59 protein-coding genes (1 of these 59 cut by a window edge) are annotated in these 40,426 nt (G+C 43.7%); all 59 read left to right on the top strand.

Going from position 1 to position 40,426, the window contains the following annotated elements; all coding sequences use genetic code 11:
- Positions 1–136: elongation factor Tu (gene tuf, locus P9L93_04085; protein ID MDP8230265.1), on the top strand; the 136-nt coding region annotated here is incomplete at its 5' end.
- 94 nt (positions 137–230) lie between these two features.
- Complete coding sequence (gene rpsJ, locus P9L93_04080; GenBank protein ID MDP8230264.1) at positions 231–551, top strand: 30S ribosomal protein S10; 321 nt, start codon at positions 231–233, stop codon at positions 549–551.
- A gap of 117 nt (positions 552–668) precedes the next feature.
- Positions 669–1,361 (top strand): 50S ribosomal protein L3, encoded by a 693-nt coding sequence (gene rplC, locus P9L93_04075; GenBank protein ID MDP8230263.1) that lies wholly within the window; start codon positions 669–671, stop codon positions 1,359–1,361.
- Positions 1,324–2,007 (top strand): 50S ribosomal protein L4, encoded by a 684-nt coding sequence (rplD, locus tag P9L93_04070; GenBank protein MDP8230262.1) that lies wholly within the window; start codon positions 1,324–1,326, stop codon positions 2,005–2,007. Before rplC ends, rplD begins: the two co-directional genes overlap by 38 nt.
- Entirely contained in the window at positions 2,004–2,288 is a 285-nt protein-coding gene (gene rplW / locus P9L93_04065) for a 50S ribosomal protein L23 (protein MDP8230261.1), read from the top strand. Before rplD ends, rplW begins: the two co-directional genes overlap by 4 nt.
- A gap of 8 nt (positions 2,289–2,296) precedes the next feature.
- Positions 2,297–3,139 (top strand): 50S ribosomal protein L2, encoded by an 843-nt coding sequence (gene rplB / locus P9L93_04060; protein ID MDP8230260.1) that lies wholly within the window; start codon positions 2,297–2,299, stop codon positions 3,137–3,139.
- Positions 3,140–3,146: 7 nt separating this feature from the next.
- A complete protein-coding gene (gene rpsS / locus P9L93_04055) occupies positions 3,147–3,431 on the top strand; it encodes a 30S ribosomal protein S19 (protein MDP8230259.1) in 285 nt (94 codons plus the stop codon).
- A 10-nt stretch (positions 3,432–3,441) separates the two neighbouring features.
- The gene (gene rplV / locus P9L93_04050; protein MDP8230258.1) at positions 3,442–3,897 is read left to right on the top strand and encodes a 50S ribosomal protein L22; all 456 of its coding nucleotides are present in this window, start codon (positions 3,442–3,444) and stop codon (positions 3,895–3,897) included.
- 2 nt (positions 3,898–3,899) lie between these two features.
- Positions 3,900–4,559 carry a 30S ribosomal protein S3 gene (rpsC, locus tag P9L93_04045; GenBank protein MDP8230257.1) on the top strand — a complete coding sequence of 220 codons (660 nt, stop codon included), beginning with the start codon at positions 3,900–3,902 and terminating at the stop codon, positions 4,557–4,559.
- Positions 4,560–4,561: 2 nt separating this feature from the next.
- Positions 4,562–4,981, top strand: coding sequence for a 50S ribosomal protein L16 (rplP, locus tag P9L93_04040; GenBank protein ID MDP8230256.1), 420 nt, complete (start codon positions 4,562–4,564; stop codon positions 4,979–4,981).
- Positions 4,982–4,985: 4 nt separating this feature from the next.
- On the top strand, positions 4,986–5,180 hold the full coding sequence (rpmC, locus tag P9L93_04035) for a 50S ribosomal protein L29 (protein ID MDP8230255.1): 195 nt from the start codon (positions 4,986–4,988) through the stop codon (positions 5,178–5,180).
- A 2-nt stretch (positions 5,181–5,182) separates the two neighbouring features.
- Entirely contained in the window at positions 5,183–5,437 is a 255-nt protein-coding gene (gene rpsQ / locus P9L93_04030) for a 30S ribosomal protein S17 (GenBank protein ID MDP8230254.1), read from the top strand.
- A gap of 6 nt (positions 5,438–5,443) precedes the next feature.
- Positions 5,444–5,812 carry a 50S ribosomal protein L14 gene (rplN, locus tag P9L93_04025; GenBank protein ID MDP8230253.1) on the top strand — a complete coding sequence of 123 codons (369 nt, stop codon included), beginning with the start codon at positions 5,444–5,446 and terminating at the stop codon, positions 5,810–5,812.
- A 5-nt stretch (positions 5,813–5,817) separates the two neighbouring features.
- Positions 5,818–6,129 carry a 50S ribosomal protein L24 gene (gene rplX, locus P9L93_04020; GenBank protein ID MDP8230252.1) on the top strand — a complete coding sequence of 104 codons (312 nt, stop codon included), beginning with the start codon at positions 5,818–5,820 and terminating at the stop codon, positions 6,127–6,129.
- A 2-nt stretch (positions 6,130–6,131) separates the two neighbouring features.
- Positions 6,132–6,695 (top strand): 50S ribosomal protein L5, encoded by a 564-nt coding sequence (gene rplE, locus P9L93_04015; GenBank protein ID MDP8230251.1) that lies wholly within the window; start codon positions 6,132–6,134, stop codon positions 6,693–6,695.
- Between the two features lie 2 nt (positions 6,696–6,697).
- Positions 6,698–6,883: a type Z 30S ribosomal protein S14 gene (locus P9L93_04010; protein MDP8230250.1), complete on the top strand. Its 186-nt coding sequence runs from the start codon at positions 6,698–6,700 to the stop codon at positions 6,881–6,883.
- Between the two features lie 29 nt (positions 6,884–6,912).
- Positions 6,913–7,311: a 30S ribosomal protein S8 gene (rpsH, locus tag P9L93_04005; protein MDP8230249.1), complete on the top strand. Its 399-nt coding sequence runs from the start codon at positions 6,913–6,915 to the stop codon at positions 7,309–7,311.
- Positions 7,312–7,317: 6 nt separating this feature from the next.
- Positions 7,318–7,854 carry a 50S ribosomal protein L6 gene (gene rplF / locus P9L93_04000; GenBank protein MDP8230248.1) on the top strand — a complete coding sequence of 179 codons (537 nt, stop codon included), beginning with the start codon at positions 7,318–7,320 and terminating at the stop codon, positions 7,852–7,854.
- 5 nt (positions 7,855–7,859) lie between these two features.
- A complete protein-coding gene (gene rplR / locus P9L93_03995) occupies positions 7,860–8,237 on the top strand; it encodes a 50S ribosomal protein L18 (protein ID MDP8230247.1) in 378 nt (125 codons plus the stop codon).
- Between the two features lie 58 nt (positions 8,238–8,295).
- The gene (gene rpsE / locus P9L93_03990) at positions 8,296–8,787 is read left to right on the top strand and encodes a 30S ribosomal protein S5 (GenBank protein MDP8230246.1); all 492 of its coding nucleotides are present in this window, start codon (positions 8,296–8,298) and stop codon (positions 8,785–8,787) included.
- A gap of 13 nt (positions 8,788–8,800) precedes the next feature.
- Positions 8,801–9,244 carry a 50S ribosomal protein L15 gene (rplO, locus tag P9L93_03985; protein ID MDP8230245.1) on the top strand — a complete coding sequence of 148 codons (444 nt, stop codon included), beginning with the start codon at positions 8,801–8,803 and terminating at the stop codon, positions 9,242–9,244.
- Between the two features lies 1 nt (position 9,245).
- On the top strand, positions 9,246–10,592 hold the full coding sequence (secY, locus tag P9L93_03980; protein MDP8230244.1) for a preprotein translocase subunit SecY: 1,347 nt from the start codon (positions 9,246–9,248) through the stop codon (positions 10,590–10,592).
- Positions 10,592–11,248, top strand: coding sequence for an adenylate kinase (locus P9L93_03975; protein ID MDP8230243.1), 657 nt, complete (start codon positions 10,592–10,594; stop codon positions 11,246–11,248). The genes secY and P9L93_03975 overlap by 1 nt, the downstream gene beginning before the upstream one ends.
- Positions 11,229–11,978 (top strand): type I methionyl aminopeptidase, encoded by a 750-nt coding sequence (gene map, locus P9L93_03970; GenBank protein MDP8230242.1) that lies wholly within the window; start codon positions 11,229–11,231, stop codon positions 11,976–11,978. Before P9L93_03975 ends, map begins: the two co-directional genes overlap by 20 nt.
- 3 nt (positions 11,979–11,981) lie before the next feature.
- On the top strand, positions 11,982–12,200 hold the full coding sequence (gene infA, locus P9L93_03965) for a translation initiation factor IF-1 (GenBank protein ID MDP8230241.1): 219 nt from the start codon (positions 11,982–11,984) through the stop codon (positions 12,198–12,200).
- A gap of 14 nt (positions 12,201–12,214) precedes the next feature.
- On the top strand, positions 12,215–12,328 hold the full coding sequence (rpmJ, locus tag P9L93_03960; GenBank protein MDP8230240.1) for a 50S ribosomal protein L36: 114 nt from the start codon (positions 12,215–12,217) through the stop codon (positions 12,326–12,328).
- A 1-nt stretch (position 12,329) separates the two neighbouring features.
- Positions 12,330–12,728: a 30S ribosomal protein S13 gene (gene rpsM / locus P9L93_03955; GenBank protein ID MDP8230239.1), complete on the top strand. Its 399-nt coding sequence runs from the start codon at positions 12,330–12,332 to the stop codon at positions 12,726–12,728.
- A 2-nt stretch (positions 12,729–12,730) separates the two neighbouring features.
- Positions 12,731–13,120 carry a 30S ribosomal protein S11 gene (rpsK, locus tag P9L93_03950; GenBank protein ID MDP8230238.1) on the top strand — a complete coding sequence of 130 codons (390 nt, stop codon included), beginning with the start codon at positions 12,731–12,733 and terminating at the stop codon, positions 13,118–13,120.
- A 10-nt stretch (positions 13,121–13,130) separates the two neighbouring features.
- Positions 13,131–13,760, top strand: coding sequence for a 30S ribosomal protein S4 (rpsD, locus tag P9L93_03945; protein MDP8230237.1), 630 nt, complete (start codon positions 13,131–13,133; stop codon positions 13,758–13,760).
- 173 nt (positions 13,761–13,933) lie between these two features.
- Positions 13,934–14,926: a DNA-directed RNA polymerase subunit alpha gene (locus tag P9L93_03940; GenBank protein MDP8230236.1), complete on the top strand. Its 993-nt coding sequence runs from the start codon at positions 13,934–13,936 to the stop codon at positions 14,924–14,926.
- Positions 14,923–15,537 carry a 50S ribosomal protein L17 gene (gene rplQ / locus P9L93_03935; protein ID MDP8230235.1) on the top strand — a complete coding sequence of 205 codons (615 nt, stop codon included), beginning with the start codon at positions 14,923–14,925 and terminating at the stop codon, positions 15,535–15,537. The genes P9L93_03940 and rplQ overlap by 4 nt, the downstream gene beginning before the upstream one ends.
- Positions 15,537–16,703, top strand: coding sequence for a pyridoxal phosphate-dependent aminotransferase (locus P9L93_03930; protein ID MDP8230234.1), 1,167 nt, complete (start codon positions 15,537–15,539; stop codon positions 16,701–16,703). The genes rplQ and P9L93_03930 overlap by 1 nt, the downstream gene beginning before the upstream one ends.
- A gap of 1 nt (position 16,704) precedes the next feature.
- On the top strand, positions 16,705–17,970 hold the full coding sequence (locus P9L93_03925; protein MDP8230233.1) for a 3-isopropylmalate dehydratase large subunit: 1,266 nt from the start codon (positions 16,705–16,707) through the stop codon (positions 17,968–17,970).
- 129 nt (positions 17,971–18,099) lie between these two features.
- A complete protein-coding gene (locus tag P9L93_03920) occupies positions 18,100–19,149 on the top strand; it encodes a type IV pilus twitching motility protein PilT (GenBank protein ID MDP8230232.1) in 1,050 nt (349 codons plus the stop codon).
- Positions 19,150–19,151: 2 nt separating this feature from the next.
- Positions 19,152–19,652: a 3-isopropylmalate dehydratase gene (locus P9L93_03915; protein ID MDP8230231.1), complete on the top strand. Its 501-nt coding sequence runs from the start codon at positions 19,152–19,154 to the stop codon at positions 19,650–19,652.
- Entirely contained in the window at positions 19,642–20,721 is a 1,080-nt protein-coding gene (locus P9L93_03910; GenBank protein MDP8230230.1) for an isocitrate/isopropylmalate dehydrogenase family protein, read from the top strand. Before P9L93_03915 ends, P9L93_03910 begins: the two co-directional genes overlap by 11 nt.
- Positions 20,722–20,774: 53 nt before the next feature.
- Positions 20,775–21,650, top strand: coding sequence for a malate dehydrogenase (locus P9L93_03905; protein MDP8230229.1), 876 nt, complete (start codon positions 20,775–20,777; stop codon positions 21,648–21,650).
- Positions 21,647–22,927, top strand: coding sequence for a dihydrolipoyl dehydrogenase (gene lpdA, locus P9L93_03900; GenBank protein MDP8230228.1), 1,281 nt, complete (start codon positions 21,647–21,649; stop codon positions 22,925–22,927). The genes P9L93_03905 and lpdA overlap by 4 nt, the downstream gene beginning before the upstream one ends.
- The gene (gene nadD, locus P9L93_03895; GenBank protein ID MDP8230227.1) at positions 22,909–23,499 is read left to right on the top strand and encodes a nicotinate-nucleotide adenylyltransferase; all 591 of its coding nucleotides are present in this window, start codon (positions 22,909–22,911) and stop codon (positions 23,497–23,499) included. The genes lpdA and nadD overlap by 19 nt, the downstream gene beginning before the upstream one ends.
- Before the next feature lie 71 nt (positions 23,500–23,570).
- A complete protein-coding gene (locus tag P9L93_03890; GenBank protein MDP8230226.1) occupies positions 23,571–24,077 on the top strand; it encodes a hypothetical protein in 507 nt (168 codons plus the stop codon).
- Between the two features lie 156 nt (positions 24,078–24,233).
- Positions 24,234–24,380 (top strand): DUF5679 domain-containing protein, encoded by a 147-nt coding sequence (locus P9L93_03885; GenBank protein MDP8230225.1) that lies wholly within the window; start codon positions 24,234–24,236, stop codon positions 24,378–24,380.
- 21 nt (positions 24,381–24,401) lie between these two features.
- Positions 24,402–24,788: a ribosome silencing factor gene (rsfS, locus tag P9L93_03880; GenBank protein ID MDP8230224.1), complete on the top strand. Its 387-nt coding sequence runs from the start codon at positions 24,402–24,404 to the stop codon at positions 24,786–24,788.
- Positions 24,737–25,921 (top strand): GAF domain-containing protein, encoded by a 1,185-nt coding sequence (locus P9L93_03875; protein ID MDP8230223.1) that lies wholly within the window; start codon positions 24,737–24,739, stop codon positions 25,919–25,921. The genes rsfS and P9L93_03875 overlap by 52 nt, the downstream gene beginning before the upstream one ends.
- On the top strand, positions 25,857–27,488 hold the full coding sequence (argS, locus tag P9L93_03870; GenBank protein MDP8230222.1) for an arginine--tRNA ligase: 1,632 nt from the start codon (positions 25,857–25,859) through the stop codon (positions 27,486–27,488). Before P9L93_03875 ends, argS begins: the two co-directional genes overlap by 65 nt.
- 109 nt (positions 27,489–27,597) lie before the next feature.
- Positions 27,598–29,496, top strand: a complete 1,899-nt coding sequence (gene mfd / locus P9L93_03865; protein MDP8230221.1) for a transcription-repair coupling factor — start codon at positions 27,598–27,600, stop codon at positions 29,494–29,496.
- 1 nt (position 29,497) lies between these two features.
- Entirely contained in the window at positions 29,498–30,448 is a 951-nt protein-coding gene (locus tag P9L93_03860) for a peptidylprolyl isomerase (GenBank protein MDP8230220.1), read from the top strand.
- Positions 30,445–31,296 carry a 4-hydroxythreonine-4-phosphate dehydrogenase PdxA gene (gene pdxA / locus P9L93_03855; protein ID MDP8230219.1) on the top strand — a complete coding sequence of 284 codons (852 nt, stop codon included), beginning with the start codon at positions 30,445–30,447 and terminating at the stop codon, positions 31,294–31,296. The genes P9L93_03860 and pdxA overlap by 4 nt, the downstream gene beginning before the upstream one ends.
- Positions 31,253–32,071 (top strand): 16S rRNA (adenine(1518)-N(6)/adenine(1519)-N(6))-dimethyltransferase RsmA, encoded by an 819-nt coding sequence (rsmA, locus tag P9L93_03850; GenBank protein ID MDP8230218.1) that lies wholly within the window; start codon positions 31,253–31,255, stop codon positions 32,069–32,071. Before pdxA ends, rsmA begins: the two co-directional genes overlap by 44 nt.
- A 13-nt stretch (positions 32,072–32,084) precedes the next feature.
- Entirely contained in the window at positions 32,085–32,429 is a 345-nt protein-coding gene (locus P9L93_03845; GenBank protein ID MDP8230217.1) for a DUF4870 domain-containing protein, read from the top strand.
- Between the two features lie 8 nt (positions 32,430–32,437).
- Positions 32,438–32,728, top strand: a complete 291-nt coding sequence (gene gatC / locus P9L93_03840) for an Asp-tRNA(Asn)/Glu-tRNA(Gln) amidotransferase subunit GatC (GenBank protein ID MDP8230216.1) — start codon at positions 32,438–32,440, stop codon at positions 32,726–32,728.
- On the top strand, positions 32,728–34,182 hold the full coding sequence (gatA, locus tag P9L93_03835) for an Asp-tRNA(Asn)/Glu-tRNA(Gln) amidotransferase subunit GatA (GenBank protein MDP8230215.1): 1,455 nt from the start codon (positions 32,728–32,730) through the stop codon (positions 34,180–34,182). Before gatC ends, gatA begins: the two co-directional genes overlap by 1 nt.
- Positions 34,183–34,188: 6 nt before the next feature.
- A complete protein-coding gene (gene gatB, locus P9L93_03830) occupies positions 34,189–35,613 on the top strand; it encodes an Asp-tRNA(Asn)/Glu-tRNA(Gln) amidotransferase subunit GatB (GenBank protein ID MDP8230214.1) in 1,425 nt (474 codons plus the stop codon).
- Between the two features lie 52 nt (positions 35,614–35,665).
- The gene (locus tag P9L93_03825) at positions 35,666–36,922 is read left to right on the top strand and encodes a S41 family peptidase (protein ID MDP8230213.1); all 1,257 of its coding nucleotides are present in this window, start codon (positions 35,666–35,668) and stop codon (positions 36,920–36,922) included.
- Between the two features lies 1 nt (position 36,923).
- Positions 36,924–37,910 (top strand): tRNA (adenosine(37)-N6)-threonylcarbamoyltransferase complex transferase subunit TsaD, encoded by a 987-nt coding sequence (gene tsaD, locus P9L93_03820; GenBank protein MDP8230212.1) that lies wholly within the window; start codon positions 36,924–36,926, stop codon positions 37,908–37,910.
- Complete coding sequence (locus P9L93_03815; GenBank protein ID MDP8230211.1) at positions 37,907–38,323, top strand: MgtC/SapB family protein; 417 nt, start codon at positions 37,907–37,909, stop codon at positions 38,321–38,323. Before tsaD ends, P9L93_03815 begins: the two co-directional genes overlap by 4 nt.
- Positions 38,324–38,342: 19 nt before the next feature.
- Entirely contained in the window at positions 38,343–38,861 is a 519-nt protein-coding gene (locus tag P9L93_03810; GenBank protein MDP8230210.1) for a polymer-forming cytoskeletal protein, read from the top strand.
- 14 nt (positions 38,862–38,875) lie between these two features.
- Positions 38,876–39,169 carry a helix-turn-helix domain-containing protein gene (locus P9L93_03805; protein MDP8230209.1) on the top strand — a complete coding sequence of 98 codons (294 nt, stop codon included), beginning with the start codon at positions 38,876–38,878 and terminating at the stop codon, positions 39,167–39,169.
- Positions 39,166–39,837 (top strand): nickel pincer cofactor biosynthesis protein LarB, encoded by a 672-nt coding sequence (gene larB, locus P9L93_03800; GenBank protein ID MDP8230208.1) that lies wholly within the window; start codon positions 39,166–39,168, stop codon positions 39,835–39,837. The genes P9L93_03805 and larB overlap by 4 nt, the downstream gene beginning before the upstream one ends.
- Positions 39,834–40,426, top strand: partial view of an ATPase, T2SS/T4P/T4SS family gene (locus P9L93_03795; protein MDP8230207.1) — the start only. It continues 1,078 nt past the right edge of the window; only the first 593 of its 1,671 coding nucleotides appear in the window; the start codon lies at positions 39,834–39,836; the stop codon falls past the right edge of the window. The genes larB and P9L93_03795 overlap by 4 nt, the downstream gene beginning before the upstream one ends.

Here is a 40,426-nt window from a genome sequence, read left to right as displayed (position 1 = left end):
GGTAATGCCAGGCGATAACGTAGAAATGGAAATCGAACTCATAACCCCTATCGCACTTGAAAAAGAGCTTCGCTTCGCTATCCGCGAAGGAGGCCACACAGTAGGTGCTGGGGTTGTAGCAGATATAACAGCATGATTCAAGGCTGCTGCTTTGGCAAGGCTGGACCTCGGCTTTTAAAAAAGCCGAGGTCCAGCCTTGCCAAAGCAGCAGCCTTGGCGAGGAAGAGAAAATGACACAGCCACAAGTTCAGGCTCAAAAAATTCGCATAAGATTGCAGGGATATGATTACAAGCTCCTGGATCAGTCAGCTGCAGAGATAGTTGACACTGCAAAGCGTACAGGCGCAAAGGTCTCAGGACCAGTGCCTTTGCCTACAAAGAGAGAGATCTTTACTGTTTTAAGAGGTCCTCATGTAGATAAAAAATCCAGGGAACAGTTTCAAATGAAGACACACAAGAGGCTTGTAGACATCATCAGTCCTACTGCGAAGACAATAGACGCTCTTAGAAAACTAGATCTACCGGCAGGCGTTTTCGTCGAGATCAAGTAATGCTCGGTACACGTTGTACGGTTGCGTAGATCGAAACGTTGATCGTCAACCGTAATAAAACGCAACCGATCAACGTATAACATTTCGATATACGCAACCGAATAGCGAAAGACAAGAATGAAACTAGGTTTATTAGGTAAAAAATTAGGGATGACGCAGGTTTTTACAGAAGATGGGGTATTTGTACCTGTTACTGTGATAGAGGCAGGTCCTTGCACGGTTTTAAATGTGCTTGAAAATAAGGTCTTGCTTGGGTTTGGCAAGAAAAAGGCAAAGAATACTTCTCGTTCAGAAAAGGGTCTATATAAAAAGGCAAATGCAGAACCAAATGCCTTTGTCAAGGAGCTGCCTTTTGATGCTGGCGAAGGTGTCAGCGTTGGTAAGAAAGTCACGGTGGATATATTTAAGGAAAAGGATTTTGTTGATATAGCAGGCACTTCTATAGGTAAGGGGTTTCAAGGTGGTGTAAAGCGATGGGGTTGGGCTGGCGGTCCAAAGAGCCATGGTGGAATGCATCATCGAAGAGTAGGTTCTATAGGAGGCAGCTCTTATCCTTCCAGGGTATGGAAGGGTTTACATCTTCCTGGCCGTATGGGCAACAAGAGAAGGACAGTTCAGAATCTTGAGATCATTAAGGTATATAAGGAAAAGAATATATTATTGGTCAAGGGCGCAGTGCCGGGCTCGAAGAATGGGTACCTGGAGATACGCGCGGCGAAAAAGAGGCTTTTGGTCAGGGACAAGCAACAAGTGACAAGCGACAAGGGAAAAGATGGTACAGGCAAAGAAAAAGACAAGAAAAAAGGCTGAAAATAAAACCGACATACCAGTCGTAGACGTGTATAGTCTTTCTGGCAAGAAGCTGGATAAATTTAAGCTGAATCCAGAGATATTTAACGCCGAGGTACGTAAAGGTCTTTTGCATCAGAGCATCCGCATGTACCAGGCCAATAAAAGGCAGGGCACAGCTTCGACAAAGACTCGGGCGAATGTCAGAGGCGGCGGAAAAAAGCCATGGAGGCAAAAAGGCACTGGCAGGGCAAGGGTCGGCTCCATAAGATCTCCTCTGTGGAGAGGTGGAGGCGTTGTTTTCGGACCAGTACCAAGAGACTTTAGTTACAGCATACCAAAGAGGATGAAGAGGCTGGCTATCATCTCAAGTCTGAGCGCAAAGACAAAAGACAAAGAGATAGTGGTTCTGGAAAAAGAGCTTGAATTAAAACAGCCCAAGACAAAAGACATAGCAAAGATATTGGCGGCATTAAAGATCTCCGATAAGAAAAACCTTTTTGTGTATTCAAAGAGATGCGAGAATCTGATACGCTCATGCAGAAATATAAAGAAGCTGACATTGAGGCTGTGTGATGATTTTAATACGCATGATATACTTTCCAACACAAAGGTCTTATTTTCAAAGGAAACGCACGATAGCATAGTAAAGAGACTAAAGAAATGAAGACACCATACGATATCTTAAAAAATATATTGCGTACGGAAAAAGGCAGCCAGATGCTTGAAGGGAATAAGTATCTCTTTCGCGTTGCGCCTTGCGCAAACAAGATAGAGATAAAACAGGCAGTGGAATTTGTCTACAATGTAAAGGTGTTAAAAGTGAATACTGTAAAGATGCGGGGTAAATGGAAGAGGCTCAGGTACCAGGTCGGTAAAACCCCGGATTGGAAAAAGGCCATTGTGACGCTTAAAACAGGCGATCGTATCGAGATGGCAACTACTTAAAGGCAGATATGGGAATTAAACAATATAAGCCAACAACGCCCTCACTAAGATGGACAGCTCTTTCTGATTTCAAGGAGATCACGACTGACAAGCCTGAGAAGTCTCTTACAGAGCCTAAGAAAAGAACAGGAGGCCGCAATTCGCATGGACGTATTACATCCAGATGGATAGGCGGCGGCCACAAACAAAGATATCGAATTATAGATTTCAAAAGGGATAAAGTAGACATGCCTGCAAAGGTAATATCTATCGAGTATGATCCGAATCGCTCGTCAAGGATCGCCCTGGTGGAATACGATGATAAAGAAAGAAGATATATAATATGGCCTGCTGGCTTGTCTGTGGGCGATGCAGTGATATCCAGCAAGAATGAGATCGAGATAAAACCTGGGAACTCAATGCCTTTAAGGAATGTACCGCCAGGTACACCTATGCATAATCTTGAATTGACAAAGGGTAGGGGCGCAAAGATCGTTAGAAGCGCAGGAGGCTATGCTCAGATATTGGCAAAGGAAGAGCCATACGCGCATGTAAAGCTTCCTTCAGGTGAGGTAAGGCTGATCCATTTGGATTGCATGACGACTATAGGTCAGATCGGCAATATTGAACACGATGCAATTTCTATTGGTAAGGCAGGCAGGTCGCGATGGCTTGGACGTAAACCCAGCGTAAGGGGCGTTGTCATGAACCCTGTTGATCATCCTATGGGCGGTGGAGAAGGTAAATCTTCTGGTGGAAGACATCCGACATCACCATGGGGACAGAAGTCAAAAGGCTTGCAGACAAGAAAGACAAAGCTGTCAGATAAATATATCGTTAAACGAAGAAAGAGCAAGATAGCCACAGGGTGAGGTTAAAATGGGAAGATCACTAAAAAAAGGTCCTTTTATAGACGAGAAGTTGTTGAAACGCCTTCAGAAAATGAAGGATACGAGAGACAGGTCGCCTCTAAAGACATGGTCTCGCAGGTCCACAATAGCTCCTGAATTTGTGGGGATGACTATTTCTATCTACAATGGCAGAAAGTTTATACCTGTTTTCATAACAGAGAATATGGTTGGTCATAAGCTCGGGGAGTTTTCGCCAACAAGGATATTTAAAAAGCACAGCGCTCACACAGAACAGTCACAGGCAAAGACTTAAAGGTAGGATCATGGTAACTAGAGTCATAGCGCGATATTTAAGGGTTTCGCCAAGAAAAGCGAGCAATGTCACAAATCTTATAAAAGGTATGGGCGTTGTAAAGGCGTCATTGCTTTTGGATGTGATTGAGAAGAGACCCACTATTTACATAAAGAGGCTCTTGAACTCAGCTATTGATAGCGCGGATAAAAAGGCGCATCTATTGCCAGCAGATCTTTATATTTCTTTAATAAAGGCAGACAAGGGGCCGATGCTAAAGAGGTTCAGGGCTGCTTCAATGGGCAGGGCAACTATGATCAAACATAGGACAGCGCATATTACGCTGGAGTTGAGCAAGATTGTGAGGCCGGAGGCGAAGACGGAGAAAGCTGCGGCGAAAAAAGGGACAAGTGACAAGGGACAAGTGACAAGGAAGGCCAAAGCACCAGTTAAAAAACAAAAGGCTACTACAAGCAAAAGGAGATAATTTTGGGGCAGAAAGTACATCCGTATAGTTTTAGATTAGGTTATATAAGAGATTGGACCTCGAGATGGTTTGCCAATAAAAAGGATTTTGGCGGTTTACTTATAGAGGATTCCAAGATAAGAAAGCACATAAAAAAGAATTTGATGCAGGCTGCTATTGCAAAGATAGAAATAGAGAGAGCATCTAATAGGATCCGCATAATCATACACAGCGGCAGACCTGGCGTAATAATAGGCAGAAAAGGTTCAGAGATAGATAGATTAAGAGACGAGCTTAGGGGCGTTGTCAATAAAGAGCTTCAGATAGACATAAAAGAGATAAAGCGGGTGGCGCTGTCAGCGCAGCTTGTTGCAGAAAACATTGCATTCCAGCTCGAGAAGAGAATAGCGTTTAGAAGGGCAATGAAAAGAGCAGTGCAGCAGGCGACTCAAGCAGGCGCAGGCGGCATAAAGATACGATGTCGCGGCAGGCTGGATGGTGCTGAGATAGCAAGAAAAGAGTCATATAAAGTGGGCAAGGTGCCTTTGCAGACCATAAAGGCTGATGTGGATTATGGATTTACAGAAGCACATACACAGGCTGGTCTTATAGGCATCAAGGTCTGGATATATAAAGGCGATATTATTGTCGGTAAAAAAGAAAAGAAACCGGTAGAGGCTTAGTCATGGTATTAATGCCAAAGAGGGTCAAATATAGAAAGTACCAGAGAGGCAGAAGAAAGGGTGTTGCTACTCGCGGTGCAACGCTTGCGTTTGGCGATTGCGGATTGCAGGTCCTGGAGAATGACTGGCTTACCAATATACAGATAGAGGCTTGCAGGGTTACAGTCATGAGGTCATTGCAGGGCGCTGGAAAGATGTGGATACGGGCATTTCCTGACAAATCTGTCAGCAAAAAGCCTGCAGAGACAAGGATGGGAAAAGGAAAAGGCGCACCTTTGTACTGGGTTGCTACTGTGAAGAGAGGCAAGATAATCTTTGAGCTCGGAGGAGTCAGCGAAGACCTTGCTAAAAATGCAATGAGATACGCATCCTCAAAACTGCCTTTTAAGACGAGGTTTGTGACAAGAAAGACAAGCGGTTAAAGACATGTTAAAGACAGAAGAACTTAGAAATTTATCAAAACAGGAATTGAACGAGAAAATGGTGGCATTGAAAAAGGCTCTTTTTGAAATGCTGTCGCAGCGCTCAACAGGACGCGTGGAGAAACCGAGTAAGATCAAGGATGCGCGGCGTGATGTTGCCAGGATCTTAACAGTATTGAACGAGAAGCAGAAGGGGTAATCATGGAAGCGAGAGCAAATCGTAAGGAAAGGGTAGGGGTTGTGATAGGCGATAAGATGGACAAGGGTATTATTGTCCGCTTGGATCGCACGACCATACACCCTATATATAGGCGTATCATCAAGAAATCCGGCAAGATCATGGCGCACGATGAGAAGAATGAGGCTAAGACCGGAGACAAAGTAAAGATCCAGGAGACAAAGCCAGTTTCAAAGAGCAAAAGGTGGCGTCTCGTAGAGGTCGTAAAAAAGGTATAAAAGTTTATGATTAGGATGCAGACGATTTTAGATGTAGCGGATAATACAGGGGCGAAACGCGCTTCGTGTATTGGTGTTATCGGCAGACATGGTAAGGCTACTGCTGAGGTAGGAGATATTATAACTGCCAACGTAAAAGAGGCAAATCCTGATGGCGTGGTCAAGGAAGGTGAAGTCGTTAAGGCAGTTATAGTCAGAAGTGTCAATTCTATCAGGCGGCCAGACGGCTCTTACCTGAGATTTGACACAAATGCTATTGTGATCATAGATCTTCAGATGAATCCTCGCGGCACAAGAATATTTGGACCTGTTGCAAGAGAACTGCGAGATAAGAATTTTATGAAGATAGTATCGCTGGCACCTGAGGTAATATAGAAGACATGTCAAAGATAAAGAAGAACGATACAGCAAAGATCATAACAGGCAAGGACAGCGGAAAGACCGGTAAAGTGCTGGCAGTTTTTCCTGATAAAGGCAGGGCGCTTGTTCAGGGTCTTAATCTGGTAAAGAAGCATGCACGCAGGACCAAAGAAGATCAGCAGGGCGGCATCATACAGAAAGAGAGCACGATAGCTATTTCTAATCTGATGGTGGTTTGCCAAAAGTGTAATAAGCCGACGCGCATTGGCTTCAGCATACTTTCCGACGGCACAAAGGTCAGGATCTGCAAAAAATGTAAGGAACTGATATAACAATGATACCAAGACTATTAGAGAGATATAAAAAAGAGATCGTCCCAGAGCTTGGCAAGAAGTTTAACTACACGAATCCATTGCAGGCACCTTGTATTAAAAAGATCGTTTTGAATATGGGCGTGGGCGTTGCGAGTCAGGACATAAAGATCCTTGAGCAGGCCATGAAAGAGCTGGCTACTATAGTCGGTCAGAAGCCTGCTATTACAAGGTCAAGGAAGGCGATAGCAAATTTTAAGATACGCAAAGGCCTTCCTATCGGCTGTAAGGTTACTCTGCGCGGGGCAAGGATGTATGAATTTTTGGATAGGTTTGTGAATGTGGCGTTACCGAGGATCAGGGATTTTAGAGGAGTAAACCCTAATTCGTTCGACCAAAAAGGTAGCTATTCTCTGGGGTTAAAAGAGCAGGCGATATTTCCTGAAATAGATATTGATAAGATGCCAAGGACACAGGGCATGGATGTAATAATAAATATACAGTCGAACTCAAAAGAAGAATCATTCGAATTATTGAAACTTCTTGGCATGCCGTTCGCACAGAAAAAAGGCAAAGATAAGGAATAGAGATGGCAAAAGAATGTTTAATAGCAAAACAAAAAAAGACTCCTAAGTTTAAAGTAAGAGGGTACAATAGATGCCAGTTATGCGGCAGGCGACGCGCGTATATGAGAAAGTTTCATGTATGCCGCATATGTTTCAGAGAAATGGCTTCGCGCGGAGAGATACCCGGAGTCACTAAGGCTAGCTGGTAGTAACATTACACAGGATACGGAGACAAACGATGTCAATGACAGATCCGATTGCGAATACATTAACTATAGTTAGAAACGGATTTTCGTCACACAAGATAAAGGTGGACGTGCCGTTTTCAAAGATTTCACAGGAGATCCTTGGTATCTTCAAGAGGGAGAAGTTTATAAAAGATTTCAAGTTTATAGACGATAAAAAACAGGGCTTATTGAGAGTTTATTTGAAATATATGAGTACGGGCGACCCTGCAGTAAAAGGTCTGAAGAGGATTTCAAGGCCTGGCTTAAGAAGGTATGTAAAAAAAGACAGGGTACCTGTGGTGCTGGGAGGCATAGGCGTGGCAGTATTGTCGACCTCCAGGGGCATTGTAACAAACGTGCAGGCAAAGGAAATGCAAACAGGCGGCGAAGTCCTGTGCTACATTTGGTGAAATTATATGTCAAGGATAGGTAAGAGACCAATACAGATTCCAGATAAGGTTAAGATAAAGATAGATGCAGGCAAGATCCTTGTAGAAGGACCAAAGGGTAAGCTGGATTGGGTTTTTCCGCAGGGTGTAGAGGTGCACACAGATAAGAATCAGCTTATTGTAAAAAGATTGGCAGAGGATAAGATCTCTTATTCTATGCACGGCCTGACAAGGGCCCATATAAACAACATGATAAAAGGCGTGAGCGAGGGATATGTGAAGAATCTTGAGCTTCATGGTGTAGGCTATCGCGCTCAGGCACAGGGCAAGACCTTAAATCTTCAACTGGGTTTTTCCCACCCTGTTGTATATACAGTACCAGAAGGCATTAGCATAAAGACACCAAAGCAAACCCAGATAGCTGTCGAGGGCATTGATAAGGCAAAGGTTGGAGAGGCAGCAGCTGAGATAAGGGATTTTTTAAAACCAGAGCCTTATAAAGGTAAAGGTATAAGATACGTAGGCGAGTACGTGAGGAAAAAGGCAGGCAAGGCGGTCGCATAATGAGGATTATGAGAAAAAAATATAAAAATAAAGCAGAACTGGGCAGGATAAAGAGGCACTACAGGATAAGGGCGAAACTTTCTGGCACAAAAGATAAGCCGAGGATGTGCGTTCACAGGAGCCACAAGAATTTGCTTGTGCAGTTTATAGATGACCTTGAAGGTAAGACACTCCTTTATGCTTCTACGAATGACAAGGAGTTCAAGAAGGATTGTAAATGGGGCGGCAACGTAGATGCAGCTAAGAAGTTAGGTGCCTATATATCAAAAGAGGCGAAGAAAAAAGGCATAGCACAAGTTGTATTTGACAGGGGCGGCTATTTATATCATGGCCGCATAAAGGCCCTGGCTGATGCAGCAAGAGAAGGTGGATTGAAACTTTAAATAAAATCGGAGGTTTGTTTTGGTGGATCAGAAGCAAAAGCAGGCAAAAGATAGGGTAATAAATAAAATAGACGCTGCGCAAGAAGAACAGTACATAGAAAAGGTTATTGCTGTTAACAGGGTGTCAAAGGTCGTAAAAGGCGGTAAGAGGTTTTCGTTCACTGCCCTTGTAGCTGTAGGAAATGGCAAAGGCAAGGTTGGTTGCGGATACGGAAAGGCAAACGAGGTCGTGAATGCAATACGCAAGGCGCTCTCGAATGCAAAGAGAAACTTTTTCACTGTTCCGTTAAGAGGAAAGACCATTCCTCATGAGATAATGGGGCGCTTTGGCGCGGGAAAGGTGCTTTTAAAACCTGCATCTGAAGGTACTGGTGTTATTGCCGGGGGTACTGTGCGGGCGGTCTGTGATGCTGTAGGCATAAAAGACATACTTACGAAATCGCTGGGCACGCAGAACCCTATTAATGTCATAAAGGCGACCATAAACGGTTTCCAACACCTAAGACTCGAGCGCGACACCAGCGATTCAGACGATTCAAGCGAAGAATAGTATAGGAGCGGAGATGAAGATAGAGGATTTGAGGCCTGCAAGGGGCGCGAAAAAGAGAAGAAAGATAGTGGGCAGAGGTCCTGGCTCAGGTCATGGTAAGACTTCTACCAGAGGACATAAGGGTCAAATGTCCCGCACAGGTAAAGGCACTACTCCTGGTTTTGAGGGAGGCCAGATGCCTTTGATAAGAAGGCTGCCTAAAAGAGGTTTTAACAAGAGGCCTAAAAAGGGATACTGCGTTATAAATTTAGATACTCTTGAAACGCTAAAAAAAGAGACGTCCATTACTCCTGAGTTATTGAAAGAAAAAGAGATGATAAAGGGCTCAGTAAATTTTTTAAAGGTCCTGGGAAACGGTAAGATAGACATACCTATAAATATAAAGGCCCACGCATTTTCGAAAAGCGCGCTTGCTAAGATCAAAGAAGCAGGCGGAAAGTGCGAGCTGATTAAATAGAATGTTAAAGGCATTAGCGAATTCTCTTAAGATACCGGATCTCAGAAGAAAGTTGCTCATAACGCTCGGGCTCCTCAGTGTCTACAGGATAGGCGCTTACATACCTACTCCTGGCGTGAATGGCGCGGCGCTTGTGCAGTTTTTTGACAGTGTAGCGCGTTCACAGGGTGGTACGCTCTTTGGCATCATGAATATGTTTTCAGGCGGTGCGCTCACGCGATTGACGATATTTGCGCTGGGCATTATGCCGTACATATCCGCTTCGATCATACTGCAGCTTTTGATCACTGTAGTACCGCATCTTGAAAAATTATCAAAGGAAGGTGAGGCAGGCAGGAGAAAAATAATCCAGTACACGCGTTATGGTACAGTAGTGCTGGCGATCATACAGTCATTTTTCATAAGCCTGTGGCTGGAAAATCCAGCAAGGTTTCAGGGACTTACAATAGTCGATAACCCTGGATTAGGGTTTAGGTTTCTGACGGTGATCACTCTTACAACAGGCACGGCCTTTATTATGTGGCTGGGCGAGCAGATCCAGGAGCGCGGTATAGGAAACGGGATTTCCCTGATAATCACAGCCGGTATAATTTCAAGACTTCCATCTGCATTGTATCAGCTTTTTGCTCTAGCTTCTCCTTTTTCTCCAGAGAAGAGACAGATCAGCTTTTTTACGATTGCCCTGATGTCAGCTATTGGTGTAGCTGTAATCGTGGCAGTTATTTTAATTACGCAGGGCCAGCGCAAGATACCGGTCCAGTACGCAAAAAGGATCATAGGCAGGAAGGTCTATGGCGGGCAGAGTACATACATACCTTTAAAAGTAAACCAGGCAGGCGTTATACCCATTATATTTGCCCAATCCATAATACTGTTTCCTGCGACAATAGCAGGTTTTATGCCAAACGCAGGCCTGCAGCGCATAGCACAGTCGCTTGTAAGGGGGCAATGGCTCTACACGATCGTATACAGTCTTTTAATTATATTTTTCGCTTATTTTTACACTGCGATAACATTTAACCCTGCTGATGTTGCTGACAACATGAAGAAGTACGGCGGATTTGTGCCAGGTGTCAGACCGGGCCGTAAGACCGCTGAGTATTTTGATTTTATTATGACGAGGATTACTTTGCCGGGCGCAGTATTCCTGGCCTTTATAGCTGTTTTTCCTGATATGCTGGGCGCATGGTTAAAGGTGCCGTATTTAGTAGCAAGCTTTTTCGGAGGCACGGCTCTTTTGATCGTGGTCGGTGTAATGCTCGATACTATGCGACAAATAGAATCGCAGCTCCTGATGAGGCATTACGAGGGGTTCATGAAAAAGGGTAGGATTAAGGGGCGCAGGTAATGAGGATGGTGCTGCTGGGTCCGCCAGGCGCAGGCAAGGGAACACAGGCAGTAATGCTCTTTGAAAAACTAGGATATTCGCATCTCTCAACAGGTGATATACTGAGAGAAAATGTAAAAAATGGCACTGAGGTGGGTAAAAAGGCAAAGTCCTTTATGGATAAGGGCGACCTGGTGCCTGATGACATCGTGATCGAGATGATGCTAGAGAAGATCAATAAAGATACCGTAGGTAAGGATCTTATACTAGACGGTTTTCCAAGGACAACATATCAGGCAAAAAAGATAGACGCTGCGCTCGATAAATTAAAATTGTCCATAGATCTCGTCGTATATTTTGAGACGAGCCTGAAGACAGTCGTATTTAGACTTACAGGAAGAAGGCTTTGTCCCAAATGCGGCGCGAATTATCATATTATAAATATGCCGCCGAAAAAACAAGGTATTTGCGACAAGTGCGCGCTCGAGCTTTACCAGAGAAAAGACGATAATGAAGAGACAATAAAAAAGAGGCTTGAGGTTTTCAATAATCAGACTAGAGATCTTATCGATTACTATAAAGGAAAAGGTATACTCAAAGAGATTTCAGGCGATTTGGATGCAAAAGTGGTTTACGAAAAACTCTCCGGAATTTTAAATGATAGAAATAAAAAATGAGGCTGAGATAGCTCTTATAGGAGAGGCATCGAGGATAGTAAGGGATGTGCTGCAGGGGATAAAAGAGGCTGCAAGGCCTGGCATAGCGACAAAGGAACTTGATAAAAAGGCAGAACAGATGATAAAGGTGGCCAATGCAAGGTCAGCCTTTAAAGGCTATAGAGGATTTCCTGGCAACATATGCACTTCAATAAATGAGCAGGTGGTCCATGGCATTCCCGGAAACAGGAAGTTGGTTTCGGGAGATATCTTAAGCGTGGATGTCGGGGTTGAGAAAAACGGATTTTTTGGTGATGCTGCCATTACCATAGAGATCGGCGATTCAGTACCTGAGACCGCAAAGAAATTAATAAGAATCACGGAAGAATCGTTGCGGGCAGGTACAGAAAAGGCAGTCAAGGGTAACAGGCTCTTTGATATATCTTATGCTGTTCAGAAATATGTGGAAGATAGCGGCTATTCCGTAGTCAGGGATTTTGTAGGCCATGGTATAGGTAAAAAGATGCACGAAGATCCTGAGATACCTAATTTTGGCAAACCAGATACAGGACCGAGGCTGAAGAAAGGCATGGTCCTGGCAATTGAGCCAATGGTCAATGAAGGAAAGTGCGAGATAGAGATCCTCGCAGATAAATGGACAGCAGTTACCAGAGACAAGAAATTATCAGCTCATTTTGAACACACAGTGGCCGTGACAGACAGCGGCCCAATGGTGTTGACAGGAGTTTAAAAAATGGCAAAAGAAGAAGCTATTGAAGTAGAAGGTACAGTTCTCGAGGCATTGCCCAACGCCATGTTTCGCGTTGAGTTAGAGAATGGGCACAAGGTGCTTGCCCATGTTTCTGGCAAGATGAGGATGTATTTTATAAAGATCCTGCCAGGTGATAAGGTGAAGATGGAACTCTCGCCTTATGATCTGACGCGAGGCAGGATTACATATAGGTCTAAATAGATTAGGAGATCGAGATGAAAGTGAAACCATCAGTGAAACTAATATGCGACAAGTGTAAGATCATAAAACGCAAACGCATAATACGGGTTATTTGCACAAACCCGAAGCACAAACAGAGGCAGGGATAATATGGCTAGGATTTCAGGTATAGATCTACCGAAAGAGAAAAGGATCGAAGTGGCGCTTACCTATATTTATGGTATAGGACTTCGTTCTTCGCAAAAGATATTAAAGGCTGCAGGTGTAAGTCCTGACATAAGGGCAAAGGATCTTAAGGAAGAAGATGTTTCTAAGATCGCGGCGATCATACAGAAGGAATGCAAGGTGGAAGGTGACCTGAGAAGAGATAATTCTCAGAACATAAAGCGTCTTATAGACATTGGTTCTTATAGAGGCTTCAGGCACAGAAGGTCTTTGCCTGTCAGGGGACAGAGGACAAAGACGAATGCAAGAACAAGAAAAGGTCCAAGAAAAACAGTGGGCGTAACGAGAAAAAGTAAGGTTCAAGGGGCCCCAGCAGGAGAATAAAAATGGCTGAGAAAAAGAAGACGACGAAGAAAAAGGCATTGAAAAATATTACTAGTGGCATAGCGCATGTCCTAGCTACTTTTAATAACACGATCGTGACAATAGCTGACAGGAATGGCAATACTATTGTGTGGTCAAGTTGCGGTTCCGCTGGATTTAAGGGCTCAAAGAAGTCGACGCCGTTTGCTGCGCAGATCACTGCCAGCAATGCTGCAAAAAAGGCACTTGAGCGCGGACTTAAAGACGTAGAGGTCTTTGTTAAGGGCCCTGGTTCTGGCAGGGAAGCTGCTATCAGGGCGATACAGGCAGCAGGATTGCGTGTAAGCGCTATAAGAGATGTCACGCCTATTCCGCACAACGGATGTAGGCCACCGAAACGTAGGAGAGTATAAAGGAGAAAGAATGGCAAGGTACACAGGTTCATCATGCAGGGTTTGCAGGCGCGAGGGAGAAAAGCTTTTTCTAAAAGGCATCAGATGTTACTCAGATAAGTGCGCATTTGACAGGCGTAGCTATGCGCCAGGCCAGCATGGAAAAGGCAGGCGCTTTAAGATGTCCAACTATGGCCTGCAGTTAAGAGAAAAGCAAAAGGTAAAAAAGATTTACGGCGTATTGGAGAGGCAGTTTAGTAAGTATTTCAAAATCGCAGCAAAGTCAAAGGGCGTAACCGGCGAAAAGTTATTGCAGTTACTGGAGACGCGCCTCGATAATGTAATATTTCGTTCGTGCTTTGCTGTGTCAAGGGCTCATGCAAGACAAATGGTAATGCATGGACTGGTCCGCGTCAACAATAGAAAGGTAAATATACCTTCGTATTCTATTAAGACAGGTGATGCCATACAGCTAAAGCCAAAAGATAAAATCGTCAAAAACACAAAGGAGACACTTGAGAAGGTAAAGGATAGAGGCGTGCCTGATTGGTTAAAGCAGGACGTGCAGGCCCTTAAGGTAGACATCGCGCGTCTTCCTGGCAGAGGCGACGTTGGAATGGATATAAAGGAACAACTTATTGTAGAGTTATATTCAAAATAAAAACTCTAAACACGAAACTCTAAACAAATCCAAAACCCAAAATCACAAACTCAAAACAGTATAGTTTGGGATTTGGAGTTTTGAGTTTGTTTAGGATTTAGAGTTTAGGATTTAGAGTTTAGGATTTAGAGTTTGGGATTTAGAGTTTGGATTACTTTATAAAAGGAGGAGTAATGGGTATAAGCTGGAAAACCTTTGAAATGCCTAAGAAGTTATCGCAGGATGAGAAGAGCTACACGCAGTTTTATGGAAAATTTGCAGCTGAGCCATTCGAGCGTGGATTTGGAGCAACAATAGGCAATTCTCTAAGACGCATCCTGATATCCTCTATTGAAGGAGCTGCTGTTACGTCTGTGAAGATAGACGGCGTACTGCATGAATTTTCTACAATACCAGGGGTGCAGGAAGATGTACCGCAGATCATATTGAATCTAAAGCAGCTGGTCCTGAGGTCGCATTCCAGGACACCGAAGGTGCTGCGTCTAAAGGCCTCAAAAAAAGGCGAGGTCACAGCAGAAAAGATCATAACAGATGATACTGTTGAGATAATAAATTCCGATCTCCACATAGCCACACTTACAAAGAACACGACCTTTAATATGGAACTGGAGATAGGCAAGGGCCGCGGTTATGTGCCTTCTGAAAGAAACAAGAAAGAGGGCCAGGCCATAGGTGTAATACCAATGGATTCTGTGTTTGCGCCTGTCAGGCGGGTAGATTTTCATGTTGATGATTCCAGGGTCGGGCAGATCACGGATTACGATAAGCTGATACTGGAGATATGGACTAATGGCAGTGTGGATCCTAAAGAGGCACTTCTTTACTCTTCTCATATATTACAGCGGCATCTCGATGTATTTTCTAAACTCGGAGAAGTCGAGGTCGAAGAGGACAAGGAAGAGGAGAGCAAAGAGGATCAGGAATTATTAAAGAAGGTGAAGCTGCCTGTTTCAGAAATGGAGCTTTCTGTAAGAAGCGGTAACTGCCTGAGAGAAGCTCGCATAAAGACTATAGGTGAGCTAGTCAAGAAAACAGAACAGGACATGCTGCAGTATAGGAATTTCGGAAAAAAGTCCCTCACTGAGATAAAAGAGATATTAAAAACTATGGGGCTGGGTTTTGGCATGGACATTCCTAAAGAGGCGAAGAAAAAGGGTTCAAAATGAGACATCACAAGCACACTGTAAGATTAGGCAGGCAGCGCAGTCACTATAAGGCGACAATGCGCCATTTAGTGACAGGCCTTATCATAAATAAAAGCATAAAGACTACCAAGGTTAAGGCAAAAGAGACCTCCAGGCTTGCCGAGAAACTCGTTACTACTGCTAAAAAGAATACCGTGGCTAGTCGCAGAAATGCCTATGCTATTTTGCGCGATAGAGATCTGGTATCAGAGCTATTCAATCAGATCGCGCCTTTATTTAAAGAGCGCAATGGCGGCTATACCAGGGTGATGCTGACTGGCAAAAGAGCAGGAGATAATGCCCAGATGGCAATACTGGAATTCGTTGAGAAACCAAAGGTAGAAGAGCCTAAGAAAGAGGATAAGAAAAAGAAAAAGGTCGAGGCAGCGCCTCAACCAGAGGCAAAACCAAAAAAACCTCTTAAAAAAGAAGAGCCAATAAAAAAGGAAGAACCCAAGAAGGCAGTTAAGCCTAAGCCTGAACCGCCGTCGTCACCAGCACCGAAGCCCGTAAAAGAGCCTGAGAAACCAAAAGGGGAGAAGCCAAAGCCCGGATTTTTTAAGAAGTTATTCGGCCGCAAAAAAGAGGGATAATGAAGCTTTCTGCCCGTGTAAAAAATGTCAGCGCTTCACTGACACTTGCTATTACAGCCAAGGCCAAGAAGATGAAGGCACAGGGCATCGATGTAATTGGTTTTGGTTCAGGCGAACCTGATTTTGACACACCTAATCATATAAAAGACGCTGCTATAAAAGCAATCCACGGCGGTTTCACAAAGTACACACCTGCCTCAGGAATAGACGTCCTAAAAAAGGCAATATGCGAGAAGTTTCAAAAGGATAATGGCCTTTCGTATGATCCTTCCCAGATAGTAATTTCCTGCGGGGCAAAACATTCCATTTACAATATTATCCAGGTGATATGCGACAGGGGTGATGAGGTCATGATCCCTGCCCCTTATTGGCTGAGCTATCCTGAGATGGCAAAATTGGCTGAGGCGAGCCCTGTTTTTATAGATACTGACGAAAAAACAAATTTTAAGATCCAGGCCAATGACCTGAAAAAGGCGATCAGCAAAAAAACAAAGGCCCTTATAATAAACAGCCCTTCAAATCCCACAGGGTGTGTTTATAGTGAGAAGGAATTAAAAGAGATAGGCGAGATCGCCGCGAGTAACAATATCACTATAATCAGCGACGAGATTTACGAGAAGATCATGTTTGACGGCAAGAAACACGTCTCTATTGCCAGCCTTGGCAAAGAGCTTTTTAAAAATACCATAGTGGTCAATGGCGTTTCAAAGAGTTTTTCAATGACAGGCTGGAGGATCGGTTACATCGCGTCAGTCAATGAAGAAGCAGTGTCCAGCATAAAAAATCTACAGAGTCATTCCACATCAAATCCTACTTCTATAAGCCAGATCGCAGCGCTCGAGGCTATTAAAGGAAGCGATTCTGAGGTAAATGCCATGGTCGCGGAATTCGAGAAGCGCAGGGATTATATCGTTAAGAGGATAAATGCTGTAGATGGACTTTCTTGCGTGAAACCAGAAGGCGCATTTTATGTATTTTGCAGGATAGAAAAAGAGAATCTTTCGAGCATGGATCTCAGCCAAAGGCTTTTGGAAGAGGCCAGGGTCGCTCTGGTCCCAGGTAAGGCATTTGGTTCAGATAGGCATGTCCGTCTAAGTTTTGCGACGAGCATGGGAAATATTGAAAAAGGAATGGACAGGATAGAAGGCTGGTTTAGAAAGAATTAGCATGCCTGGGAAGACAATAACCGAAAAAATATTTAAATCACACTGCAATAAGGATGTAAGGCCTGGAGACACTGTCCTCTGTAAGGTAGATTTCTGTTTTGGTCAGGATGGCACGAGCAGTCTTATTATAGATTCATTTAAAAAATTGGGCGCCAAAAAGGTATTTGATAAGAAAAAATTTTGCATGGTCATTGATCATAGTGCGCCTAGTCCGAATATAGGGGTTTCAGAGATCCATAAAAAGATGCGCGAATTTTCGCAGGAACAGAATGTGAAGATGTTTGATATAGGGTGCGGAGTTTGTCATCAGGTCATACCAGAGTCAGGGCTTGTTGGACCTGGGGACCTTGTTGTAGGCGCTGATTCGCACACATGCACCTATGGCGCGCTGGGCGCGTTCTCAACAGGAATGGGCTCGACTGATCTGGCTGTAGCAATAGCCTCTGGTAAGAATTGGTTTAAGATACCAGAGACAGTTAAGATCATTTTAAAGGGCAAGACAAAAAAGGGAGTTTATTCCAAAGATGTGATCTTGTATATAATCGGAGATCTGGGAGCAGGTTATTGCACATATAAGGCAGTTGAGTTTACAGGCGATTACATAAAGAGACTCAGCATGGACGCGAGATTTACGATTTCTAATATGGCTATTGAGATGGGCGCTAAGGCAGGGCTTATGGAGCCGGATGCGACGACGTATAGATATCTTAAAGCTATAGGGACAAGCAACAAGGGGCAAGGGACAAGGAGTGATAAAGATGCGAGGTATGCTGAGGTTATTGAGTATGATGTTAGTAAGATTGCGCCGCAGGTGGCTAAGCCGCATACAGTTGACAATGTTGCACCTATCAGTAAAATAAAGAATACAAAAATAGATCAGGCATTTTTGGGCACGTGCACGAACGGGAGATTAGAGGATTTGAAAATAGCAGTTTCGATTCTTAAAGGAAGGCGCGTGCATAAAGATGTAAAGATGATAATAGCCCCTGCCTCCAGTACCATATTTAAGCAGGCAATGAAAAAGGGTATTATCTCAGATTTTGTTGCTTCAGGCGCGTGCGTGGTTGCGCCTGGATGCGGTCCGTGCGTGGGAACACATAATGGAGTACCATCAAAAGGAGAAAAGGTTATCTCAACAGCGAATAGGAATTTTAAGGGCAGGATGGGCAATCCTGACGCGTTTATATATCTTGCCTCGCCTGCAACAGTTGCAGCGTCGGCGATTAAAGGAAAAATCACAGACCCGAGAAGATTCGTTATACGTTGATCGGTTGCGTAACTCGTTACGGCAATCGTTGTTCGTGTATCGTAAAAACGCAACCGTATAACGATCAACGATTCGAACTACGCAACCGATAAACGATAGACGAATTTTGAATACCTAAGGAGATAAAAAATGGACCTCAGGACATTATTAAAGGTAGCGAGTGAGAAAAAGGCATCAGATCTTCATGTTACTGTGGGGTCAGTTCCTGTAGTGAGGATAGATGGCCGTCTTATACCGCTCTCTGATTTTCCTGTATTGAGTCGGGAAGATTGCAAGCGCCTGGTGTATAGCGCATTAAATGACAAGCAAAAGGCTACTTTTGAAAGAGACCTGGAGCTGGATTTTTCTTTAGAGATACCAGGGTTGCATAGATTTAGGGTCAACGCTCATATGCAGAGGGGAAATGTTGAGGCTGCGTTTAGGCTGGTCTCTTTGCGGGTAAAGAGCATTCAGGAATTGAGTTTGCCTGGTGTCATAGAGGAATTTTGCAGAAAAACACAGGGCCTTGTACTTATTACAGGACCTACAGGCGTTGGAAAGACTACTACACTTGCGGCAATGGTAGATTTTATAAATAACGAAAGACAAGGCATAATTATTGTCATAGAAGATCCAATAGAGTTTGTGCATAGCAATAGACGCTGTATCGTGAAACAGAGAGAAGTGCATTCAGACACGCGTTCATTTGCTAAAGCATTGACACATGCGTTAAGACAAGACCCTGATGTAATAGTCGTCGGAGAATTGAGAGATCTGGAGACGATTTCCACGGCACTCACTGCAGCAGAAACAGGTCATTTAGTCCTGGCAACGCTTCATACGCCAGATGCCTCGCAGACAATAGACAGGGTCATAGATGTTTTTCCTCCTTACCAGCAGCAGCAGGTCAAGATCCAGCTGGCAAGCACTTTGCAGGCAGTTGTATCGCAGCAGCTTTTACCCAGGAGCGATAAGGCTGGCCGGACTCTTTCTACAGAGATAATGGTAGCAACCCCTGCAATAAGAAACCTGATCCGCGAACATGAGACTGAGCAGCTCTTGACGCATATCCAGACAGGATTTCAATATGGCATGCATACCATGGATAAGTCTCTCAAGATATTGTTTCAAAGAGGCATGATAAGCGAACAGACCTTTAAGACATACATGAAAAATCCGGACGAAGTAAGGAATCTTTAAAAATGAAAGCAATCGCGCGGAAATTTGGCAATGACATAAATACAGACCTGATCATCTCAGGCAGGTATAAGTTTTCTATTCAGGATCCCAATGAACTTGCAAGGCATGTTTTTGAGGATGCAGATCCTGATTTCTATAAGAGTTTACAGGGCCAGTCGTTTTTTGCTGTTGCTGGGAAGAATTTTGGGTGCGGCTCGTCCCGCGAACAGGCACCGCTTGCAATAAAATATGCTGGCGGCCAGGCAGTGCTTGCAAAGAGTTTTGCAAGGATATTTTACAGAAACGCGTTTAATCTGGGCCTGCCTCTTATAGAATGCAACACTGATAAAATAAAAAATGAAGATATGATAGAGGTAGATCTGAAAAAAGGAGTGGTTAGGAGCATTGATAAAGGATACGAGTTAGAGATAAAGCCTTTCAATAAGTTCCAGACAGCATTGATCAAGGAAGGCGGCATAATTAATCTTTATAAAAAACATGGAGGGCTGGACATTGTCACATAGAGTAACATTGATACCAGGCGATGGCATTGGAAGAGAAGTAAGTCTTGCTGCGAAAAGATGCATTGACGCAACAGGTGTAAAGATAGAGTGGGAAGAACAAATCGCAGGCGCAGAGGCCATGAAGAAGTTTGGCACAGTGCTGCCGACCCAGGTATTGGATTCAGTGAGAAAGAACAAGGTCGCGATAAAAGGGCCCATTACGACTCCTGTTGGAAAGGGATTCAGGTCTGTAAATGTTCAACTAAGGATGTCATTAGATCTATATGCCTGTCTTAGGCCGTGCAAATTTTATAAAGGAGTGAAGAGTAGATATCCGGATCTTGATCTGGTTGTTGTCAGGGAGAATACCGAGGATTTATATGCAGGCATAGAGTTTCCGGAGGGCATGAAACGCACAAAAGAGATAATGAAGCAGATCGAGAAATTAAGCGGCTCTACGATCAAGCAGGATTCAGCGATAGGGATAAAACCGATATCTATCAGCGCGTCAAAAAGGATAGTAAAGTTTGCCTTTGATTACGCGGTAAAGAATAAAAGAAAGAAAGTAACAGCAGTTCATAAGGCAAACATCATGAAAGAGACAGACGGCCTGTTTTTAAAGATGGCGCGTGAGGTGGCAAAGAAATACGAGGGCAAAATAGAATTCGAAGACAGGATCGTTGATAATATGTGCATGCAGCTGGTGCAGAAACCAGAGCTTTACGATGTATTAGTGCTCCCGAATCTATACGGTGATATTTTATCTGATCTGTGCGCCGGGCTTGTTGGTGGACTTGGCATAGCCGCAGGTGGGAATATAGGAAATGGTATAGCACTTTTTGAGCCGGTTCATGGCAGCGCGCCAAAGTATGCTGGCTTAAACAAAGTAAATCCTGCTGCTACAATACTCTCAGGAGTATTGATGCTCAGGTATTTAAACGAAATAGACGCAGCTAACAGGCTCGAGAGGGCAGTAGCTAGTGTAATAGCAGAGGGCAAAGACGTAACATACGACTTAAAACCAGATCGCAACGATCCAAAGGCGGCAGGGACTAGCCAGATGGCAGATGCGATAATTAAAAAATTATGAAAGAAGCAGCTTATAGCAGCTGTAGGGCACACTTTAGTGTGCCAAAATAAGACATGAAAATAACCATAATAGGCGCAGGTAACGTAGGAGCAATGACGGCATCGAGGATTATTGATGCTGATCTTAGCGATGTAGTGTTAGTGGATATTGTGCCGGGTCTTGCAAAAGGCAAGGCGCTTGATATCTCTGATGCCAGGCCTATAACTGGTTCAAGGTCCAATATTGTTGGCTCAGAAGATTTTAAAGACATCGCAGGTTCTGACATAGTAGTCATGACAGCTGGCCTTGCACGTAAACCTGGCATGTCTCGAGATGATCTTTTACAGAAAAACGCAAAAATAATTAAAGACGTAGCTAGTCACATAAAAAAATTATGCAGCTCCGCGATTGTAATAGTTGTCACAAATCCTTTAGACGTAATGAGTTACATCATGATGAAAGAAACTGGATTTGATCCGCGTAAAGTCATTGGCATGGCAGGTGTGTTAGACTCTGCGAGATTTGCAAATGTCGCTCCAGGAAAAATAGAAAAAGATAAGATCTTCATGATGGGCAGCCATGGCGACACAATGGTCGCCATAAATCGCTCAGATAAATTAAAAGACGATGCATTTAAAGAAGCTTCCGACCGCGCCAAACAGCGCGGCGCAGAAATCGTCTCACACCTAAAAACAGGCAGCGCATATTTCTCACCATCCGCAGCAGTCTTTAGCATGGTCAAGGCAATCATAAAAGACGAGAACAAAACCCTATGCGCCAGCGCCTACCTAAACGGCGAATACAATGAAAAAGACCTATACATAGGCGTTCCAATCGTATTAGCCGCATCAGGCATAAAAAAAATCATAGAAATCAACCTAACCAAACCCGAAAAAACCTCCCTAAAAAAATCCGCTCAATCAATCCATGAGGCTATAAAAAAACTATGAGTAAATATGATGTTGGGATAATTGGGGCTGGGCCTGGGGGGTATGTGGCTGCGGTTAAGGCTGCGCAGTTTGGGATGAGCGTGGCTGTGTATGAGAAAGACGCTGTGGGTGGGGTTTGTTTGAATTGGGGGTGTATACCTACTAAGGCGCTTTCTGCTACGGCTTCGGTCTTGACTAATGTACAGCGTTCAGCAGAGTTTGGTATTAATGTAAAGGGCTATGAGCTGGATTTTGTAAAGGCGCAGGAGAGAAAGGACAATATTGTAAAAAAGCTTAGCTCTGATATAGAGATGCTATTTAAGACAAAGAAGATAGAGCTCATAAAGGCCGAGGCAAAAATAGATGCAGTAGATGCGAAGAATATTTTAATAGCAACAGGCTCTTCACCATTTCAACTACCAGGCATGGAGTTTGATGGGAAGACGATTCTCTCGAGCACAGACATGCTGAATCTAAAGTCTGTGCCGAAAAGCATCCTGATCATAGGCGGCGGGGTAGTAGGATGTGAATTTGCCTCGATCTTCAGGACATTTGGCGCTGATGTGACCATTGTGGAGATGATGGAGCAATTATTGCCAACAGAGGATGCTGAGATCGCAAGAAAGCTCGAACAAGTCTTTAAGAAGCGAGGCATAAAGGTATTTACAAAGACAAAAGTTGAGAAGGTAGAAAAGGGCAAGGCTATTTTATCCAATGGTTCTGAAGTGGTAGCAGAAAAGATTTTGGTAAGCGTAGGCAGGGTAGCTAATTCTAAGGGATTAGAGGGGATAGTAAGGGATGATAAGGGATGGGTGAAGGTGGATAAAGATTTCAGGACTAATGTTAAGAATGTTTATGCTGCTGGTGATATCATAGGTGGAATCCTTCTAGCCCATATAGCCTCAAGAGAAGGTATCTCTGCTGTTGAATCAATAGCTGGCAAAAAACCTACTATTAACTACAATGTTATACCAAGCTGCATCTTTACGCATCCAGAAATAGCAAGCGTAGGGCTGACTCAAAGACAGGCAGAGAGTAGTCGCTCAAGGAAATTCCTGTTTTCAGCTATTGGCAAGGCACATATCTTAGGCGAGACAGAAGGTTTTATAAAATTAGTCGTTGATACTAAAACTGATAAGATACTGGGCGCTCAAATGATAGGACCTCATGTAACTGAGCTGATCTCTGAAATCGCTCCATGTGTCCAGTTTGGCCTCACGTCTGAGAAATTAGCAAGTGTAATACACGCCCACCCCACATTATCAGAGGCGATCCAAGAATGCGCATCGGTATCCTAGGAGGCACATTTGATCCTATTCATAATGGCCACATCCATCTGGCAAGAGAGCTGTGCAAGAGACTTGCTCTAAAAAAGATTATATTCATCCCTACATATATCCCACCACATAAGCCAGACATAAGGATTTCAAGCGGAACCCACAGACATAATATGGTGAAACTGGCCATAGCCCGTTCAAAGAAGTTAGAATTATCCGGCATTGAGCTGAAGAGAAAGGGCAAATCCTATTCAGTGGATACGCTGAGGCAGCTTAAGAGACGCTATGGCAAAAAGGCACAGTTTTTCTTCATAACAGGCTCTGATTCATTAAAGGATATTGATAAGTGGAGAGACATAGAGGAGATCTTGAGGCTGTGCACATTTGTAGTAGTTAAAAGGCCAGGGTTTAGCATGAGGAATATAGACCCTCGTTTTCTAACTCTCCATATCAATGCAAAAAATGTCTCATCCAGTGATATACGCAGAAAGGTAAAGGATCGCCAATCGATAACAAGGCTGGTGCCTGCAAGTGCGAGGAATTATATAGAAAAGCGCGGACTGTATCAACACAATCTCATTAATTATACTTGACACAAGAATTTTTTTGTGGTACTATTAAAATAGTTTATAAAAGCAATATTAGAATTTCTCAGGAGGTAAAAATGAATACGAGCTTTTTTAAAAAAATACTGCCCATAGTACTAATATTTGTGTTTCTTTTCTCAGGTAATGTTTATCCCTTGGCATCATCAAAAGATAGCCTTGCGTTAAGAATTCCACAGCAATTATCGACATCGGAAGGAGAGGCCTGGCATGAAGCAATGCAATCAAAAATAGCATCCAATGAGAACCAGGTCAAAGATCATAGTACCGAGCTATTTAAATTTGTGACACCTATTATCATCGGATTGATGTTTTTTATATTGTTGCTTCCACAGCCAAAAATATTAGAAAAAGAAGGGCCTTTAGATAAAGCAAAGGTTGCATTGGATAGCTTGGTGTTTAAACTGAAAAAAGTTGATAAAGTACAGAAAAGTACCTTGAAGAGCCAGGAAAGGACTCTGGAGAGCTCTCAGAGGTTTGGAATTGAGATAGAGAAGCTTAATGCTACTTTAGACAGTATTAATTCTAGCATAGATTCGACTTTAAAATCAGGAATTTCTATTTAGATTCTATAATTATCCCACCAAACAATTGATAAAATCTCCACAGGAAAATCCTTCACATTCAAAAGTTGCACAAGAATTACATTAGAGTTGGACTTGACATTCAAGGAATAATGTGTTAAAGTTGTCACCAATTAGCAAAACAAAGGGAGGTGCCTAATGGCCCAAGGTTATTGTGTAAAGTGTAAGGCAAAGAAGGAAATGAACAATGCAAAGGAAGTTACTATGAAGAATGGTAGAAAAGCTATGAAGGGAAAATGCCCTTCATGCAGCACAAACATGTTCTGCATCATGGGAAACAAATAACGATTTAACCTGGAATAATACGTGACATCAAGACAAAAGGCGCTCTTGGTAGTTGATCTTGCAAGGGCAAAGAAGGCAGAAGATATAGCGATGTTGGATATGAGAAAGATATCCAACATCACAGACTTCTTTATCATTGCGACAGCCGCTTCAACAAGACGCGCCCAGACAATCGCAGATAATATAAAAGAGGGTTTACGAAAAGCAGACGAATCTTTCTCTGGTATCGAAGGGTATCAGGAAGGGAGCTGGGTTCTCGTAGATGCCTATAATGTCGCGGCGCATATTTTTATAAAAGAAGTAAGAGAGTTTTACAGCCTGGAAGATCTATGGAGCGATGCTCCAAGAAGTAGGATATGTCAAAAAAAGAAGAAAAGACGCTCGAAAAAAACCTCCAAAAGAAAATAAAAGAACTCTCCACCCTCTACGAGGTCGGTAAATCCATAACCTCTACTCTTCACTTAGATCAAGTCCTTAAATTAATTACTCGCAAGGCAGCAAGGATCATGAATGCCTCTGCCTGTTCTTTGAGGCTGTTGGATCACTCCAGACAGTTGCTTATATTAAAATGCGCCTATAATCTGGATCAGGGTTTTTATAAGATAAAGAAGAGCCTTGAGGTCGGCGAGAGCATTGCAGGCCGAGTCGTACAAAAAGGGAAGCCTTACATAATCAGAGATATACGCAGAGAGAAACATTATAAATATCCGCAGCTTGCGAGACAAAAGGGCCTGCGTTCATTAATGACAGTGCCGTTGGTGCAGAAAAACAGGATCATAGGGACCTTGAGCATTTACAATAAAAAAATATGCAACTATACAAAGCATGATGTAGAGCTCTTATCAATGCTTGCTGGTCAGGCAACCATAGCGATCGAGAATGCCAGACTCTACGAGCAGGCTGAAAAGGGTTATTTAAATACGATCCGGACGCTCTCGAACATCATAGATGCCAAGGATAGTCATACCTATGGTCATTCAGAGCGTGTGATGAAGCACTGCATGGATGTTGCAAAGGCGCTTCATTTCCCGGAGCACGATAGGGAGGTCCTCAGATACGCGAGCCTTTTGCACGACATAGGCAAGATAGGTATAGATGTCGGTATACTCAGAAAGCCATCAAAGTTAAATCAGGATGAATGGAAGGTAATGGTGATGCATCCTGTCATGGGTTCGGGCATTGTAGAGCAGATAGGTTTTTTAAAGGAACTCGCGCCCATAATATTGCGTCACCATGAGAGGTATGATGGTAATGGATATCCTGGAAAATTAAAAAAAGATAAGATACCCTTGGCAGCGAGAATACTCGCAATAGTTGATGCATATGAATCAATGGTCTCAGATAGACCCTACAGAAAGGCCTTGTCGTATAGACAGGTCAGACAAGAACTTTTAAGAGGCGCAGGTAAGCAGTTTGATCCAAAGATCACTAAGGTGTTCTTGGGCACGTTAAATAAAAAACAGAAAAGATTCCCACATGTCAAAACTAGAAGAGAAAATAATAAATCTAATAGAAGAGTCCATAAAAAAGTCATATCCTGACTGTCCCGCCAAGGTCTTACCTGAAGTCTACCTTGAATACCCGAAAGAAGACAGGTTTGGAGATTTTTCTACGAACATAGCGATGCGGCTTACACAGTCGCTGAAAAGATCGCCTATGGAGATAGCGTCGAACCTTGTAAGAGAGATGGTTCGACCAAAAGACGATATCGACCAGATCAAGATAGAGAAACCCGGATTTATAAATTTTTACCTTTCACGCAGTTCAGCAATAGATGAGCTCAAGGATATCCTTGGCCAGAAAAATAAGTTTGGCTGCTCCACTATCGGAAAAGGCAAGAAGGTGCAGATCGAGTTCGTGAGCGCTAATCCCACAGGGCCATTGACTGTGGCGCATGGCAGGCAGGCAGCTATTGGCGACAGTCTTGCGAGGATCATGGAAAACTGCGGATATAAAGTGACACGCGAATATTACCTCAATGATGAAGGCGTGCAGATGAATATCCTTGGCTGTTCAGTCAAGGCAAGGTTTTTGGAGGCGATCGGCGAAGGCTCAGGGTTTCCTGAAAATGGCTATAAAGGCGATTACATATATGAGATCGCGAGAGAGATGAAAGATAGGGCAAAGAAGGATACGCCTGATAAATCTTTTGCTGATTATGCCTATAAGCAGATCATGACTACGATAAAAAAGGACCTGGATGATTTTGGCGTACATTTTGATGTATGGTATAGCCAGAGAAAGCTTTCTGAATCCGGAAAGATAAAAAAGGCCCTTGCGATTTTAAAAGACAAGGGGTTTTTGTATGAGAAGGATGGCGCTACCTGGTTTGCGTCTACCAGATTTAAGGATGACAAGGATAGAGTTGTGATAAAAAATGATGGGAGTTTCACATATCTTGCGCCAGACATTGCCTATCACAAGGAAAAATTTGAAAAGGGATACAAGAAGGTGATAAACATATGGGGGCCTGATCATCATGGCTACGTGAATCGCATGAAGGCCGCGTGCCAGGCGCTCGGTTTTGACAAGGACAACCTTTCGATCCTTATCTCCCAACTTGTCACGCTCTATAGAGACAAAAAGCCAATGAAGATGTCCACAAGAGAAGGAGAGTTCATAACCCTGAGGCAGGTGATTGACGAGGTAGGCAAGGACGCGGGCAGGTTCTTTTTTATGATGCGCCGCACTGATAGCCACCTGGATTTTGATTTAGAGCTCGCAAAGTCCAAGAGCATGGACAACCCTGTTTATTACATCCAATACGCACATGCAAGGATCGCCAGCATTGGTAAGTTTTCAGAAGGTGCTAAGCCTGACGTGAGAAATCTACACCTTCTTGATAAGCCAGAAGAGATCAGCTTAATAAAGAACCTGATGCGCTATCCAAAGATAATCCAGACAGCTGCAAATAATCTTGAACCATATATATTATTGTCTTATCTGCAGGAATTAGCCAGCCTTTTTCATTCCTATTACAATTCTTATCGAGTGGTAACTGACGATAATAATGTTACTGGGGCCAGACTCTCTTTGATAAAAGCAGTCAAGGCAGTGCTTTTTAGCGGATTGAGTCTGCTTGGAGTGAATGCTCCTGAGAAAATGTAAGATACCGCGGAACCACGCGGAACGTAACGCGGAACTACGCTGAAGTTGAGTTTCCGCGTAGGTTCCGCGTCCCGCCGAAGGCGGGCTTCTGCGTATTTCCGCGATTTATATGTTTGAATCTATAAAGATCTACAAAGGTGAAGATGTAAATTACAATACTCTCGCTAAAGAGCTGTCTGAGTATGGCTACGAGAGATGCCAGGGGATCTCTGAGCCTGGTGACTATAGCATGCGCGGCAGCATAATAGATATATTTCCGCCTACCTTTGAAGGCCCAGTAAGGATCGAGCTCTCAGGAAATAAAGTTTCTTCAATAAAGAGTTTCAGCATTACTTCAAGCGAAACACTTGAAGAGCATGCCATGGTTATTATCCTGCCGAAGCTGGGGCTGTATCCAAAGAGGAGAAAATTAAAAGAGATCGAGCTTGGCGAAAAAAGGCCGCTGGAGTCATTTATAGATATACAGCTGAATGATTATGTTGTTCATGTCGATCATGGCGTAGGCCGGTTCAGGGGATTTGAAAAGATAGATTTTAACGGCGCGGAAAAGGATCACATTGTAATAGAGTATGCTGATAGTGATAAGCTCTACGTGCCAATAGAAGAGATGAATCTGATACAGAAGTACGTGGCATTTGAAAAAAGGCCGCCAAAATTGCACAGGCTCGGCTCAAAGGCATGGCAAAACGCGAAAGAGAAGGTCAAAAAGGGAATATATTCAATGGCATTTGAGCTTATTGAACTGAGCGCAATGCGTCTTAAGCTGCGTGGATTCAAGTTTTCAGAAGACACAGAATGGCAGGGCGAATTTAAGAAAAGATTTCCTTTTAAAGAAACACCTGACCAGGCGCGCTCGTGGCAGGAAGTAAAAAAAGATATGGAATCCTCCAAGCCAATGGACAGGCTCCTGTGTGGTGATGTAGGCTATGGCAAGACCGAGGTTGCGCTGCGGGCTGCATTTAAGGCAGTCATGGATAATAAACAGGTCGCCATACTTGTACCAACGACCTTGCTTGCTGAACAGCATTTGATCACATTTAAAGACAGGATGAAAGATTTTCCTATAAAGGTGGAGATCGTCTGTCGATTCAGGACGCAGGGCGAGATCGCCAAGATCATCAAGGAAGCTGAAAAAGGCCTCGTCGATGTGATAATAGGTACGCATGCTATTTTAAGAAAGAATCTGAAATTCAAGGACCTGGGCCTGGTCGTTATAGACGAGGAACAGCGCTTTGGCGTAAGAGACAAAGAGAGACTTAAGAGGATGCGTTCGCTTGTGGATATCCTGACATTGACAGCTACTCCAATACCGCGCACACTTTACATGTCTCTTATGGGCGTGAAAGACATGTCCATTATAGAGACGCCGCCCAAAGACAGGCTGCCTGTCGAGGTCATTGTGTCAGAATATGACAGCGCCTTAGTGAAGCAGGCTATCTTAAGGGAGAAAAAGCGTAGGGGCCAGGTATTTTTTATACACAATAGAGTCGAGACAATAGACAAAGTAGCTGTGAATCTCTCTAAGCTTGTCCCTAGCGTGAAAATGGCTATTGCGCATGGCCAGATGCACTCAAGAGAACTGGAAAAGGTGATGAGGGATTTTATGAAAGGAACTATTGACGTTCTCGTCTGTACCATTATAATAGAGTCTGGTATAGATATACCGAATGCCAATACATTGATAGTGAATCGAGCGGATCGATTCGGACTCGCAGACTTATATCAATTAAAAGGTCGCGTGGGCAGGTTTAAGAACAAGGCATACGCGTATTTTCTAGTGCCAAAGGGCCGCGTTATAAGCAGTGAATCAGAAAAGCGCTTAAGGGCCCTGGAGCGTTACAGAGAATTGGGCTCTGGCTTTAAGATCGCGATGGAGGATCTGGAGATAAGGGGCGCGGGCAATGTGCTTGGCTCGCAGCAACACGGATATATCTCAACAGTTGGGTTTGACCTGTATTGCAGGATGCTTAGAGAAATAGTGGGCCAGGTTAAGGCAGAAAAGGACTGATATGCAAAATTTGAAAGGCTTTATTATTTTATTGTTAGTTATTATGTACTCTTTTAGCGCCCAGGCTCAGGTAGTAAACAAGGTCGTTGCTGTTGTGAATGACGAAGTGGTGACTCGACAGGATGTAGACCAGCTTTTGGCAGTCATGTACGCTCAGCATGTGCAGGCATATACGGGTGACGAATTGCTGCAAAAGATGGAGGAGTTAAAAAAGGATATTCTTAGGCGGATAATAGAGGACAAACTCATTTTAAGCCGCGCAAGGGAACTAAGGATAAATGTTACAGAAGGAGATATTCTTGATAAGCTCGAGTCCATTAAGAGCGCTTTCCCTTCCGAAGAAGAATTTTTCAATACGCTTAATACCCAGGGCATTACTGTCGCGAATTTAAAAGGGAGATATAGAGATCAAATATTGATGAGAAAGGTTGTTAACCTGGAGGTACGTTCAAGGGTCAGCGTGGTTCCATCAGAGATATCCGAGTATTATGAAAAACATAGGGAGGATTTTAAACAGGACGAGAAGTACAAGGTCAGGCATATTCTTATAAAGGCAAGTGATGATGTAGAGTTTGAGCTGGCAAAGGTAGAGATAACAGATATCTATGATAGGCTTGAGGCAGGTCAGGACTTCGGGGCTTTGGCACGACAGCATTCACAAGGACCCAATAAGGAGCGCGGCGGGGATATGGGATACATCGCTCGCAACGAGATGCTGCAGGATCTGGATGCGGCAATTTTTTCATTAAAGTCTGGCGAATTCTCCAGCCCCATAAAGACGCAAATAGGTTATCATATTGTAAAAGTCGAAGATATAAAATATTCCGGTTATTTGAGCCTCGACGATACAAAGAAAGACATCAAAGATATGCTCTTCACGAAAAAACTCCAGGAGAAATTAAGCGACTGGCTGACTGAGCTAAGGACGTCCGCGTATATCTCTATAAAGTGAAAAAGCCGAGGATTCTACTTACAACAGGTGATCCCAGGGGCATAGGTCCTGAGGTTACGAGAAAGGCATTAAGGGATCCGCATATTAAAGGTATGGCGGATTTTTTTGTTATAGAGCCACGCGATAAGACAGGTTTTGACGCCATAAAAAAGGCAGTCGCGATCCTTAAGCGAGGCGGCGCAGAGGGTCTAGTAACAGCGCCTGTAAATAAATCCGCGATAAATAGATCAGGAATTGCTTTTAAAGGCCATACAGAATATCTTGCCAAAAGCACGCGTACTAAAAAATTTGCAATGATGTTTTGCGGCGGATCTTTAAAAGTCACGCTCGTCACGCGTCACGAGCCCATAAAGAATATCCCTAGGATCCTTACCAAAGAAAAAATAATAGACGCGATAATTCTGACCGAAAAGACCCTTAAAGCGTATTTTAGAATAAAAAATCCAAAGATAGGGGTTTGTGGTTTAAATCCGCATGCGGGAGAAGAGGGGATGATAGGGGTAGAAGAGAAAAGGGTAATAGCGCCTGCTATTAAAAAGCTAAAATCCAAGATCCCGAATATCAGCGGTCCTTTGCCAGCTGATACAGCATTTCATATGGCGTATAATAAAGGCCTGGACGCGATCATAGCCATGTATCATGATCAGGGATTAGCCCCATTTAAGATGGTCGCGTTTCATAATGGCGTGAACGTGACCCTGGGACTTCCTTTTGTGCGCACTTCACCTGACCATGGCACTGCATATGGTATAGCAGGTAAGGGCATTGCAAACCCAACCTCCATGAAAGAGGCGATAAAACTAAATGTTAAGCTTACGCGAAGTAAAATGCGCTCTCCACGAGTATAATATCAGGCCCAGCAAGCGGTTTGGCCAGAATTTTCTCATAGATAAGAATATACAGAGAAAGATCATTGCCTCAGCGCATATAGAAAAGAAAGATACAGTGCTTGAAATAGGCCCTGGCTTGGGCGCGCTTACCTCAGGGCTTTGCGAAGCGGCAAGTAAGGTCATAGCTGTAGAAAAAGACAAGAGGCTGCACGAGTTTCTTTCGCGGAACAGTTCCTTTGAAAATCTAGAATTAATACAAGGCGATGCGCTCCAGCATGATTTTAGTAAATATTCAAAGATCAGGGTCCTGGGAAATCTACCATATTATATATCAAGCCCCATCCTGATATATCTTTTAAAGAATAGAAGCTTTATGAGTTCGATATTTATCACGGTCCAGCGCGAGTTTGCGGAAAGACTGGTGGCTAAACCAGGTACCAGGGACTATGGTTCGATATCGTGCTTTACGCAATTCTACGCAGAACCTGAAATTTTATTTAAAATTAAAAAAACTGCGTTTTATCCCATGCCCAAAGTGGATTCCTGTTTTTTAAAAGTAGTTATAAGAAATCAAGGTCTTTGCTTGACTGACGAGGAAAAACTGTTTAAAATAATAAGGAGCTCGTTTGAAAAAAGAAGAAAGACTGTATTGAATTCGCTGGCTGCAAGCGGGGAATTTGGCTCTAAACAGGAACTCTCGGAGAAATTATCCGAGGCCGGCATATCCCCAAACAGAAGGCCAGAAACGATATCATTGGATGAATTTGTGAAATTGGTGGCAGTCACCAAATAGAAGGGGGTTAGGTATGGTTGAAGAGAAGAAGAATTTAGGCGAGACATCCATGGGAATGCAGCCGAATTTGGCAGCGCTTCTATGCTATCTGTTGGGATGGATAACAGGACTTATTTTTTTCCTTGTAGAGAAAAAGAACAAGTTTGTAAGGTTTCACGCGATGCAGTCCATAGTGGTATTTGGAGGACTGGCTGTAATAAACATCGTGCTTCTTGTTGTGCCTGTAATAGGCGCATTAATCGGCCTGCTTTTATCTTTATTGGCCCTTGTTCTATGGATCCTTTTAATGATAAAGGCTTATCAGGGTGAGATGTTCAAGCTCCCCATAGCCGGCGACATAGCAGAAAAGAACTCATAATTTAGAATATGACCATAAATAGAGAATCTGTCAAATATGTGGCGGAGCTTAGCCGTATTAGTTTGTCTGAGAAGGAGCTGGAGCATTTTACAGGCCAGCTTGACAACATATTGGAGTATGTTCATAAGCTGAAGGCGTTGGATGTTGCTAAGCTTGAGCCTACGAGCCATGTGCTGGAGATGAAGAATGTGTATAGGGAGGATAAGGTAAAACCGTCGCTGCCTGTAGACGAAGTCATGAAGAATGCGCCAGCTAAAGAGAATAATCTTTTCAAGGTCAAGAAGATAATAGAGGCATGATGGAGCTAAATAAACTTACTGCGCATGAGTTAATTAAATTATTAAATAAAGGCGACATATCGCATATAGATATATGTAATAGTCTTATAGATGTCGTACAAAAGAATAAAAAGCTTAATGCAGTAGTTAATTTTGATAAAGAGAAGGTGCTTGAAAGGGCAAAGACGCATAAGGGTTTGCCGATTTTCATCAAAGACAATATCTGTGTAAAGGATGAGCTCACTACGTGCTCTTCGAATATATTAAAAGGATTTAAACCCCCCTATGATGCTACAGTAATCGAGAAATTGCTTCAGTCAGATGCTGTGCTCATGGGCAAGACCAATATGGACGAGTTTGCATTTGGCTCTTCTACAGAGACGTCCTGCTATGGCACTACAAGGAATCCGTGGGATATGGAGCGCATTCCTGGCGGCTCTAGCGGTGGTTCTGCGGCAGCTGTTGCAGCAGATAGCGCGATATGGGCGCTGGGCTCAGATACAGGCGGATCGATCAGACAGCCTGCTGCGCTTTGCGGAGTGGTAGGTCTAAAACCAACATACGGACGAGTTTCGCGATACGGGCTTATAGCATTTGGTTCTTCGCTTGATCAGATAGGGCCATTGACAAAGGATGTAGAGGACGCAGCGCTTCTTTTAAAGATCATATCAGGTCATGACCCTATGGATTCAACATCTGTAGATACGAGCGTGCCTGACTATCCATCATTGATAAAAAAAGATATTAAAGGCCTGAAGCTTGGCATTCCAAAAGAATATTTTATTAAGGGCATAGACCCTGAGGTGAAGAAGTCCATGCAGGATGCAATAAAGAAACTTGAGTCGCTGGGCGCGATCTGCGAGGACATAAGCCTGCCGCACACAGAATACGCAGTGGCTGTGTATTATGTGGTGGCAACAGCTGAGGCAAGTTCAAACCTAGCGCGATTCGACGGCGTGCAGTACGGCCTGAGAGCAAGTCAGGCAAAGTCAGTCATTGACATGCACAAGAAGACTCGGGCGCAAGGTTTTGGCGATGAGGCAAAGCGCAGAATTATCTTAGGTACATTTGCGCTATCCAGCGGTTATTACGATGCATATTATTTACGGGCGCTAAAGGTCAGGACATTGATAAAGAAAGATTTTGAGGACGCGTTCAAGAAATACGATGCCATAGTCACTCCGACTACACCAACACCCGCGTTTAAGATAGGCGAAAAAACAGCAGATCCGCTAACGATGTATCTCTCAGATATATTTACGATCTCCGCGAATTTAGCTGGCATCCCTGGCATATCGATTCCATGCGGATTCACAAAGAATAAGTTGCCCATAGGACTCCAAATACTCGGCAAGGCATTTGACGAAGAGATGATTTTAAGAATAGCGCATAATTACGAGCAAGTTACAAAAAAGCCGAGGCTGGACCTCGGCAAAAATAAAAAGCCGAGGTCCAGCCTCGGCTTTTTTGGATAAAAGGATATGATGTACGAAACAGTAATCGGCTTAGAAGTCCACTTACAGCTAAAGACAAAGAGCAAGGTCTTTTGTGGGTGCTCGACAGAGTTTGGCGCTGCGCCCAATACTCAGACCTGTCCCGTGTGTCTGGGGTTTCCAGGTTCTCTGCCTGTTTTGAATAGAGACGCGCTAAAGCTTGGTGCAAAGGTAGCCATAGCGCTTAATTGCCAGATCGCCAAAGAGATACGATTTGATAGGAAAAATTATTTTTACCCAGACCTGCCAAAGGCATACCAGATCTCCCAATTCAGCCAGCCCCTGTCAGCGCATGGCTATCTTCCGATCATGGCGGATGGCAAAGAAAAACGCATTGGCATAACAAGGGTGCATCTGGAAGAGGATACAGGCAAGCTTTTTCATCAGAAAGACTACAGTCTCGTAGATTTTAATCGCTCTGGCACACCGCTTTTAGAGATCGTAAGCGAACCCGACATAAATTCTCCGGAAGAGGCCTACACCTATCTCACAGTCCTTAAATCAATCCTTGAGTATGTAGACGTGTCTGATTGCAATATGGAAGAAGGGAGTTTACGCTGCGATGCCAATATCTCTTTGAGAAAGCCAGGCGCCAAAGAGCTTGGCGTAAAGACAGAGATAAAGAACATGAATTCGTTCAAGGGGGTCAAGGCTGCGCTGGAATACGAGCGCGACAGACAAAAAGAGCTTTTGGAAAGCGGCCAAAGAATCGTGCAAGAAACAAGGCTCTATGATTCAGCAAGAGATGTTACGGAATCCATGCGCTCAAAAGAAGAGGCGCATGATTATAGATATTTTCCAGAGCCAGACCTTGTGCCGTTTGATTTTGAAGAAAAACTACTTGCGGGCATAAGAAAGGATATACCAGAGCTTCCAGAACCGAGAAAGAAAAGGCTTGTCTCAGATTATAAGCTCTCTGAGTACGATGCATCTGTCATGGTCAGCGAAAAAGCAATCGCAGATTATTTTGAGGAATGCGTCAAGATATACAAGAAGCCAAAGATAGTGGCTAACTGGCTCATGGGAGATGTCTCTGCGTACATGAAGGAAAGGAATCTGACAATTGGCAAGTTAAGCTTGAAAGTCGAGCATCTTACGGGTATGCTTAAGATGATAGATAGCGGCGCGATTACAGGAAAAGTCGCAAAGACGCTATTAATAGATATGATCGAAAGCGCTAAAGACCCTGCCGCGCTAGTAAAAGAAAAAGGCCTGGAGCAGATCTCTGACCAGGGCGCGATAGAAAAGGCAATAGATGAGGTCATCGCTGAAAACGCAAAGATAGTCAATGACTTTAAAAGCGGCAAAGAGAATGCTATTATGGCCTTGGTTGGCAAGGTCATGGCAAAGACAAAGGGCAAGGCGGATCCAAAGAAGGTAAACGAGATTCTAAGAAACAAGTTAATTACCTAAAGTAGACAAATCAGTCACTGACTGTTTTGTCTACTTTAGCGAAAGGAGAGATATGAGGAGAAGGATAGCTGTAGGGATGATGGTGATAGGTTTTTTGGCAGTGGCTTTGTTTTATAGTATTAGTTTTGCTGAAAAAGAAGAAACTTCAGATAATCTCTACAAGGAACTAGAGCTTTTCTCAGATGCAATGAGCCTCATACGCTCGGATTATGTTGAAGAGGCAAAGTCAAAAGATCTTATATACGGCGCGATGAAGGGTATGCTCGCGTCACTTGATCCATACAGTCAGTTCATGGATCCTGACATGTATCAGGAGATGAAGATAGAGACTGAGGGCGAGTTCGGAGGCATAGGTATAGTGATCACCATAAAAGACAATCTCCTTACAATAATATCGCCAATAGATGGCACACCTGCTCATGAAGTAGGCCTTCAGGCTGGCGATAAGATCGTAAAGATAGAAGACGAGATTACAAGAGACCTAACGCTTATAGAGGCAGTCAAAAAGCTGCGTGGAAAACCAGGCACAGATGTGCGCGTGACTGTTCTGCGGGAAGAGGAAAGAAAGCTCCTGGATTTTACAATAACCCGCTCTATCATAAAAATAGAAAGTATCAAGAAGGTGGAGATCATAGAGGACGGCATTGGATATATAAGACTTATAGAATTTCAGGAAAATACCCACAAGGATCTGGAGATAGGCTTGAGGGATCTTGAAAAAGAGGGCATGAAGGGTTTTATCCTTGATCTCAGGAATAATCCCGGAGGCCTCCTTGATTCCGCAGTAAGTGTCTCAGAAAAGTTTCTGGAAGAAGGCAAGGTCGTTGTTTCAACAAAAGGTCGTGTTGAAAGTCAGAATTTTATATTCAAATCAAAAGGCAGGAAAAAGCACCTTGATTATCCAATGGTTATTCTGGTAAATAGCGGAAGCGCGTCCGCTTCTGAGATAGTAGCAGGAGCTATTCAGGATTATAAGAGGGGTCTTATCATGGGCACAAAGAGCTTTGGCAAGGGATCTGTCCAGACAGTAGTGCCTCTCTCAGATGGTTCAGCAGTGCGACTCACGACCAGCAAGTATTTTACGCCTAATGGCCGTTCGATCCATGGCGAGGGTATAATGCCGGACATAGAAGTGGAATACAAGAAAAAGCCAAAGGTCGAGGAAAAAGAAGAAGATACCCTTGCTGTATTTGATGAACTGCAAGAGAAGAAAGAGGATGAAGAAAAAAAGGAAAAGATAGAATACGATAATCAGATCATGAGCGCTGTAGATGTGCTGAAGGGCATCATCATATACAGCGAGAAATAGTATGTTGATTTTAGGCATCGAGACTTCCTGTGACGAGACAGCCGCGAGTGTAGTAGAAAATGGCATAAAGATTTTATCCAATGTAGTTTCGTCGAGCTTGAAACAGCATAAGAGGTTCGGCGGTGTAGTGCCTGAGATCGCAACAAGGCATCACGTAGAGAATATAGACAAGGTAGTAAATCGCTCTTTGAATAATGCTGGCCTGAAGATAAATGATGTGGATGCTGTGGCTGTGACACAAGGGCCTGGGCTCGTGGGAGCGCTTCTATGTGGAATTTCATGCGCAAAGGCATTGTCTTATGCATTAGGTGTAGAGTTTATTGCTGTGGATCATCTTAAGGCTCACATCTATTCTGCATTGATGTGCAAGGATGCGCCGAGGTTTCCTTTTATCGGGCTTATCATATCTGGCGGGCACACGAGGCTTTGTCTTGTGGAGGGCTTTGACAGTTTTACAACGCTCGGTGACACTTTAGATGATGCAATTGGCGAGGCATATGATAAGGTGGCGAAGATTCTAGGATTAGGATATCCAGGTGGACCTATAATAGACAGGCTCGCGAAAAAAGGCGATGCAAAAGCCATAAAGTTTACATGTAGGCCAATTAAAGGCGGCCTTGATTTTAGCTTTAGTGGAATTAAGACTGCAGTTTTGTATTATGTTAAGGGACAAGGGACCCCATACGAAAATCAAAGATTTCGTACGGGGCAGGCAAGAGACAAGGGACAAGAAGAGGATATAGCTGCTAGTTTTCAGGAAGCAGCGCTTAAGGTTATTGTTAATAATACTATCAAGGCGCTCGAGAAACATAACTTAAAAACACTTGTCATCGGCGGAGGAGTAAGCGCTAATTCTCGATTTAGGGAGATGATTGCGAGAGAGGCGATGTTTAGAAGCCTTAAGGTCTTTTTTCCGCCGCTACAATTATGCTCAGATAATGCTGCAATGGTAGCAGGCCTGGCATACAGGTTAGGAGGGCGTGTATGATTACAGATATGCAGGTGATTGTGAGATTGGGGTTGGCTGCGCTGTTGGGTGGTTTAGTCGGTATCGAGAGGGAGAAGCACAATAAAAAAATTGCCGGGTTCAGGACGCATATACTTGTTTGCGTTGGGTCTGCACTTGTCATGTTGACCTCTTTGTATATAGCCATGACGTATGGCAGTGTTGGTACTGCAGATCCGGCAAGGATAGCTGCTGGGGTGCTGACAGGCATTGGATTTTTAGGCGCAGGCACGATTATACGTTCGGGCGCATCTGTTATGGGCCTTACAACAGCAGCGAGTTTATGGACTGTTGCAGGTATAGGCCTGGCAGTTGGCTGCGGTTTTTATGTAGCAGGATATGTAACAACCGCTATTGCCCTGGCCGCACTTTATGTATTGAGAAAGGTTGTGTAAAAAAGAAAGGAGGCAGGATATGGGTAGAAAAGACAAGAATGAAGAGAAGATACTGGATGTAGATGCCAGTATGCAGGGGTCTTTGGCGTTCAAGGATCCTGTAAATCTGAGGATCAATGGAGACTTTGAAGGGAAGCTGGATACAAAAGGTATTCTTACTATAGGGGACAATGCCTCTGTTCGCGCGGACATAAATGGCGAAGAAGTGGTGGTGGCTGGAAAGATCACAGGTAATATCGCTTCTACAAAAGAATTAAGGGTGCTTTCGACTGCGCATATTGTGGGAGACTTGACAACACCTGTTTTGGCTGTTGAGCCAGGCGCTGTTATACAGGGAAAGTGCCGCATGCTCAATCAGTCTAGCCAAAGAAGCAGGGTCTTTAGCGTGAATGAGCTGGCAAAGTACCTTGAGGTAGAGGCCTCAAATATAATGGACTGGGCAAATTCAGGAAAGATACCCGCGTTTAAAGACGGTAAAGAGTGGAGGTTTGACAGGCTAAGAGTGGATGAGTGGATAGCAAAGGAAAAAGCTAGATAGCAGGCAAAAAAATTATGATGAAGAAATTTTTGACACTAGAAGAAGCGGCAGACTATCTAGGTCTGCCTGCTACTGAATTACAGAAACTATCTGAAAGAAGCAAGGTGCCTACCTATAAGATAGGCGGGATTTACACTAGATTCAGAGTCGATGACCTTAATCTTTATCGTCGCAGGTCTCCAAGAAGACGTGAACTAAGAGAACCTCGCACCTTCCTCGATGGCATAAAAGACTTTTTTTATTTCAATGATTTTTATATCTATTCAGCCGCAGCAATAGTAGTCATTTTATATTTTATTTTTAAATGAGCTCAAAAAAAGATCTTCCTTATAAAAATTTAGGATTTGCCAGGATCGATCATCACAGGCTGCTTCGCAAGGGGTTTGGCGAGGTCGTCTATTGTGAAGGCAAGAAGCCGCAGCATGTGAAAAAAATCCTCAACGATATTTTAAAAAGAAATCCGCATATCCTTTTTACGCGAGCTGATGAAAAATTATACGATTATCTAAAGATAGACTGTCCCAGTTTAAAATATGATGCCGCGTCCAGGATAATTTATTTGAAAAAGAAAAAGTTAAAGAGCAAAAAAACAGTTTTGATCCTGACAGCAGGTACGGCAGATATACCTGTTGCTGAAGAGGCAAGGCTTACGCTGGAGGTAATGGGCAACAAAGTAAAGACGATATACGATGTGGGAGTAGCTGGCATACACCGGTTACTTGACAAGGTAAAAGAACTCTCCAAGGCAAATGTCGTTATTGTTGTCGCGGGCATGGAAGGCGCGCTTGCCAGCGTGGTGGGAGGACTTACAGATAAGCCTGTCATAGCAGTACCCACGAGTGTCGGCTATGGCTCCAGCTTTAAAGGCGTTGCGCCGCTTTTGACCATGATGAACTGTTGTTCGCCCGGAGTAACTGTCGTAAACATCGACAACGGCTTTGGCGCAGGCTATTTCGCGAGCATGATAAACAAATGATACGAAAACAGGATGCGGTAAAAGAGGTTTTGATAGGTATCGGGCTTTTGGATGAGGCAAAGATACAGAAGGCCCTTGAAGAACAGGCAAAGACTGGCCAGAGACTGAGTAGCATTCTGGTCAAGCTGGGCTATGTGTCGAATCAAGAGGTAGGCAAGACCCTTATTCCGCAGATAGGCATATTACCTATAGTGATAAAGTCCGAGAATATCGACGATAAGCTTAAGGATCGCCTGCCAGTAAATCTTGGTCCGTCCCATCGACTGATTCCTCTAAGAGAAGAGAATAATAATCTTGTTCTTGGAACAGATGACCCCCTGAATTTTTTAGCCCAGAAAAACTTGGAAAAGATGACTGGCGCGAGTGTTGAGTTTGAGCTTGTCCAGACCAAGGATCTGGATAAAGTGCTAAAGGCCCTGGGACCTGCATCCAAACAAGCCTCAGGCATTGATTTTGCAAAGGCCTCAGAAGGCATAAAGGCTGTAAAGGGCAGCACTGAAGACGCGCCAATAATAAAACTGGTAAATCTTATTATCCAGGAGGCGGTAAAACAGAGGGCGAGCGATATACACATTGAGCCATTGGAGCA

It is taken from the genome of Candidatus Gorgyraea atricola (assembly GCA_030765235.1).
In the GTDB taxonomy this organism is placed as follows: domain Bacteria; phylum Omnitrophota; class Gorgyraeia; order Gorgyraeales; family Gorgyraeaceae; genus Gorgyraea; species Gorgyraea atricola.
This window is presented reverse-complemented; position numbering and strand designations above follow the sequence as displayed.

Coding starts and splice junctions, on each gene's coding strand:
- P9L93_03930 (MDP8230234.1), top strand. CDS start 15,537: ATGAAGCTTTCTGCCCGTGTAAAAAATGTCAGCGCTTCACTGACACTT.
- P9L93_03925 (MDP8230233.1), top strand. CDS start 16,705: ATGCCTGGGAAGACAATAACCGAAAAAATATTTAAATCACACTGCAAT.
- lpdA (MDP8230228.1), top strand. CDS start 21,647: ATGAGTAAATATGATGTTGGGATAATTGGGGCTGGGCCTGGGGGGTAT.
- P9L93_03815 (MDP8230211.1), top strand. CDS start 37,907: ATGATTACAGATATGCAGGTGATTGTGAGATTGGGGTTGGCTGCGCTG.
- gatC (MDP8230216.1), top strand. CDS start 32,438: ATGACCATAAATAGAGAATCTGTCAAATATGTGGCGGAGCTTAGCCGT.
- rpsH (MDP8230249.1), top strand. CDS start 6,913: ATGTCAATGACAGATCCGATTGCGAATACATTAACTATAGTTAGAAAC.
- rplB (MDP8230260.1), top strand. CDS start 2,297: ATGGGAATTAAACAATATAAGCCAACAACGCCCTCACTAAGATGGACA.
- rpsK (MDP8230238.1), top strand. CDS start 12,731: ATGGCTGAGAAAAAGAAGACGACGAAGAAAAAGGCATTGAAAAATATT.
- gatA (MDP8230215.1), top strand. CDS start 32,728: ATGGAGCTAAATAAACTTACTGCGCATGAGTTAATTAAATTATTAAAT.
- secY (MDP8230244.1), top strand. CDS start 9,246: ATGTTAAAGGCATTAGCGAATTCTCTTAAGATACCGGATCTCAGAAGA.
- rplV (MDP8230258.1), top strand. CDS start 3,442: ATGGTAACTAGAGTCATAGCGCGATATTTAAGGGTTTCGCCAAGAAAA.
- rpsD (MDP8230237.1), top strand. CDS start 13,131: ATGGCAAGGTACACAGGTTCATCATGCAGGGTTTGCAGGCGCGAGGGA.
- rplP (MDP8230256.1), top strand. CDS start 4,562: ATGGTATTAATGCCAAAGAGGGTCAAATATAGAAAGTACCAGAGAGGC.
- P9L93_03845 (MDP8230217.1), top strand. CDS start 32,085: ATGGTTGAAGAGAAGAAGAATTTAGGCGAGACATCCATGGGAATGCAG.
- P9L93_03825 (MDP8230213.1), top strand. CDS start 35,666: ATGAGGAGAAGGATAGCTGTAGGGATGATGGTGATAGGTTTTTTGGCA.
- P9L93_03915 (MDP8230231.1), top strand. CDS start 19,152: ATGAAAGCAATCGCGCGGAAATTTGGCAATGACATAAATACAGACCTG.
- rpmC (MDP8230255.1), top strand. CDS start 4,986: ATGTTAAAGACAGAAGAACTTAGAAATTTATCAAAACAGGAATTGAAC.
- rpsQ (MDP8230254.1), top strand. CDS start 5,183: ATGGAAGCGAGAGCAAATCGTAAGGAAAGGGTAGGGGTTGTGATAGGC.
- P9L93_03885 (MDP8230225.1), top strand. CDS start 24,234: ATGGCCCAAGGTTATTGTGTAAAGTGTAAGGCAAAGAAGGAAATGAAC.
- rpmJ (MDP8230240.1), top strand. CDS start 12,215: ATGAAAGTGAAACCATCAGTGAAACTAATATGCGACAAGTGTAAGATC.
- P9L93_03890 (MDP8230226.1), top strand. CDS start 23,571: ATGAATACGAGCTTTTTTAAAAAAATACTGCCCATAGTACTAATATTT.
- rplN (MDP8230253.1), top strand. CDS start 5,444: ATGATTAGGATGCAGACGATTTTAGATGTAGCGGATAATACAGGGGCG.
- P9L93_03940 (MDP8230236.1), top strand. CDS start 13,934: ATGGGTATAAGCTGGAAAACCTTTGAAATGCCTAAGAAGTTATCGCAG.
- rpsJ (MDP8230264.1), top strand. CDS start 231: ATGACACAGCCACAAGTTCAGGCTCAAAAAATTCGCATAAGATTGCAG.
- rplX (MDP8230252.1), top strand. CDS start 5,818: ATGTCAAAGATAAAGAAGAACGATACAGCAAAGATCATAACAGGCAAG.
- P9L93_03810 (MDP8230210.1), top strand. CDS start 38,343: ATGGGTAGAAAAGACAAGAATGAAGAGAAGATACTGGATGTAGATGCC.
- argS (MDP8230222.1), top strand. CDS start 25,857: ATGTCAAAACTAGAAGAGAAAATAATAAATCTAATAGAAGAGTCCATA.
- infA (MDP8230241.1), top strand. CDS start 11,982: ATGGCAAAAGAAGAAGCTATTGAAGTAGAAGGTACAGTTCTCGAGGCA.
- rplC (MDP8230263.1), top strand. CDS start 669: ATGAAACTAGGTTTATTAGGTAAAAAATTAGGGATGACGCAGGTTTTT.
- map (MDP8230242.1), top strand. CDS start 11,229: ATGATAGAAATAAAAAATGAGGCTGAGATAGCTCTTATAGGAGAGGCA.
- nadD (MDP8230227.1), top strand. CDS start 22,909: ATGCGCATCGGTATCCTAGGAGGCACATTTGATCCTATTCATAATGGC.
- P9L93_03860 (MDP8230220.1), top strand. CDS start 29,498: ATGCAAAATTTGAAAGGCTTTATTATTTTATTGTTAGTTATTATGTAC.
- P9L93_03920 (MDP8230232.1), top strand. CDS start 18,100: ATGGACCTCAGGACATTATTAAAGGTAGCGAGTGAGAAAAAGGCATCA.
- P9L93_03905 (MDP8230229.1), top strand. CDS start 20,775: ATGAAAATAACCATAATAGGCGCAGGTAACGTAGGAGCAATGACGGCA.
- larB (MDP8230208.1), top strand. CDS start 39,166: ATGAGCTCAAAAAAAGATCTTCCTTATAAAAATTTAGGATTTGCCAGG.
- rplF (MDP8230248.1), top strand. CDS start 7,318: ATGTCAAGGATAGGTAAGAGACCAATACAGATTCCAGATAAGGTTAAG.
- rplQ (MDP8230235.1), top strand. CDS start 14,923: ATGAGACATCACAAGCACACTGTAAGATTAGGCAGGCAGCGCAGTCAC.
- tsaD (MDP8230212.1), top strand. CDS start 36,924: ATGTTGATTTTAGGCATCGAGACTTCCTGTGACGAGACAGCCGCGAGT.
- rplW (MDP8230261.1), top strand. CDS start 2,004: ATGAAGACACCATACGATATCTTAAAAAATATATTGCGTACGGAAAAA.
- rplO (MDP8230245.1), top strand. CDS start 8,801: ATGAAGATAGAGGATTTGAGGCCTGCAAGGGGCGCGAAAAAGAGAAGA.
- rsmA (MDP8230218.1), top strand. CDS start 31,253: ATGTTAAGCTTACGCGAAGTAAAATGCGCTCTCCACGAGTATAATATC.
- rplE (MDP8230251.1), top strand. CDS start 6,132: ATGATACCAAGACTATTAGAGAGATATAAAAAAGAGATCGTCCCAGAG.
- P9L93_03975 (MDP8230243.1), top strand. CDS start 10,592: ATGAGGATGGTGCTGCTGGGTCCGCCAGGCGCAGGCAAGGGAACACAG.
- P9L93_03805 (MDP8230209.1), top strand. CDS start 38,876: ATGATGAAGAAATTTTTGACACTAGAAGAAGCGGCAGACTATCTAGGT.
- mfd (MDP8230221.1), top strand. CDS start 27,598: ATGTTTGAATCTATAAAGATCTACAAAGGTGAAGATGTAAATTACAAT.
- rpsM (MDP8230239.1), top strand. CDS start 12,330: ATGGCTAGGATTTCAGGTATAGATCTACCGAAAGAGAAAAGGATCGAA.
- rplD (MDP8230262.1), top strand. CDS start 1,324: ATGGTACAGGCAAAGAAAAAGACAAGAAAAAAGGCTGAAAATAAAACC.
- gatB (MDP8230214.1), top strand. CDS start 34,189: ATGATGTACGAAACAGTAATCGGCTTAGAAGTCCACTTACAGCTAAAG.
- P9L93_03875 (MDP8230223.1), top strand. CDS start 24,737: ATGTCAAAAAAAGAAGAAAAGACGCTCGAAAAAAACCTCCAAAAGAAA.
- P9L93_04010 (MDP8230250.1), top strand. CDS start 6,698: ATGGCAAAAGAATGTTTAATAGCAAAACAAAAAAAGACTCCTAAGTTT.
- rpsS (MDP8230259.1), top strand. CDS start 3,147: ATGGGAAGATCACTAAAAAAAGGTCCTTTTATAGACGAGAAGTTGTTG.